Annotated in this window: 56 protein-coding genes, 1 tRNA gene and 1 pseudogene (1 of these 58 running past the window's edge); 40 read left to right on the top strand and 18 right to left on the bottom strand. The window is 36.4% G+C overall.

The annotated features are described in order from the left end of the window. The 4 genes from EKM68_RS04010 to EKM68_RS03995 all read right to left on the bottom strand — a co-directional run. A protein-coding gene (locus tag EKM68_RS04010) for a glycerophosphoryl diester phosphodiesterase membrane domain-containing protein (RefSeq protein WP_164509347.1) crosses the window boundary here: on the bottom strand, nucleotides 1-1,401 show its 5' portion. Its footprint begins 366 nt before the window's first position; only the first 1,401 of its 1,767 coding nucleotides appear in the window; the start codon lies at nucleotides 1,399-1,401; its stop codon lies off the left edge, out of view. Between the two features lie 140 nt (nucleotides 1,402-1,541). Beyond that, entirely contained in the window at nucleotides 1,542-2,498 is a 957-nt protein-coding gene (locus EKM68_RS04005; RefSeq protein WP_125588377.1) for a hypothetical protein, read from the bottom strand. Between the two features lie 436 nt (nucleotides 2,499-2,934). After that, nucleotides 2,935-4,101 (bottom strand): site-specific integrase, encoded by a 1,167-nt coding sequence (locus EKM68_RS04000; protein ID WP_125588376.1) that lies wholly within the window; start codon nucleotides 4,099-4,101, stop codon nucleotides 2,935-2,937. A 36-nt stretch (nucleotides 4,102-4,137) separates the two neighbouring features. Further along, on the bottom strand, nucleotides 4,138-4,800 hold the full coding sequence (locus tag EKM68_RS03995; protein WP_225422958.1) for a helix-turn-helix domain-containing protein: 663 nt from the start codon (nucleotides 4,798-4,800) through the stop codon (nucleotides 4,138-4,140). 165 nt (nucleotides 4,801-4,965) lie between these two features. Here EKM68_RS03995 and EKM68_RS03990 point away from each other — a divergent pair, with 165 nt between their 5' ends. From EKM68_RS03990 to EKM68_RS13845, 11 genes are all read left to right on the top strand, one after another. Beyond that, on the top strand, nucleotides 4,966-5,157 hold the full coding sequence (locus EKM68_RS03990) for a hypothetical protein (RefSeq protein WP_225422957.1): 192 nt from the start codon (nucleotides 4,966-4,968) through the stop codon (nucleotides 5,155-5,157). A gap of 21 nt (nucleotides 5,158-5,178) precedes the next feature. Beyond that, nucleotides 5,179-5,442 (top strand): hypothetical protein, encoded by a 264-nt coding sequence (locus tag EKM68_RS03985; RefSeq protein WP_125588374.1) that lies wholly within the window; start codon nucleotides 5,179-5,181, stop codon nucleotides 5,440-5,442. Nucleotides 5,443-5,641: 199 nt separating this feature from the next. Continuing rightward, a complete protein-coding gene (locus EKM68_RS03980) occupies nucleotides 5,642-6,004 on the top strand; it encodes a DNA replication protein (protein WP_125588373.1) in 363 nt (120 codons plus the stop codon). Between the two features lie 6 nt (nucleotides 6,005-6,010). Then, nucleotides 6,011-6,286, top strand: a complete 276-nt coding sequence (locus EKM68_RS03975) for a hypothetical protein (protein ID WP_125588372.1) — start codon at nucleotides 6,011-6,013, stop codon at nucleotides 6,284-6,286. Continuing rightward, complete coding sequence (locus EKM68_RS03970; RefSeq protein ID WP_125588371.1) at nucleotides 6,286-6,534, top strand: hypothetical protein; 249 nt, start codon at nucleotides 6,286-6,288, stop codon at nucleotides 6,532-6,534. Before EKM68_RS03975 ends, EKM68_RS03970 begins: the two co-directional genes overlap by 1 nt. Nucleotides 6,535-6,545: 11 nt before the next feature. Further along, the gene (locus EKM68_RS03965) at nucleotides 6,546-7,394 is read left to right on the top strand and encodes a DnaD domain protein (protein WP_125588370.1); all 849 of its coding nucleotides are present in this window, start codon (nucleotides 6,546-6,548) and stop codon (nucleotides 7,392-7,394) included. 15 nt (nucleotides 7,395-7,409) lie between these two features. Further along, nucleotides 7,410-8,162: an ATP-binding protein gene (locus EKM68_RS03960; RefSeq protein WP_125588369.1), complete on the top strand. Its 753-nt coding sequence runs from the start codon at nucleotides 7,410-7,412 to the stop codon at nucleotides 8,160-8,162. Nucleotides 8,163-8,251: 89 nt separating this feature from the next. Next, nucleotides 8,252-8,695, top strand: coding sequence for an ArpU family phage packaging/lysis transcriptional regulator (locus tag EKM68_RS03955; protein WP_125588368.1), 444 nt, complete (start codon nucleotides 8,252-8,254; stop codon nucleotides 8,693-8,695). Continuing rightward, nucleotides 8,692-9,117 carry an ArpU family phage packaging/lysis transcriptional regulator gene (locus EKM68_RS03950; protein ID WP_125588367.1) on the top strand — a complete coding sequence of 142 codons (426 nt, stop codon included), beginning with the start codon at nucleotides 8,692-8,694 and terminating at the stop codon, nucleotides 9,115-9,117. The genes EKM68_RS03955 and EKM68_RS03950 overlap by 4 nt, the downstream gene beginning before the upstream one ends. A gap of 28 nt (nucleotides 9,118-9,145) precedes the next feature. Then, nucleotides 9,146-9,484 (top strand): hypothetical protein, encoded by a 339-nt coding sequence (locus tag EKM68_RS03945; protein ID WP_125588366.1) that lies wholly within the window; start codon nucleotides 9,146-9,148, stop codon nucleotides 9,482-9,484. A gap of 319 nt (nucleotides 9,485-9,803) precedes the next feature. Beyond that, complete coding sequence (locus tag EKM68_RS13845; RefSeq protein ID WP_404810792.1) at nucleotides 9,804-9,956, top strand: hypothetical protein; 153 nt, start codon at nucleotides 9,804-9,806, stop codon at nucleotides 9,954-9,956. A 1,039-nt stretch (nucleotides 9,957-10,995) separates the two neighbouring features. On the opposite strand, the gene EKM68_RS03940 is transcribed toward EKM68_RS13845, so the two are convergent. After that, nucleotides 10,996-11,068 (bottom strand) — tRNA-Lys (locus EKM68_RS03940). Nucleotides 11,069-11,234: 166 nt separating this feature from the next. On the opposite strand from EKM68_RS03940, the gene yycF reads away from it, so the two are divergent. From yycF to rlmH, 7 genes are all read left to right on the top strand, one after another. After that, entirely contained in the window at nucleotides 11,235-11,939 is a 705-nt protein-coding gene (yycF, locus tag EKM68_RS03935) for a response regulator YycF (RefSeq protein WP_125588365.1), read from the top strand. Nucleotides 11,940-12,037: 98 nt separating this feature from the next. Next, on the top strand, nucleotides 12,038-13,936 hold the full coding sequence (gene walK, locus EKM68_RS03930) for a cell wall metabolism sensor histidine kinase WalK (RefSeq protein WP_125588364.1): 1,899 nt from the start codon (nucleotides 12,038-12,040) through the stop codon (nucleotides 13,934-13,936). Then, nucleotides 13,926-15,239, top strand: a complete 1,314-nt coding sequence (locus EKM68_RS03925) for a YycH family regulatory protein (protein ID WP_125588363.1) — start codon at nucleotides 13,926-13,928, stop codon at nucleotides 15,237-15,239. The genes walK and EKM68_RS03925 overlap by 11 nt, the downstream gene beginning before the upstream one ends. Before the next feature lie 3 nt (nucleotides 15,240-15,242). Further along, on the top strand, nucleotides 15,243-16,064 hold the full coding sequence (locus EKM68_RS03920) for a two-component system regulatory protein YycI (RefSeq protein WP_125588362.1): 822 nt from the start codon (nucleotides 15,243-15,245) through the stop codon (nucleotides 16,062-16,064). Then, nucleotides 16,057-16,857 carry an MBL fold metallo-hydrolase gene (locus EKM68_RS03915; RefSeq protein ID WP_404810791.1) on the top strand — a complete coding sequence of 267 codons (801 nt, stop codon included), beginning with the start codon at nucleotides 16,057-16,059 and terminating at the stop codon, nucleotides 16,855-16,857. The genes EKM68_RS03920 and EKM68_RS03915 overlap by 8 nt, the downstream gene beginning before the upstream one ends. 137 nt (nucleotides 16,858-16,994) lie before the next feature. Then, a complete protein-coding gene (locus EKM68_RS03910; RefSeq protein ID WP_125588361.1) occupies nucleotides 16,995-18,386 on the top strand; it encodes a S1C family serine protease in 1,392 nt (463 codons plus the stop codon). Between the two features lie 380 nt (nucleotides 18,387-18,766). After that, complete coding sequence (gene rlmH, locus EKM68_RS03905; protein WP_125588360.1) at nucleotides 18,767-19,246, top strand: 23S rRNA (pseudouridine(1915)-N(3))-methyltransferase RlmH; 480 nt, start codon at nucleotides 18,767-18,769, stop codon at nucleotides 19,244-19,246. Here rlmH and EKM68_RS03900 read toward each other — a convergent pair whose 3' ends face one another. Beyond that, nucleotides 19,247-19,735: a GNAT family N-acetyltransferase gene (locus tag EKM68_RS03900; RefSeq protein WP_125588359.1), complete on the bottom strand. Its 489-nt coding sequence runs from the start codon at nucleotides 19,733-19,735 to the stop codon at nucleotides 19,247-19,249. Between the two features lie 103 nt (nucleotides 19,736-19,838). On the opposite strand from EKM68_RS03900, the gene EKM68_RS03895 reads away from it, so the two are divergent. Beyond that, complete coding sequence (locus tag EKM68_RS03895; RefSeq protein WP_164509346.1) at nucleotides 19,839-20,699, top strand: LysR family transcriptional regulator; 861 nt, start codon at nucleotides 19,839-19,841, stop codon at nucleotides 20,697-20,699. 20 nt (nucleotides 20,700-20,719) lie between these two features. Continuing rightward, nucleotides 20,720-21,454, top strand: a complete 735-nt coding sequence (locus tag EKM68_RS03890) for a sulfite exporter TauE/SafE family protein (protein WP_191987369.1) — start codon at nucleotides 20,720-20,722, stop codon at nucleotides 21,452-21,454. Here the strand turns inward: EKM68_RS03890 and EKM68_RS03885 are convergent. Together EKM68_RS03885 and EKM68_RS03880 are read right to left on the bottom strand one after the other, a co-directional pair. Next, nucleotides 21,447-22,034 carry an NAD(P)H-dependent oxidoreductase gene (locus EKM68_RS03885; protein WP_125588356.1) on the bottom strand — a complete coding sequence of 196 codons (588 nt, stop codon included), beginning with the start codon at nucleotides 22,032-22,034 and terminating at the stop codon, nucleotides 21,447-21,449. The two genes, EKM68_RS03890 and EKM68_RS03885, sit on opposite strands and share 8 nt — an antisense overlap. Before the next feature lie 94 nt (nucleotides 22,035-22,128). Beyond that, nucleotides 22,129-23,159 (bottom strand): annotated as a pseudogene (locus EKM68_RS03880) (SDR family oxidoreductase). Between the two features lie 130 nt (nucleotides 23,160-23,289). On the opposite strand from EKM68_RS03880, the gene EKM68_RS03875 reads away from it, so the two are divergent. The 4 genes from EKM68_RS03875 (at nucleotide 23,290) to EKM68_RS03860 (ending at nucleotide 27,342) form a co-directional block, all read left to right on the top strand. After that, entirely contained in the window at nucleotides 23,290-23,850 is a 561-nt protein-coding gene (locus tag EKM68_RS03875; protein WP_125588355.1) for a TetR/AcrR family transcriptional regulator, read from the top strand. Between the two features lie 100 nt (nucleotides 23,851-23,950). Next, nucleotides 23,951-25,876 (top strand): oxidoreductase, encoded by a 1,926-nt coding sequence (locus EKM68_RS03870; protein WP_125588354.1) that lies wholly within the window; start codon nucleotides 23,951-23,953, stop codon nucleotides 25,874-25,876. A 147-nt stretch (nucleotides 25,877-26,023) separates the two neighbouring features. Next, nucleotides 26,024-26,881, top strand: a complete 858-nt coding sequence (locus tag EKM68_RS03865; RefSeq protein ID WP_125588353.1) for an SDR family oxidoreductase — start codon at nucleotides 26,024-26,026, stop codon at nucleotides 26,879-26,881. A 23-nt stretch (nucleotides 26,882-26,904) separates the two neighbouring features. Further along, nucleotides 26,905-27,342 (top strand): Rrf2 family transcriptional regulator, encoded by a 438-nt coding sequence (locus EKM68_RS03860; protein ID WP_125588352.1) that lies wholly within the window; start codon nucleotides 26,905-26,907, stop codon nucleotides 27,340-27,342. 20 nt (nucleotides 27,343-27,362) lie between these two features. Here the strand turns inward: EKM68_RS03860 and EKM68_RS03855 are convergent, their stop codons facing one another. Next, nucleotides 27,363-28,064, bottom strand: a complete 702-nt coding sequence (locus EKM68_RS03855; RefSeq protein WP_125588351.1) for a helix-turn-helix transcriptional regulator — start codon at nucleotides 28,062-28,064, stop codon at nucleotides 27,363-27,365. A gap of 148 nt (nucleotides 28,065-28,212) precedes the next feature. Between EKM68_RS03855 and EKM68_RS03850 the strand changes: the two genes are divergently transcribed. The 3 genes from EKM68_RS03850 to EKM68_RS03840 all read left to right on the top strand — a co-directional run bounded on the left by EKM68_RS03850 (nucleotide 28,213) and on the right by EKM68_RS03840 (nucleotide 30,936). Next, a complete protein-coding gene (locus tag EKM68_RS03850) occupies nucleotides 28,213-28,572 on the top strand; it encodes a RidA family protein (protein ID WP_125588350.1) in 360 nt (119 codons plus the stop codon). Nucleotides 28,573-28,637: 65 nt separating this feature from the next. After that, nucleotides 28,638-29,615, top strand: a complete 978-nt coding sequence (locus EKM68_RS03845) for a DMT family transporter (protein ID WP_125588349.1) — start codon at nucleotides 28,638-28,640, stop codon at nucleotides 29,613-29,615. 25 nt (nucleotides 29,616-29,640) lie between these two features. After that, on the top strand, nucleotides 29,641-30,936 hold the full coding sequence (locus EKM68_RS03840) for an L-cysteine desulfidase family protein (protein ID WP_125588348.1): 1,296 nt from the start codon (nucleotides 29,641-29,643) through the stop codon (nucleotides 30,934-30,936). Nucleotides 30,937-31,115: 179 nt separating this feature from the next. Here EKM68_RS03840 and EKM68_RS03835 read toward each other — a convergent pair whose 3' ends face one another. Beyond that, entirely contained in the window at nucleotides 31,116-32,027 is a 912-nt protein-coding gene (locus tag EKM68_RS03835) for a LysR family transcriptional regulator (protein ID WP_125588347.1), read from the bottom strand. Nucleotides 32,028-32,474: 447 nt separating this feature from the next. On the opposite strand from EKM68_RS03835, the gene EKM68_RS03830 reads away from it, so the two are divergent. From EKM68_RS03830 to EKM68_RS03805, 6 genes are all read left to right on the top strand, one after another. Further along, nucleotides 32,475-34,856 carry a glycyl radical protein gene (locus EKM68_RS03830; RefSeq protein WP_125588346.1) on the top strand — a complete coding sequence of 794 codons (2,382 nt, stop codon included), beginning with the start codon at nucleotides 32,475-32,477 and terminating at the stop codon, nucleotides 34,854-34,856. 44 nt (nucleotides 34,857-34,900) lie between these two features. Beyond that, nucleotides 34,901-35,692: a glycyl-radical enzyme activating protein gene (locus tag EKM68_RS03825; RefSeq protein WP_125588345.1), complete on the top strand. Its 792-nt coding sequence runs from the start codon at nucleotides 34,901-34,903 to the stop codon at nucleotides 35,690-35,692. A 21-nt stretch (nucleotides 35,693-35,713) separates the two neighbouring features. Further along, nucleotides 35,714-36,535 (top strand): pyrroline-5-carboxylate reductase family protein, encoded by an 822-nt coding sequence (locus tag EKM68_RS03820; protein WP_125588344.1) that lies wholly within the window; start codon nucleotides 35,714-35,716, stop codon nucleotides 36,533-36,535. Nucleotides 36,536-36,657: 122 nt separating this feature from the next. Then, complete coding sequence (locus EKM68_RS03815) at nucleotides 36,658-37,572, top strand: sugar phosphate isomerase/epimerase family protein (RefSeq protein WP_125588343.1); 915 nt, start codon at nucleotides 36,658-36,660, stop codon at nucleotides 37,570-37,572. 47 nt (nucleotides 37,573-37,619) lie between these two features. Continuing rightward, nucleotides 37,620-39,005 carry an MFS transporter gene (locus EKM68_RS03810; protein WP_225422955.1) on the top strand — a complete coding sequence of 462 codons (1,386 nt, stop codon included), beginning with the start codon at nucleotides 37,620-37,622 and terminating at the stop codon, nucleotides 39,003-39,005. 137 nt (nucleotides 39,006-39,142) lie between these two features. Further along, nucleotides 39,143-40,486: a Na+/H+ antiporter NhaC family protein gene (locus tag EKM68_RS03805; RefSeq protein WP_125588341.1), complete on the top strand. Its 1,344-nt coding sequence runs from the start codon at nucleotides 39,143-39,145 to the stop codon at nucleotides 40,484-40,486. 26 nt (nucleotides 40,487-40,512) lie between these two features. Here EKM68_RS03805 and EKM68_RS03800 read toward each other — a convergent pair whose 3' ends face one another. Both EKM68_RS03800 and EKM68_RS03795 read right to left on the bottom strand, forming a co-directional pair. Then, nucleotides 40,513-41,451: a nucleoside hydrolase gene (locus EKM68_RS03800; RefSeq protein WP_125588340.1), complete on the bottom strand. Its 939-nt coding sequence runs from the start codon at nucleotides 41,449-41,451 to the stop codon at nucleotides 40,513-40,515. An 11-nt stretch (nucleotides 41,452-41,462) separates the two neighbouring features. Then, a complete protein-coding gene (locus EKM68_RS03795; protein ID WP_125588339.1) occupies nucleotides 41,463-41,897 on the bottom strand; it encodes a MarR family winged helix-turn-helix transcriptional regulator in 435 nt (144 codons plus the stop codon). An 80-nt stretch (nucleotides 41,898-41,977) separates the two neighbouring features. Here EKM68_RS03795 and EKM68_RS03790 point away from each other — a divergent pair, with 80 nt between their 5' ends. Continuing rightward, nucleotides 41,978-42,829 (top strand): fructosamine kinase family protein, encoded by an 852-nt coding sequence (locus EKM68_RS03790; protein WP_125588338.1) that lies wholly within the window; start codon nucleotides 41,978-41,980, stop codon nucleotides 42,827-42,829. On the opposite strand, the gene EKM68_RS03785 is transcribed toward EKM68_RS03790, so the two are convergent. Genes EKM68_RS03785 through EKM68_RS03775 form a run of 3 tightly spaced genes read right to left on the bottom strand, consistent with a single transcriptional unit; the run spans nucleotide 42,819 to nucleotide 45,606 of the window. Further along, a complete protein-coding gene (locus EKM68_RS03785; RefSeq protein WP_125588337.1) occupies nucleotides 42,819-43,820 on the bottom strand; it encodes a FecCD family ABC transporter permease in 1,002 nt (333 codons plus the stop codon). The two genes, EKM68_RS03790 and EKM68_RS03785, sit on opposite strands and share 11 nt — an antisense overlap. Continuing rightward, complete coding sequence (locus tag EKM68_RS03780) at nucleotides 43,817-44,815, bottom strand: FecCD family ABC transporter permease (RefSeq protein ID WP_125588336.1); 999 nt, start codon at nucleotides 44,813-44,815, stop codon at nucleotides 43,817-43,819. The genes EKM68_RS03785 and EKM68_RS03780 overlap by 4 nt, the downstream gene beginning before the upstream one ends. After that, nucleotides 44,812-45,606 (bottom strand): ABC transporter ATP-binding protein, encoded by a 795-nt coding sequence (locus tag EKM68_RS03775; protein WP_125588335.1) that lies wholly within the window; start codon nucleotides 45,604-45,606, stop codon nucleotides 44,812-44,814. The genes EKM68_RS03780 and EKM68_RS03775 overlap by 4 nt, the downstream gene beginning before the upstream one ends. Nucleotides 45,607-45,890: 284 nt before the next feature. Between EKM68_RS03775 and EKM68_RS03770 the strand changes: the two genes are divergently transcribed. After that, nucleotides 45,891-46,703, top strand: coding sequence for an ABC transporter substrate-binding protein (locus EKM68_RS03770; protein WP_404810794.1), 813 nt, complete (start codon nucleotides 45,891-45,893; stop codon nucleotides 46,701-46,703). 94 nt (nucleotides 46,704-46,797) lie between these two features. On the opposite strand, the gene EKM68_RS03765 is transcribed toward EKM68_RS03770, so the two are convergent. The 3 genes from EKM68_RS03765 to EKM68_RS03755 are packed head-to-tail and all read right to left on the bottom strand — an operon-like array spanning nucleotide 46,798 to nucleotide 49,776. Then, nucleotides 46,798-47,736: a sugar phosphate isomerase/epimerase family protein gene (locus EKM68_RS03765; protein WP_125588333.1), complete on the bottom strand. Its 939-nt coding sequence runs from the start codon at nucleotides 47,734-47,736 to the stop codon at nucleotides 46,798-46,800. A gap of 14 nt (nucleotides 47,737-47,750) precedes the next feature. Next, nucleotides 47,751-48,701, bottom strand: coding sequence for a GRP family sugar transporter (locus tag EKM68_RS03760; protein WP_125588332.1), 951 nt, complete (start codon nucleotides 48,699-48,701; stop codon nucleotides 47,751-47,753). Nucleotides 48,702-48,720: 19 nt separating this feature from the next. Beyond that, nucleotides 48,721-49,776: a Gfo/Idh/MocA family protein gene (locus EKM68_RS03755; protein WP_225422954.1), complete on the bottom strand. Its 1,056-nt coding sequence runs from the start codon at nucleotides 49,774-49,776 to the stop codon at nucleotides 48,721-48,723. Between the two features lie 224 nt (nucleotides 49,777-50,000). Between EKM68_RS03755 and EKM68_RS03750 the strand changes: the two genes are divergently transcribed. The 5 genes from EKM68_RS03750 (at nucleotide 50,001) to EKM68_RS03730 (ending at nucleotide 57,629) form a co-directional block, all read left to right on the top strand. Then, the gene (locus tag EKM68_RS03750) at nucleotides 50,001-50,966 is read left to right on the top strand and encodes a LacI family DNA-binding transcriptional regulator (protein ID WP_125588331.1); all 966 of its coding nucleotides are present in this window, start codon (nucleotides 50,001-50,003) and stop codon (nucleotides 50,964-50,966) included. Between the two features lie 140 nt (nucleotides 50,967-51,106). Beyond that, a complete protein-coding gene (locus EKM68_RS03745) occupies nucleotides 51,107-51,745 on the top strand; it encodes an SDR family oxidoreductase (RefSeq protein WP_125588330.1) in 639 nt (212 codons plus the stop codon). Between the two features lie 421 nt (nucleotides 51,746-52,166). After that, nucleotides 52,167-55,259, top strand: a complete 3,093-nt coding sequence (locus EKM68_RS03740) for a type I restriction endonuclease subunit R (RefSeq protein WP_125588329.1) — start codon at nucleotides 52,167-52,169, stop codon at nucleotides 55,257-55,259. 8 nt (nucleotides 55,260-55,267) lie between these two features. Beyond that, on the top strand, nucleotides 55,268-56,917 hold the full coding sequence (locus EKM68_RS03735) for a type I restriction-modification system subunit M (RefSeq protein ID WP_125588328.1): 1,650 nt from the start codon (nucleotides 55,268-55,270) through the stop codon (nucleotides 56,915-56,917). Next, on the top strand, nucleotides 56,910-57,629 hold the full coding sequence (locus EKM68_RS03730; RefSeq protein ID WP_125588327.1) for a restriction endonuclease subunit S: 720 nt from the start codon (nucleotides 56,910-56,912) through the stop codon (nucleotides 57,627-57,629). The genes EKM68_RS03735 and EKM68_RS03730 overlap by 8 nt, the downstream gene beginning before the upstream one ends. Nucleotides 57,630-57,671: the final 42 nt, after the last annotated feature.

Genomic DNA, 57,671 nt, shown 5'->3' with positions numbered 1-57,671 from the left:
ATCACCGTTACGCTCGAGTTGAGCACCATATTTTTTGGCAAAATTTTTAACGAAATCATTACTATTACCACTAACTGATTTGAACTCAACTAATAACTTCTGATGTAATTTTGTGGAAGTCTTTAAATAATCATCAAAGCTAGCAATGTGCGCTGTTTTGCCATTTTCATGGATCGTAACTCTTTGCAATTCCGCTAAGGTCATTTGACTTGGGCGCTTGTTGATCCCAGCTAATCCCTTTAAGGTGTTGTCATGGTAAACAACGTATTTGTGATCTTTAGTCTCTTGAATATCCATTTCAATATAGGAAGGTTTTTCCTTGGAAGTTGTCTTCAATGCTGGAATAGAGTTTTGAACACCATTACCATTATCCACACCTCGATGTGAGATAGTAGCCGGTCGTTCCATTAGCCAGCCTTTGAAATACATCGTGTCGTACGACATGAAACTAATAATAGTAACAACTGCCAGACCGATCCAGAACCATCTATGAGAACGACTTCTGTGCGCATTATAGATATATTGCGTGCGTGTTTGGTGTAAGACTATCAGTGCCGATATGGCGGTTGCGTAGATACTGGAGATAATGTTGATAAACTGAACCAAGGTTAAATTGATAATGGCGGTAGGAAAGCTAACAGTCGTGATGTGATCAAATCCCCATTGTCCAGCCAAAATTATTCCAAAAATAATATATGTTGCTATCGTTATAACGATAAAAAGATTGATGAAAGTTAGTAAATAATAAACAACTTTGTTACGAGTCATGCGCCAACTCTGTCTGATAGCATTCTTGACAGTTCGATTGTCAAAAATCATCAGTGGTAAAACAAAAAGCCAACGGATACCAACGTAAAAAATAACAGCATAGACGATGATTAAGGTAATACCCCAAATTAAATGTTCTTGAAATAGCCATTCAAGAATAAATTCAGGAACTTTTACTTTGCTAAGTAAATTGGAGGAAAAGCCAATACTAGCAAAGGGAGTAATAATCAAAAAATATAACAAGAAGAAGCCGAATGCTTTGAATGGCAGACTGGCAATTTCTCGAAAAATGGTTTTTAAATAGTCACGCCAACGCAAATTTGCTTTTGATTTGATAGCCTGAAAACTAATTAGAACGAATGCAAATTGACTGAAAACTAAGAGTAGTATCAATAAAAGGATGGCAACCAAACCAAGGAATACCAACGGTCGTTTGGTTACGATACTTATAAAATTAGTATAAGAAACATATTTGATACCACCAAAGTAAAGAACGCCATTGGTTAGAACATTTAGAAGTGGAACTATGATAAATGTAATTAATAATTGAATCAAGATAATGACTTGACTGTATTTCCAAAAATACTGCCAGAAGTTGCGATTCTGATCTCTAAAAAGTCTAAAGCTCCCCATGATTGCCCCCGATAATCCCATTGATACTAATAATAATACAAGTAATAAATATTAAGTAAATATTTTTTAGATTATAAATTATCTTGCAATAAACTTGAACAATTATTGTATATATGACAATGAGAAAGGGGAATCATTAATTATAGTAAGCATTTTTTCAAGGTGGGCAGTGAGATACTTTCATGATATGTGTTTTTTAAGTAATCTTGAATTTCCACGGCACTACCATGATCATTCGATAAAGTTTTAATGAATATTCGTGCATCAGAAGTTAAACGGCTTCGTGGAGAATTATGCATTCGAAATTTTCCTGTGAATTTATAAGGCTCTATTAAGTTAGATTTATTGACTAGTTCATACGTTGCTGGCTTTTTTTCTATTGATTTGTCAATTTTAGGTTCAAGTTTATGATTCTTGTTTTCAGCTAATAGTTCATCTTTTCTAGTGAGTTCATTCTGTAATGAATCGATCGTCAAAACAAGATCAGCGGTCACAGACTTGTATTGCTGAATCTTACTTTCGTAACTGTCGATGCGTGATAGCAGTGTGTCTAGCTCTTTTTTGGTCCAAACAATAGCGTCGTTACTGAGCGATAGATATCCTAGACTGTCATTTTCATGTATTTGAACTGGTTTGATAGGGCCGGTGGGAGTATCACCAAAAGTATAATAGGGTATATTTTTAAAATACCCCTTGGTATGTGCGGTGTAAGATTTGGTAGAACCATGGAGATTATTCTTGACATCTTGTATGAAAAAATTAATGATTTTAGTTAGTCTATTTTTGTCCTTATAGTGAATTATGAGAAGTGGAATATTGTTCTTATTACAAAAATCTAAACGTGCCGTACCATTTGCACATAACCTTCGAAATGCGGATTGTGATCCAGCAGTATTATTCTTTGCTTTGTAATGCTGAGCACCATTGTATTCAATAATTGCCAAAAATCCATTGATGTTCAGAGCAAAATCTACTGGAAGAAGAACATTTTCAGTTTTACTTATTAAACCAGGAAATGTTCTTTCGCGATCGAAGACAATTTGCTCATTGTTCAGAATTCCAATGATTTGTGATTCTGGTTCTGAAGGTTGTTCCATGAGATGACCCTCCTCAAATAAGCTAACTTCATTTTATAAAAGGTGGTCTAGACACTTCAAACTTAAACGCTTGAAATTTGAATAAAAACGTTTGAATAGTTTTTTTGATAATGTTAATTAGATTAGTTATGTATAATTAAAAAACCAATAAATGAATAAAGATAATCGATTGACTAATTATTTTATAAGTATGTCTTGGTTGGTTTTTTTACTTTTGTAGACTATCATTAATAAGTAGTGATTTTTTTAAATTACCAGTACAAATAAAAAACCGATGACACCAAGTGTTAAACTTGATTTCATCGGTTAAGCGATAATTGCTATGGGTGGCCAGGGGTTTGAACCCTAGTTTTACCAAAGTACAGTTATATCAATGCTGACAAGCATTTTAAATGTGTTTAAAAATTGACTGACTACCAAATTGACTACCATGGCCTTAAAAATCTAAGAAGTTTACCAGTTTTTGTACGGCTTCTTGATCTTGTTTTTCAGTGACATGAGTATAAATATTTAAGGTAGTTTGAGCATCTTCATGCCCTAATCGTTCTTGTACTTCTTTTATTGTTGCACCCGCAGCGAACAAGGCACTTGCATGGCTATGTCTAAAGCCGTGTATTGTTATTTTGGGTAAGGTAACATTATTGTCTTTAATCTTATCTAACGTCTTATCAAGCCACTTTTTAGGGGTATTAAGTGACTTGTATGTATTATTTCTAGTAGCAAAGATTAATTGATCTTTATTGTTGGTATTAAACCCAAGCATGAATAAATTTCTTGTTTGTTCTAATTTCCATTTTTTAAGAAAAAATAGAGTTGTAGAATCTAATGAAATCGTACGGTTGCCTTTTTTTGTTTTAGTGGCCTGTATAATCTGTTTACCCTTATCGCCTTGAGTTAGCGTTTTGTTAATGCTCAAGGTGCTTTTTTGTGTATTCAAGTCATCCCAAGTAAGGGCAAGGCACTCACCACGTCTTACACCGGTAAATGCTAGTATGCGGAATAAAGTATATTTCTCAAGATCATTTATTGGATCTATGTAACTGAAAAAAGTCTTTAATTGATCCTTATCCCAGAAATTAGGCAGCTTCTTGCCAGATTTAGCGGACTTCTTAGGAATGATTACACGTTTAGCAGGATTATCAGTTATATAGCCTTGCCGTATTGCATATTCAAAAATTGATTGAACGTAGTTGAACCATCGTTTGTAATTGCGGTCGGTTGCTTTAAACCACTTGTTAAGGGATGTCTGACATTGCGCCGTAGTGATGGTTCTTAACCGATAACGACCAAGTGCAGGTAATATATGATTGTTGAACATCCCCGCGGTACGGTTCCAAGTGCTTTCACGTACTGTATTTATATAGCTTTCGTACCATTCAAGGTAAACCTCTTTAAACGTTTTATTACATTCTTGCTTTTTGGTTATGCCTTGAGTCGCTTCAAACTCAACTCTTTTTAATTCTAATTTTGCGGATCGTTCAGTATTGAAGCCACGGCGGGTTGTTCTTTTAGCTTTACCAGTCTGTGGATCAATACCGAGATAAGCACGAAACATATAGGCGGTTGCACCGTCTTTTTTTGTGTACTTTTTTACTGTTGCCATTTGTATTTCTCCTAACGCTGGACGGGCGGGAAAAAATCATAGGCGGATATCTAATGAAATATTGGAGTAACCGAGGAATAGGGGTTCAAAGCCCTCCCAAGCATCAGTCATTTGATTAAATATGTAGTCATCAATATTACTTTTAATATTATCAGTGAATTTATCATGAAGATCAGTTTTAAAACCAGCTGGTGTACGTTCCCAATAATTCTTAAAGGTTGCTATATCATTATCATTATTATCATCGGGAATTAGGTTTAGTTCTAAACTGTTATCTGGACCATATATAGTATTATCAGTTGATAAGTTGGGCTTAACTTTACAATCGAGTGTTGTAATTGTATTATTACCATTTTTTGATGACGATGAAATTGATATAAAACTATCCATATCAAAACTATTGATTACTGCATTAGTAACATGATTGGCATCCATAATACCGTCAAGATAATCAAGTGAAAAATCTAAGTTATTTAAGGAAAAATTACCAAAGATATCGAATGGTAAATATTCAAAAAATTGATCAGGACGTATGTCTAAGTATTGGCATAGTTTATTTATGGTTTCTAGTTGTATCATTTTGCCATCATTTTGCGCGGTACTAGTAATCGTATTCCTTGATATGCCAGTATCATTAGCAACCCTAGTTATTTTTAAAGAGCGTTCAGCAAGTAAAACTGCAAGATTATTTCTTATCACGTTTATCACCTCTATGTAATTATAGATATTTATGCACGTATAAGCAACAACAACAAATAGTATATAGATAAATGACAAATTTAGTTGTCATTTAAACTGAGATTATTGTATAATCTTGTTGTTGCCAAGAATAGTTGTCAAAAGCGTAAAAAGAAAGGTGAAAGTATGATTATTTATAAAAATGAAAAATTAAGAGAAAAAATAAAGAATGAAGATTTAAAATATTGGGAAATTGCGAATACTATAGGTATTACTGACTCAACTTTCTCACGTTGGCTTAGAACGCCTTTAAATGATGAACGTAAACAACGTGTATTAGATGCGATTAGTGAATTAACTAAAGAAATTAAGGCCTAATTTTAAAAGGAGGTGAATGATATGGCTCAAGGTATATCTGTAATGCTGTCAGAGGATCAGTCTAATGCACTTAAACAAGAAATTTACACAATTGTTACTAAAAGTATTGAGGATGCCCGCCGCGATGCAGCATTGGACAAGCAATATTTAAAACGTAAAGATGCTATCAAGTTTGCGGGCGTGAGTGGCAGTACATACGACAGTTGGTTGCTACCATCCCATAAGATTCAAGGTGTAGTACTTTATGCTAAAAAAGATATTTTAGATTTTATTGAGAATCATTAGTTAAGTCTGGACGGGCGAATATCTCAATAGATTAGATTTATCTTATTTAGTAACAGAATGGAGTTACAACGATGATGAAAAAAGAGCATAAAAAAATAGCCTTGCTACCGACCAAAGTTGACAAGGCTACTCAAGTAATTTTGTAATTGAATTACACTCTTATTCTAACATCGAATTTCAGTAAAGTGAGGCTCAATGTATGGATCATAAAGAAAAATTAAGCAGCGACGAAAGTAAAATTTTATCGCTCATCCCTAATGGAATTGATGGTAGAGCTACCACCGTGGATATTTCCACCATTACAGGAATGTCGGTACGACGTATCAGGTTAGTTGTAAGTGATCTGATAAAGAAAGGCGTACCAATCGTGTCAGAGCGTTCTCAAGACAGCAAAGGTTTATATATTGCTACTACAGATTATGAACGTTCTCTAGGTTTAGCGTCATTCAGTAATCAGATCAATGATATGGAACGTAGGAAGTTGAAACTTCAACAAATTGATTTGAATAATTGGAGAAGTAACTTTTGTTTTGAGGATGAACTTAAATTAAATGAGGGATAAATAATAATGAATAAACAACTAAAAGTAGAAATTTTAGGCAGTAAGCTGATGGAAGCCGTTAATAACGGAAATATTTCGATAAACAACAATACATTAAGTTGTGACGCCTTGTGTATGTGTCTGTCAGCTATAAGTAAAGCAACTAATGGTAGTGATCAATCTATTTCGGGGTTTGAATCTATGAATGATGCTATGGATCCTAACAATAAAATTTCAGCAATTAAAGAGTTAGCCGCAGCCGGGTTCGTAAAAACAAATATTTATGAATTGGAGCTAGCATAATGAGGAAAAATAAATTTATCAAAAATGATATTGAGAACTTACTTTCAATTCAAAAACGAGTTAATCACCTATCTAATTTAGCCAAAGAAATGTATCTAATAGGTATTATCAAAAAGTATAAAATAACGTTCCTATTTCCAAAGATGTCGGTAGTTCAATTTAAGGCGCTGGCAAGTGATCCCGATGTAATAGAAAGGCTATCACAAGAGCTAGAAGACAATGGGTTAATAACCCGATCAGATAAGTAGAGGTAACGTCTATGGATTACTTTAAACAACGTAGAGCGTACCGTGATCTTAAAATGTATGAAATGAGAGTTTCAGCAAGTCAGAATAATGTTTATCGTGAGTTACTAGACTATGCGAATGACAAAAAGCTTCTGGACAAATCTTTCAGACTCACAAATGATGCGGTGCTTAATTTGACTGGATTATCTACAAATGGACTAGTTTCAGCACGTAATAAACTACAACAGGATGGATTAATCGAGTACGAAAAAGGTAAACGTAATATAGAGGCACCTACTTACAAAATTATTAAGCTATATGACGAATTGAGTAAAAGCCCGGGTAATGATTGGGTAAATGACCGGGTAAGTGAACGGGTAAAAAACAAGGTACCAAGTCAGGTAAATGACCGGGTAACGAACCTTATTACTAATACTCAACAAGACTTAACTAATACTCAACAAGATCATCATGACGACGATGCCCCAACTCACGTTGATGCTGACGATCAAGCCCCAAGGGATAATACCGACTTCAAAGATCTAATCACGTACTATCAGCAAAACATTGGAGTCACTAGCCCTATTTTGGTGCAGCAATTGCAAGAGTCTATAAATGATTTTGTTGAACATGAAACGTCTAACAGTGAAGCTGTTGAGATTGTTAAGTATGCCATAAAGTTGACCGTTGAAAACGGTGCAAGGAACTGGAAGTATACCAGCAAAATCTTAATGAATTGGGTGAATTCCGACTTGTACACGTTGGATAATATCAAGGCAAGTAATAATACACGTCACAGTAATAACGCACCTACTGGACGTAGTGAAAGTTTTTCAGAACGTTCAGAACAAAGTGCCAAAGAAACCGGATTATATTTCTAGATTGGAGGTTTATTAATGCAGAATCTTAGTAATGTGTTTGATCCAAAAACAATTAAATTACTCAAAAAGCATGGGATTACTAAAGTACCTCAGGAAACCTCAGCCGATCGGGAGAAACGTATGAGGGATGATGACATTAAGGCAACTCAAGCATATTATCAGCATGACCGTAAAGAAACATTCAAGAGTTCCCTTATCGGTCAACCATCATCCCTACGGAAGACTTTTGAGGATTTCAATGTAACTAATAGCAAACAAGCTAGAGAGCTTTCAAAGGCTCAAAGTATTGCCAAGCGGATTGAAGAAGGCGAATGCCACCACTATACTTTCACGGGAGTACCCGGCAGTGGTAAAAGTATGTTAGCAATTGCGGTGTTGAATCAACTAAGAAGTACACATACTTGCTACTTTGTTGATTTTACAATGCTAATGTCGCTCGCCCACCGTTTTAAAGATGACAAGGCAATGAATGAAGTCAATAAGATTATGAGAGCTATTCAACTAGCCGACATTGTGGTACTTGATGACATAGGTTCAGATAGCTCGATGAAACGTACAGTTAGAGAATCTAATGACTTCACACAATCAAAGTTATTTGAGATAGCTCAATATCGTGATCATAAAACAACAATTATCACGACTAATCATACTGGTACAGAACTGGCACAGATTTATAATGACAAGTTAGTAAGCCGATTGTTCAGAACTGACGGAGGGAACAATGTTATTAAATTTGATAGTGAGGACTACCGCCGATATGTAAATTAATGCACAAAAAAAGTCATTCAAGAGAACTCGAACGACTGACGACTTACGTATGATGAATTTCACTTTAAGTATATCATACGGGGGGATTGATGGTATTGAGTATTTTACCGGCAATAGATAAAGCAGCAACCATACAGAATGTTAGAGAATTCTTTTATAAAGACTTTCCACGGTTAGTAGCACAGTCACATATCAATTTAAGCTATATCCAATCCCCTAATTTTAATCGTACTGGCAATAAGGACAATGTCAGGAATACTCAAGAGGATCAAGCCATTACGCAAATCAATGCTAAAGATATTGTTATTGAAACCATGCGGATAATTAATAACTTTCCCAAAGAGTATAAAGTTATTATTAAGTCTGGTTTCATCAATAATCAAACAAATTTAGATATGTGTGATCTTATCGGTTGTGGAAGTACAAAGTTGAATCAACTTAAAAAGAACGCACTCGTATATTTTGCGGATGCTTTTACCTATATTGACTTGCACGTATATAAAGATGTCACAGGCAATGAGGTAGAGCAATGAAGCTTATGCCGGACATTAACAAGAAAAAAACGTATGTCAGTGTTAGAAAGTATTTTGAAAAAGACTTTCAAAGGTTTGTATTAATGGCTGGTTATAGCATGTTAGAAGTTCAATCGCCGCGGTTTAGTGTTACACCAACAAGTCATAATAACAGCGGTAACGGGCAAGAAAATAAGATCATAGGTCATTTTGAAGCTCAAGAAATTGTAAAAACTACGATCAAGTCAATTAACAGTTGTCCCGATCCAAGCAATAAAATTTTGATAAACGTTTATATAAAACAAATGATGAACGTAGATGTTCAGGACTTACTAGGTTATGGACACGCTCAGTTTAACGTATTAAAAAATAGAGCCTTTTTGAATTTTGCGGATGCTTTCATGAATGTAACTGACTTACATGTATATGAGGATCAGCATTGATGGATTAAGGCTATGAGGAGTAATGATAATGCTTAAAGATGTTACATTAAATGGGAATGAATTTAGTAAAGGAATGCTTAAATCAATTGATGTATTCAATGGCTTATCAACAATGAGTACAACGTTACGATCATTAGATGATGCGGTAACAATAAACGACCCCGAATTGATGAAAATGATAAGCCCTGATTTTGATAAGTTAATGAATATTACTACTGATTTAAATAAAGATATTCAAGAAATTCAAAGGGTATTAATAGATGCAGATAAAAGAGCTGGCAACCCGTGGGAAAATATGGCAGATCAAAAAACCGTTAAAACATTTTGGACTCCTTCGGACAAATCGGACACCCTAAAGGAAAAATAAATTATTATTTTATTACCTTGATGTCTTTTATCCCGCCTCAAGGGCAGATAAGGCAGCCCCTAAAAAGGAATATTACCGATTGGATAACTTTAATCCAATGTCAGATATGTCAGACCCTAAAGAATTGATATTCTTTTAATTAATCCTTAAACATTACTTTACATTACATTACGTGATACAATATCAATGTAATAAAAAAAGAGGGATGCTATGAACATCCCCCAGATAGCCCGTTTAAGACGGTGACATAATTATATTTTAGATTAGTAGACCGATTAACTTGCCAAAGTAATCAGCGGTCTACTTTTTTAATGTCCTGATGAGTACACGCCACGCTTTTACTAGTAAAATCATAGACCCTAGCAAAATGGAACTTGCTAAGATGATACCTATAATTTTTACGATCAAAGACGTAACGACATCTAGACCCGTAGTAGGTTATCCCTTTCATTTTGATGTGATACGAGCTTAGGTAAATTACACCATAAGCATCACCAGCCTTTCAGAAATAGCCACCGCCCCAACTTGCTACCAATAATGATTATCTATTAAGCAATGATAATTTAATAGTCATATAGATAATTCTTAAGGTAAATTACAAATTGTTGCCCCTAAAATTATATATTCCGACATTTCCGACACCCTAAAGGGGTCATTAATATAATGCCCCCCGGCGGAACGAAACGTTACACCCTTTTAAAACACAATTATTTAAAATAAACAGATAAATAACGAAACCTGTACCGATCGGATCCAACTATAAAACTTGTTAAAACCTGTCATAACCCTACTTAAAAGTTAAGTAATGTTAAGTTGCTTGATACTAAGGGCAAATTAAAAGGGAGACATAATATACGCCTCCCTAATACAGTACTGTTTTAGGACGTCACACTGTTACAAAAAATTACTACATATTACTACTGTTGTAACCGACAATATGGCGGATATGAATATTAAATTTTTGTTAGCGATTGTTAGCAAAATCATGATGGAATACAACAAAAAGGGGTGCACCCTAAAACAGTGATTAAATTGCCGCTCAAAAGCTTGTCAATATAGCATTTTATTACTTAATAATATTGATTTTTTCAACCTAGTAAAACCTAGTACTATGTTAGCAATTGTTAGCATCTATATACTGGCCGGTATGTATTTCTAATCAGCCGGAATTTAGGCCGATCAGAATGTTATGTATGACATCCCTATATTGATGAAACATAAAGTAATGTGATTAATTATTGAACTGATACACAGGATGCACCTATGAAATGTATAAATAATGATTATGATAAGCTGACTAGGAATTTTGCCGACTCAGGTCAAAATAAAAAGCCACCACATTAAATGTGATGACCAACGCCCGCCCAGTAATTTTGTTTTTGTTGTAATTGACTACCAAATTGACTACCATAAAGATGTCATAAGCTGATTCTTAAAAGTATCAAGAAAAATAAAAAACCAGTTATACCAGTGCTTTAAGCACTTAATATAACTGGTTAAATGTTATTCGATGGGTGGCCAGGGGATCGAACCCTGGACCCACGGATTAAGAGTCCGTTGCTCTGCCAGCTGAGCTAGCCACCCATTTGTTAGATGTGTTGTATCAATCAACGAGATATATAATACCATACAGACAAAATGTGAAGCAAGTACTTTTTTAATAAAATTTTTATTTTTTTAAGTTACGATTATGTTGATTTTGTTTTAATAGCATATAACTAGTATAATAATCACGTCAAGGAGAGATAATATGGCAAAAAAAATTCTAGTAGTAGATGATGAAAAGCCAATTTCTGATATTGTTAAATACAATTTGGAAAATGAAGGCTACGAAGTCATAACAGCTTTTGACGGTCAAGAGGCACTTGATAAGGTAGAGGAAGATGATCCTGATCTGATTCTACTGGATTTGATGCTTCCGGTAATTGATGGGTTGGAAGTAGCTAGAACTGTAAGAAAAACTAAAGATACACCGATTATTATGTTGACCGCTAAAGATACTGAGATTGATAAGGTTATTGGTTTGGAGCTTGGTGCTGATGACTATGTGACCAAACCATTTTCTAACCGTGAATTAGTTGCTCGTGTGAAGGCTCGTTTAAGAACACAAAGAAATGTGCAAAATGACGAAAGCAAGAATAGCGAAATCAAGATTGGTGATTTGACTATTCTTCCTGATGCTTATACGGTAACAAAAAATGGTAAAGAAATTGAATTGACTCATCGTGAGTTTGAACTATTGTATTATCTAGCTCAGCACATTGGTCAAGTAATGAAACGTGAACATTTACTTCAAACAGTTTGGGGCTATGACTATTTCGGAGATGTTAGAACTGTGGACGTTACGGTCCGTCGTCTTCGTGAAAAAATTGAAAATAATCCTAGTCAGCCAGAATGGCTAATGACTAGACGTGGCGTGGGTTACTACCTCAGAGATCCTGATGCAGAAGCCTAGTCGTATTTGAACTGACTCGTAGTAGGAGTCAGTTTTTTTGTTATCTCGAAAGCTGTATAATAAAAACTAATTGATTACATTTTATAGGTGGAAATATTTTGAAAAATAGATTCGTGTTTTTACATTCGATTAACTTCAAAATCGGATTGTCTTTTATTTTAATTCTTATCGTCACAATCGAAATAATTGGGGCTTATTTCGTGCAGAGACTTGAGGAACAGAATGTCTCAGATTTCGAAAACTCAATTGTAGTCCCAGCATATACGTTGAATCAAATTTCTGATAATTTGAATGATAATGACAGTGCCACGCGTGATAATATTAGCAACGTTATCCAAGATTATGCGCGCAATAATTCAGATATCACTGATATTCAAATCGTAGACCGTAACGGCATCATCGTTGGGACTAAGGACGTCGACAAGTCTTCATTAATCGGTACTAAGACAATGAAGAACCAGATCAAGCAAAGTATTAGTAATGGTAAGAAGATTACGCAGATTTACTATGACAAAGGGACTGGTAGTTCTTATGAATCAGTTTCACCAGTTTCATCGCCAGATAATAGTTCGATCGTTGGTGCAGTTTATGTCCGTGCTAGCATGGAATCTGTATACACGGGTATAAATAATATTATTGTTATTTTTCTTACTGCATCTCTAGTAGCCGGTTTATTGGGCGCAGTCATTGCTATTTTCATTTCACGTGCAATTACCCGACCAATCGATGAAATGAAGCAACAGGCCGTTAGAATGGCTGAGGGAGACTACTCTGGACAAGTCCGTGTCTATTCTCCTGATGAGTTGGGACAATTGGCTATGGCAGTTAATGATCTATCGGTCAAAGTTGAAGAAGCGACGGAAAATTCGGAATCTGAACGACGAAGACTGGACAGTGTGCTGACACAAATGTCCGATGGTGTTATTGCTACAAATAGATTGGGTAATATTACCGTTATTAATGAAATGGCACAGGAATTTTTGAACAAGGATGAAGAAGAAGCTGATGGTAAATCATTAGTTGAAGTTCTCGGTATCGACGACAAAATCACTTTTGATGAATTGTTGGAGAACCCTGATCCAATGGTGATCGAAACTAGTGATGGTCCAGATGAAGAATACGATGAGAATGATGATAACTCATTGATCTTGAACGCTGACTTCTCGTTGATTCAAAGAAATAGTGGTTTTATCAGTGGTATGGTTTGTGTTCTACATGATGTCACTGAACAACAGAAGATCGATAGTGAACGTCGTCAATTCGTTTCGAATGTTTCACATGAGCTTCGTACACCATTAACGAGTATCAGTAGTTATATTGATGCGTTGAACAATGGTGCCTGGAAAGACCAAAAGCTAGCCCCACAATTCTTGAATGTTACAGCTGAAGAAACCGACCGAATGATCCGTATGATTCAAGATTTATTGAGTTTGTCACGTATGGATCAAGGACGTTCAAAATTGGATAAAGAATTAGTCAACTTCAATGAGTTCTTCTCTTATATACTGGACAGATTCGATATGATGTTGAAAAAGGAAAAGGCCGATGCTAAGGAAGATGACACGAAGGTCGTTAAGAATTATCGCATTAAGCGTATCTTCACGAACAAGGACCTTTGGGTCGAATTAGATACTGATAAGATGACACAGGTTATGGATAACATTATGAATAATGCTATCAAATACTCCCCAGATGGTGGCGTTATAACGTGTCGCTTGCTGGAGACTAATAAGCATATCATCATTAGTATTTCAGATGAAGGCTTGGGTATTCCCAGAAAGGATATCAAGAAAGTCTTCGAGAGATTTTATCGAGTTGATAAGGCTAGATCACGTAAGCAAGGTGGTACAGGTCTAGGATTATCTATCTCCAAAGAAATCGTTGAGCAGCACAAAGGTAGAATTTGGGTAAATAGTGCTGAAGGTAAGGGGTCAACATTCTACATCTCCTTGCCATTTGATCCTAATGAGACGGGAGGAGAATGGGATGAAATTTAGTCGATTAATCGTACAGATCCTACTAGTGATAGCAGTTATCACCAGTATTGTCCTATCCTTCTATATTTGGACTAATACCGCTCGCTATCAAGCGGGTAGAAATATTGATGTTACCACGACTGATACTGATAAGAATAAGATTCCAATTGATCAAGTCATCAGTCCAACTCAAGTTATTTGGCAAGATGGTACTGATCAACGCTTGATTTATAATAATGAAGAAAATATTTCGATGAGTATTCAAAAAGTTATGAAAGACTGGAATGTTGGTGAACCTAAACAAATCTTCAAAAAAGACGGAGCCAAATATCAAAAGATGATCCAACAAGAGAATGCCGTTCAATTAGTCTATCCAACGGCGATCTCCGTTAAGACTTTAGGTTATTTATTAGATAGTACGGCTTTGAGACAAGCCAAAGATTATTCATTTAATCGGATAATCTTCACACTGAAGAATAAAAAGGATAATTATATTTATCTCGCTAATGATAGTAATTATGCAGTCTATCGTGCCAAGGTTAAGAGCGCTTCATCAGAACCAATCTTGAAGTTAGCACGGAAGACAAATATTGACTTAAAGGTACGTTTGAATCTTTTGAAACACGGTGTATTTACGTTCTATACGGAACCAATTAAGATGAGAACTTATTCGTATGTTATGAGTGGTAAGAAGGATTCTGAATATACAACGGCCCTGTTTGATTCAAATAGTGATGATTTAGTTACATCACAAGCTGAAAATGTTTATACCTATAATTATGGTGAGACTAAGCGTCTGATTTCTGATCACGATAAAGGTGAATTGACCTTCTATGATTATACGGATACCTCGGTACCAAAGGATAGATTGTCGTTTTTCCAACGTGGTTATAACAAAGCGGTCAATTTGCAAAATTCAGTTTCCAACTTGCGTTTGTATAATGCTGATTGGAGCACAAAGGAATTGACATACCGTGAGTATGTTGAAGGATTCCCAATTTTTAAGAAGAGTCAATTTGGTTCGATCAAAATCAAGTTTAGTCGTAACGGGACCACGGAGTACTTCCTGAATAAAGTTCTAGAAGTTCCGGTTCCGTCAGATCAGTCAGCTACGACTCTGAAATCAACTACAAATATCTTAAAGGGAATGGAAAAGGCTGGTTATTCACCTAATGATATTCAAGATATTGAAGTGGGATATCAATGGGAAAGTGAAGCTGATAACGAAGACGTTATCGACCTTACACCAACTTATTACATTAGAATAGGTAGTCATTGGAAGACATACAGCGACTGGACAAATGAGTCTGCAGAGGAGGAATAGCAAATGGATTTTAGAAGAATTGAAATCATTTTTTTGATTGTCTTCTTTTCACTGGATATTTGGTTGCTGTTCTCATTCCGCAATGGTCAACAGATCGTATCCAGCAGTAATACAACAACTTCGACAGTAGCCGATATGCGTAAGCGTGATATTAGTTTTGGAAAATTAGATTCTAAAACAGGAACTGCTTACTATCTGGGCTCACGTCCCAATAGTTCTTTGGCTAATAATGTCAATCGTTTGAGAGATCAATCAGTTCAATATGATTCCACTGATCACAAACTTGATAGTTCATTGAATGACCCTATTTCAATTACCAAGTCTAATAGGAAAGAAAAATTAAATAGTTTTTTGAAGAAAGAAGCAAATGTCTTATTTGGTTCTAAATATAAGTATGCGCCGCAATTGTCGACCTCTTCTCAAATTGTCTATGCCCAGACTGATGATGTCGGAGAGTTGTATGACAAGTCCGGCCGTGTTACATTTGACGTTGAAAATAAAAAGGTTGTCGGTTATACCCAAACTTACGTGAATGATTTAATGATCCTGCACGAAAAGGAAACCACAAAGAGTGAAAAGGATATTATTTCGAGTCTGTATACTAATTCAGAGATTCCAAATAATTCCAAAATCACATACGCAAACTTGGCATATGCTAAACTTACGGAGGCCAAGGGCAGTACGATCTATATACCAGTTTGGTTCGTGACGATTCAGAACAAGGACAGTAAGGTCAATTCTCTGAAGAAGGTCAATGCGTTTACTGGTAATATTATTAAAAGTTCAACAACGACAGCAACAACAGGAGACGAAGATAGTGAGTGATGATTTAAAGGTAAGTGTTTTAGTCAGCAGCAGTTCAGGTAATGTGACTTATATCGAGACACCTAAGCATCATGTTTTGGTTGATGCAGGGATGTCAGGTAAGAAGATCAAGGAGTCACTTGAGAGTATCGGAAAGGATATCAATGACATTGATTCTCTTTTTGTAACGCATGAACATTCGGATCATGTCAAAGGCGTCGGAGTTTTGGCACGACGTTATGATTTGAATGTCTATGCTAACAAGAAGACTTGGGCAGCGATGGCATCAAAAATCGGTAAAGTTCCTGAAGAAAAGAAGAATGTTTTTGAACACAACAAAGTTCTGACTTTGGACGACCTTGATATTCAAAGTTTCGCTGTATCTCATGACGCTGCCGATCCACAATTCTATAAGTTCTACCATAATGGTAAGGAATTTGTGATTTTGACTGACACTGGATATGTCTCAGAAAAAGTTGCTAAGACGATCGAGAACGCTGATGGATACTTGATGGAGTGTAATCACGATATTGAAATGTTGCGTGATGGGATGTATCCATGGCCATTGAAGCAACGTATCCTCAGTGAGAAGGGTCACTTGTCAAATGACGATGGTGCTAGAACCATTATGGATGTCATTGGCAACAAGACTAAGGAGATTTACTTAGGACACTTGAGTCCTGAGAATAATACGAAAAAGATTGCTCGTGATTCTGTAACTGAGATTTTGGAGCAGCACGATTTTGGAGTTGGACATGATTTTCAGATCATGGATACTGACCCCAAAATCGCTGATCCGCTGATAACTTTATAAATTTGACTGAGATTACTATAATAGAGACTGTGATGGCCTCTATTTTTTTGTACACTTTTTTTACAATAATTCTTCATAATTTTTTCAAAATTTAAGGTTATATTAAGTATAGTGATAAGTGGGGAAGTGATTACGTAATGGATAATAATAATCAAAATGATTCTAGAATGAATAATGGAAAGAAGCGAGATTCTAAGGTGAAATCAGGAAATTCTTTGGTTAAAATTAGTATTGTTGCTTTTATTTCAGCAATGCTTGGTGTTGGAATTGCTTTTGCCGGATTTAGTTATTTTGGGAATGATAATGGTGTTGCCGATACGTCTTCAACTGGTGCTTCGGGTACCACGCAAGTAAGTAACACTAAGGCTAATACCGCTAATACCATGTCAGGTGCGTATAAGAAGGTTAATGGTGCGGTTGTTTCAGTCATCAACCTTCAAAAGCAAAAAGAACAGTCATCTAGTGATGGCAGTTTGAATTCAATCTTCGGTGATTTATTCGGAGATAGTGATACTGGCAGCAGTAATTCGTCTGATAGTAATTCAGACAATTCACAAAGCAGTGATAGCAATTCATCAGACAGTAATTCGAATGATAATTCTTCGTCATCATCATCTTCAAATTCTGCTGACTTACAGGAATACAGTGAAGGTTCTGGTGTGATCTATGCTAAACAAAACGGCAAAGGTTATATCGTAACTAACAACCACGTGGTTGAAGGCTCGGATTCACTTGAGGTCATCCTTGAAGATGGCACGAAGATGTCGGCTAAATTAGTTGGTAGTGATTCAACTACTGACCTGGCAGTGCTTGAGATTGCTGGAAACAAGGTTCCTGCCACGGCTTCATTTGGTAATTCAGATAATGTTTCACCTGGTGATCCCGTGATTGCTATTGGTTCACCACTTGGCAGCCAATACGCCACAACCGTTACACAAGGGATTATTTCGGCTACGAATAGAACTGTTCAAACTCAAGATCAAAACACCGGACAAGTTACTGGTGAGGCAACAGTTCTTCAAACAGATGCCGCCATTAATCCTGGTAACTCTGGTGGTCCATTAGTTAATGAAGCTGGACAAATCATTGGGATAAACTCAATGAAACTAGCGTCAAATACGGATGGGACTTCAGTTGAAGGGATGGGATTTGCCATTCCAAGTAATGAAGTTGTGAAGATCATCAATCAATTAGTACAAAATGGAAAAGTCGAACGTCCATCATTAGGTGTTAAGGTTATTGATCTTGACCAAATAACTGATGATTCTCAATCAAGCTTGAAGCTTCCAAGTAACATTACCAAGGGTGTTGTTATCTACAGTACGACTGCAGGTTCTGTCGCTAAGAGCTCAGGTCTTAAGAAAAATGATGTTATTGTTAAATTGGGAAACAAAACAGTAAGTTCGGTTGCTGACTTACATAGTGCTTTGTATTCGCATTCAGTTGGTGACACTGTCAGCGTTCAATATTACCGTAACGGTAAGTTGAAGACATCTAAGGTTCATTTAACCAAAAAAACTTCTGAATAAAATGACTTGTGGAACTAGTTAATACTAGTTCCACATTTTTTTTTGAACAATATATGCACAAATTGTATATATACTTCGTGTTTTTATCGAGTGAATTAAACAAGCTTTTCCACAGATGTGGATAACTTGTGTATAAGTGGATAAACTTTAGTAAAAACACTGTCGAAAAGTTATCCACAATCGGCTTTTTGCTTGTTGATAACCTCGGAAAGCTAATATAGAAGTATGCTCTAATGACTGGTATAATAGGTATCTGTTATGTTCCACACAAGTATACAAACTTTTTTATTTATGTGCATAAGTTGATTATAAATAAAATTCGTTTTTTGTCATTGTTCATTTTGTTAATAAATATATATGATATATATGAGGAGATAGTTATGAATATAAAATTAGTTACAGTCGGCAAATTAAAAGAAAAGTATTTAAAGGCTGGTATTGCTGAATACGCCAAGCGTTTGAGTGCCTTTTGTAAGTTTGAAATGGTTGAATGCCCAGATGAAAAAGCCCCCGAGAACTTGAGCGAGGCAGAGGATGCACACGTCAAAGATGTCGAGGGCGAAAGAATCTTATCTAAAATCAAAGATAAGGAATATGTTATTTTACTAGACTTGCGCGGGAAAGAATTAACTTCAGAAGAACTAGCTAAAAAAGTTGATGACCTATCCACATATGGTACAAGTGATATTACCTTTGTCATCGGAGGATCACTTGGAGTCAGTCCGGCAGTTACCAAGCGTGCTGATTATAGTATTTGTTTTGGTAAGTTTACTTTGCCACATCAGTTAATGCGTTTAGTAATGACTGAACAGATCTATCGTTCGTTCATGATTATTAACCATCGTACTTACCATAAGTAATTATAAATTTAATTTATAAATTCGTGAATTACGGTCGGGAAATTCATAATTGGCGGCCAATTTATCACGATTGATCAATTTAAATCCTTGTTTCTCGTAGAAATAGTGTGATCTCTGCTCACCTTCAGGTGTATCCAAAAAAATAGTTTCAAGGTTGACTTCATTTTTTGCATAATCAATAAATTGCTCATACAGTTTTTGTCCCAGTCTAACCGGATTTCCACGATATTTTGGATAAGTGAAGAATTTCTTTAATACACCATTTTTATTGTCCAATTTTAGCAAGCCGATGGATCCCACAGTTAAACCATTATCTTTTGCAATCCAAAAATTTCCACCAGTTGCTTGATAGTGCTCAGGAATTTCAAATACATCAGACTGTTCAATCATTTTTATATCCAAATGTGCTTCATCATTTTGGCAGAATTCAATTAAATCCACCAATCCAGCAAGGGTTTGTGGATTATTTTTGTAAGTTTCAATTTTCATATTTACATCTCCTAAGTGAATGATATAAGCTTAGCAAATAGATCTGTATAAGTTAAATTGATGTTATTGATGATATCAATCAATATTTTTAATGGAGGAACTGATGGAAATAAGACAGCTAATTACTTTCAGAACAATAGTGGACACTGGTAGTTATACAAAAACAGCGGAATTGTTGGGATATACACAATCCGCTGTATCTGCACAAGTTAAGGAGTTAGAGAATGAGCTCTCGGCCAAATTATTCGATTATAGTCACAGAAAAATTATTTTGTTGGATGCGGCTAAGCGTCTAATTCCATTAACTGAACAATTGTTAGATGATTATCAGGCTATTCAAAAAATTTCACAGACGGATACTTTGTCAGGAACCCTGAATATTGCAGCTCCAGAATCGTTGACGATTTACAAATTACCAAAGATTATTAGTGCATTCAAAAATTCGTATCCCGATGTTCAACTTCAAATTACCAATGCAAGTTGTAAGTTCAATCAGAAAAAATTGATCGATGGTGAGGCTGATGTGGCTTTTATGATGTGGCCGGAGATCCATTCTACGGTGCTAGTTGATTACGATTTAGGGTTACAAGATATGGTCTGTGTAGTTAGTGGAGCTGACAAAAAAGATTACGACGATATTGATTTCGTCAGTAAATTTCCATTCGTTATTAATGAACCGGACTGTAGCTATCGTAATCAATTTGAACGGACTTTGTGGAGTGAATTCCACCTCCGTCCGGATATCATGGAGCTTTGGAGTATCGGCGCAATCAAAAACGTTGTTGCAAGTGGGGTTGGGTACTCGTATTTACCTAAGGTGACTGTGGAACAAGAATTATCTGATGGCAGATTGCGTGAAATAAATTTTCCAATCAAAAATGAAATTCATGCTCACATGCTGATGCGGAAGAATTCACGTAAGCAAAAATTAGTTGAGTCGTTTGTTAGAGAAACTCTGAAATAAATCGATAAGGAGATTTTATTATGCCGTGGCTTTTTGTTTTGATCCCGGGAATGTTAGCTGGCTTAGTTCAAGGGCTGACTGGATTTGGTCCCGCCATTGTTTTGATGGTTTTTTTACCTAGTATTCTACCAATGGCCAAGGCTGCCGGAGTAGCGGGAATAATCCCTGTAGCTTCGGTTGTCATGATGGCAATTCATTATCGACATTATATTAAGTTCAAGCGGATAATCTGGCCGTTTATTTTGTATGCCGTCGTGGCATCGCTATCGATTCATTTAGGCGGCTTATTGGATGTTCATATTTCACGCGCTATGTTAGGCGGATTGTTGATAATATTGTCACTATATTTTTTGTTTTCAAAAAGTGGTGGACAAAAACAATTTCGACTTTATGTAGCAATCAGTTTCGTATTGATTTCAGGTTTCTTCAGCGGATTATTTGGAATTGGCGGACCCTTAATGGCATTATATTTCTTGTCTTTGTCATCAACGAAAGAAGAATATATGGCAACAGTTCAGATGTTTTTTGTTTTGGATATGTCTTACACATCATCGTTTAGAATTATTAATGGAATCATTGGTATTCACGAAATTCCCATTATTTTAATCGGCATAGTAGGAGCGATAATCGGCACATTTATCGCCAGTCGAATTTTGAATCACATGAACTTAGCGTTAGTCAGTAAGTGTATTTATACATTTATTGGTATGAGTGGTCTTTATTATCTAATAACGTCTCTGCTAGTATTTATTTGAATTGATTTTCGTACATTGTGGGTAAATTATTTAGGAAGTTATTTCTAGCTTCGTCAGTCGTAACGTTGACCTGACCAAAGTGAATCCATTTATTATTTTGTGGATCGATACCAATGTCAGACAGAGTGCGGTTGATAAGAACACTCTGAATTGGATCACCAGATTCTGTTTTTAAATAGTCTTTGGTCACGGTCGAAGTAGTTATCACCGTGGCTTTTTTGATGTATGTTAATAATCCTCTCCAACCATTGTCTTCGTTGTAGGCGAAATCTTTTAGCATTGTTTTATCCAAGAATCCCTTGAGCATAGCGGGTAGATTATGCCACCAGATTGGGAAGATAAAGATCAATTCGTCGGAGTTAGAAATCATTTTTTGATATTTAGATACTAGTGGATCGGTTGCCTCGCCAGTACTGTATTTTTTGAGTTCAATTGGTGATAAAACTGGATTGAAGCTATCTTGATACAAATCTATTATTTGATATTCTTGTCTGTTTCGATCAAAATAATCAGCCATAGTTTTTAGAATTGCGTGGTTAAAACTGCCTTTATAGGGATGCGTGTAGATGATTGTTTTCATGTAGATTCTCCTCTGTTTTTCATAATTATCTAAACTAATTGTATATCAGAGCATCAAAAAAAGAAGCCAGATATTGGCTTCTCTATGCGAATAATTATTTAATGATTCCCAAATCAATCATCGATTGAGCTGTAGCAATGATAGACTCACGTGCCGAACGTGGATGCCAGTCTAACATTGTTACGGCTTTTTTGTTGCTAGTTTCGGCGTATACTCCCAGCAATGATGCCACCATTTTTAATTGCGGATCTGTCAATGCTGCAGCTTTGATAAGTGCATTCGGCATAACTCTAGTTGGTAATTTAGCAGCATATTTAGGTAATGATTCACGCAAGATATTGGCAACATCTAACATGGATAAGGTTTCACCAGTTGTAGCTAAGAAACGTTGCCCATTAGCCTTTGGTGATGTCATTGCCAGCAAATGTAGACTAGCAACGTCACGGACGTCAACGTAGCCGGAATCGACATTAGGGACGGCTTTGATCTTGCCTTCGAGTAATTGTTGAATCTGGATATTGGAATGCGAATAATCCGATGCTAGAACTGGTCCCATCACACCAACGGGATTGACGGTTGCTAACTCAAGTCCATTACCTTCATTTTTGATAAAATCCCAAGCTGCGCGTTCCGACAGAGTTTTTGATTTTTGATAAGGATGAACTTTTTTAGAGGATAGATCTGACCAATCCTCTTCAGTATAAGGAGTAGTGCGATTCTTATGTCCAGCAAAAACGGCTCCGTAGGCTGAAGTAAGAACCACTCGTTTTACACCATTGTCTCTGGCTGCTTCGAGAACTCTCAGAACACCGTCAACTGCTGGCCGAATCATTTCATCTTCATTTTTAAAGTTCAATGTCGGTGTGGGTGAAGCTGGATGAATGGCATAGGTGGCCCCAGACATAACTTTTTCCCAATTATTATCTGAGGTTAAATCTGCTTCCACAAAAGTTAAATTACTAAAATCTGTAATACCGCCTTGTGTTAAGAGTTGTTTGACCAATGCAATTTTCTTAGATGACCTAATAGTTGTACGAACTGCGTAGTTTTGTTGCAATAATTGTACGATGATGTGCGAGGCAATGAAGCACTGCCGCCGGTTACTACTACTAATTGTTTTGTCATTATAATAAATACCTTCACTTTTTGTTTTTTACTGTTGTTACACTTGTAACGTTTGTGATGCTATCTTACAATGAGGTTAATAGCTTTTCAAGTGAATGAGGAGCATCTGTGACAGAATGGAGAAAATGTAATGGCAGCTACAAAACATGCACAAAATATTAAGCAGGATTCTAGAGAATATCTACTGACGGCCTTATTACAGTTGTTGGAGACTAAAAATTTAAATGACATATCAGTTAGTCAAGTGGTTAAACGGGCCGGCGTAAGCCGAATGGCATTTTACCGTAATTTTGATACGCTGGATGATTTATTGATCAGTTACTTTGAACCGGTAATTCAGGCCAGATTTGAAGAGGTTAAGAACAAAATTTCTGAAGCAGATAAATTAAATAAGATCGGTGAATTCTTCACTGACTATTCTGATATTTTGAAGTTATCTGAGAAACGTGGCTTTGAATATATCATCAAAAAGATTTTTGATGACAACATGATAGATTTCTATCGTACAGTTTCATTACCTGATCAATTAACTGAAGTAGAACGTCGATATTGGACGAAGTTTATGAGTGCTGGCGTTTATGCAATTTGGTATGAATGGTTAGTTGACGGACAAAAGGAGACTTTAGAAAAAGTTCATATTTTGATTGGAGGATTCCAGAATTCAACGATGCAATTTTTGATGAACAAATAATTTGTAAAAAAATTCACAAATGGGGTTGACCTTACTGTAAGGGCATACCTTATAACTTATATTGGGAGTAACTATGCAAATTTGAAATGGGGGAACTCGAATGTTTTTTCAAAAATTATTTACATCATATAAGATTAATGAATGTGAAATTAAGAATCGATTCGTTGTTCCAGCAATGGTAACTAATCTCTGCGATGAGGATGGCAACATTACTGAAGCGTTTATCAAGTACCATGAAGCTAAGGCCCGTGGTGGTTTTGGCTTGATCATTACTGAAGATTATGGAGTCAATCCTCATGGTATTGGCTATAAGAATTGCATCAGACTCTATGATGATTCACAAGTTCCAGCTAATCGACGGTTAACCGATACAGTTCATATGTATGGCGCCAAGATGTTTGCTCAAGTATTTCATCCTGGACGTCAAACCAGCTCAGCCGTTAATGGTGGAGTTCAGCCAGTATCAGCCGCCAAGATTCCAGATGCTTTCAATCGTGAGATTCCACACGAATTGACAGTCCCTGAAATTCATCGATTAGTGGCAGAATTCGCTAATACAGCTCGACTGATGAAGAAGTCCGGCTTTGATGGTATTGAATTGCATCTTGCACATGGATATTTATTAGCAGGTTTTTTGAGTACTCGTCAAAATCGCCGAACAGATGAATACGGCGGCTGTTTTGAAAATAGAATTCGGATTGTTGAAGAAATATACCATGCTATGCGTTTGGAAGTTGGGGATGTTTTCCCATTGACTGCCAGGGTTTCGTTAACTGAAGATACGGTTGATGGACGTCAAATGCAGGAAACGATGATGATCGTTAAATATCTAGAAAAATTAGGCTTCGATGGTTTGAATTTGAGCAATGGAGAATACACTTCTTACGCACCTGAACTCATCTCGTCTACTTTCACAGCCAAAGGTTACAATGTTGAAAATGCTAAACGGGTACATAATTTTGTTAATATTCCAACGATAGTCGCTAACGGCATCAACGACCCGGCAATGGCTGAAACGGTGTTGGAGCAAGATGCCTGTGATTTTGTCGGAATGGCCCGCGCTTCATTAGCTGATCCAGATATGCCACGAAAAGCCGCTCGAGGACAATTGAGTAGTATTAATTATTGTATTCGCTGTTTGCAGGGATGCGAAGGTAGTTTGCTTGAGGGTAATCACGTTCGTTGTTTGGTCAATCCTGAATTAGGACATGAGACTAAATATACCTTTGACGAAAATCCTGAATCAAAGAGCATCTTGATTATTGGTGGTGGTCCTGCTGGTATGGAAGCCGCTGTTGCAGCCACTAGACAAGGACACGAAGTTACTCTTTGGGAACAAGCTAATGAGTTAGGCGGAGAATTTATTTCAGCTATTTATCCACCTGCAAAGGGTGAGTATGCCAATTTCTTGGTTTTCTTGAAACATCAAATCAAAACTTTGAATATCAATGTTGTTTTGAATCAAACGGCAACGGTTGAGAATGTTAAAGAATTCAATGCTGACAAAGTTATTGTCGCAACTGGTGGTAATCCTAATAAGCCACCATTAAAGGGAATCAACGCTAATAATATTCATTTTGCGAATGATGTATTGCTTGGTAGAGAACCGATTCAAGGTAAAATTGTCGTTGTTGGCGGTGGTGAAGTCGGAACAGAAACAGCCATGTATCTGGCTGATGCTGAGCGTGGTCATATAACGATATTGGAGATGACTACTGACATTGATGCTGGATTATTGCGTACTGTGCCAACTAAGAGGTTCTTCCGTGATCATGAAGTTGACGTCATTACGCAATCCAAAGTCAAAGAGTTTTCTAATGGCGAAGTAGTGATCGATCACAAGGGACGTGATGAGCGAATAGTTGCCGATGAAATTGTTTTGGCGGTGGGATATCATTCTGATAATGAATTATTACATTCCCTACAATCAGAATTAAATAATGTAGTTGCTGCTGGGGATGTCATAGAACCGACTAACGCATTAGAGGCTTCAACTGCAGGATTTAAAGCTGGTTATTATGCATAATGATTAGTAAGTGATTTTGACTTTTTAGTCAGGATCACTTTTTTTATCTTCAAATAAGCTGTTGACTTTAAAGCAACAAGTAGTTACAATGATGCTTGTTAATAATAAAACAACAACTAATATAAAATAAAAAAGAGGTCATCAAATATGAAATATGCAATTTCAGCAGCAACTGGACATTTCGGTCAAATCGCCATTCGTGAATTACTTAAAGAAGTTAGTGCAAGTGATGCTATCGCTATTGTTCGCAATGTTGATAAAGCTAAAAAAGTTTTGCCAGAAGGAATTGAGATTCGCCAAGCTGATTATACGGATAAGGGTGCTCTGATCAAAGCATTAACGGGAGTAGATAAATTACTATTCATTTCATCAGTTCCAGGTGGAGATGTTTCTCGTGAAACACAGCATCAAAACGTTGTTGAGGCCGCCAAGGAGGACGGAGTTGAATACTTAGCTTATACAAGTTTCGCTGACGCGGATAATGCTAAATCGGCTTTATCATCAGATCACAAGTTTACTGAAAAAATCATCAAGGAAAGTGGAATGAAGTATTCATTCTTACGCAATGCTTGGTACTTAGAGAACGAAATGAGTTACTTAAAAGCTGGAGCTGCTGGTGAAGATGCCGTTTATGCTGCCGGTGATGGTAAAATTGGATTTGCTTTGGAGCGTGAATATGCTGTCGGAGCTGCTAAGGTTATGACGTTAGACTCTGCCAAAAATGTTTATGAATTTGGTGGCAAACCTGTAACATATGCTGAACTTGGACAAGCTGTTAAAGAAGTAACTGGTAAGCAATTTGAATTTAAGAGTGTTTCGGATGCCGAATATCGTCAAAACTTAATTGATTCTGGATTCGATGAAATGACAGCCGATATTTTTGTTGGGATGCAAGATATGATGCGCGATGGTGAACTAGATGTTGCTTCAACTGACTTACCCGATGTCTTAGGACACGAATTAACTCCATTGACAGATGCCGTCAAAGAAGTTTTAAATAGATAATAATGTTTAAGAGGAGGCTATCAATGAAATATTCGTACAAGCTGAGTGATGCCATTCATATTTTGGCATATGTTGATATTATGCCTGAAGGAGAAGATGTGTCTAGCAATGGAATTGCTTTGAGCATTGAATCAAACGCCAGTGTAGTACGTCAATTGATGGCAAATCTAAAAAAAGCTGGATTATTGGAAAGCACGGTCGGGACGGCTAAGCCAAAATTAGCACGTCCGGCGAATAAGATTACGTTATTGGATGTTTTTCAAGCGGTTGAGATCAATCATGAATTGCTGCATGTTGATCCGAGAACTAATATGGATTGTCCAGTAGGAGCCAATATCCAACAGACGTTGAACGGTGCTTATGAACGAGTTCAAAAAGCCGCCGAAGACGAGATGTCGAAGCTGACCATTCAGGATATGGTAAATAATATAAATGAACTAGTAAACGAAAACGCGGGCTGAATTAATCAGCTCGCGTTTTTTTATTGATTTTTATTTTCATTTTTTTCGATAGTTTTCAAATATCGGTAGATACTTGGCTCTGAAACTTGTAGTAAATCAGAGACATATGAAATAGCACCTTTTATTTGGAAGATGCCGTTAGCTTTTAATTTTGAAACAATTTCAATTTTTTTATCAGGTGTTAGTGATACGTCAGAGTTAAGTATTTCAGGATTTATTGTCGAATAGACAACGTCCGCAATATTTTGATGTAAATATTCCTGTGATACTTTATTTGCATTGACCGGTTCAATTTTTTCTGAAACATTTGTTTTGTTGATCAAATTTGCCACGTTGCTGATATTAGCCAGTGAAAGTATATTCTCAGCCATTTTTATATATTTTTGAGGATTGAAATTAATACATAGTAACCCTAATAAGTTGCTTTCGGAATCCTTGATGAAGAAAGTTGATCCTTGTACTTCAGTGGATTCGTCTGTAGTTGCTTTGTAATTAGTAACAAAATCCTTTTGTAGATATTCTTTGTTATTTACTAGTTTGAGTGCGAATCCCGTAATTGGGGAGTTTATTGTTCTGCCACTTATATATGAGTTTTCAATATCAGCAATGTAATATGAACTGTCTTTGTTATCTCGCCAGTGCAGTACAATTTCATAATTATCACCAAGTACGGCACTAATAAATTTTGTTAGTTTTATATATTCATCAAGATTATAGGCCATCAGGGGGTTATCTCCTTATTGTTTTGAATATTATAGCACACGTGATAATTTTTTCTCCAAATAATAATTTATCATGATAATAATTTATTATTGACTTGTTGCTTTTTATCATTTATATTGTAGGTGTAAATAAAAGGGGGATATGAAGATGAACAAAATACCTAAATCGATTGGACCATATTCGGCATACCGAATGAAAGGTGATTTATTGATAACCTCAGGTCAGCTGCCAATCAATCCAGAAACCAATAGTATTGACGGTGTTACTTTTGAGGATCAAGTTAAACAGTCATTTGATAATATTAAAAATATTTTAGAATTAGAAGATATGGCACTTGCTGATATTTTGAAAGTAAAAATATTTTTAACGGATCTGAATAACTTTGCGGCCGTGAATAAAGTCATGAAGGAACTCTTTGAAGAACCTTATCCTGCTCGTACGGCGTTTGAGGTTTGTAAGTTGCCCGCAGATGGCCAGATAGAAGTTGAAATTATAGCGTATAAGTAATCGATTACATGAAAAACATTATATTTTGGTAGAAGCTTAATTCAAATAATAAGGTGGAAAATAAAATGGGGAAGTCCAAAAAATTAGTTGGAATTTTGATGGCTGCCTTCGGTGCGTTTTTATTTGGTATTGGAGGAGTTGTAGCAGGAGATTTACTTGGTAGGAAAATCATCAGTGCTTCGTCACTCGTAAGTTTTAGATTAACTTTCGGTGGATTAATTTTATTGATTATATTTTTTATTAAAGATAGACAGCAATTATTCGATGTTTTTAAAAATAAAATGAATGTTCTTACATTATTAGCTTTTGGAGTCTTCGGATTATTATTTGCTCAATCGATGTATACATTATCAGTATCATTAGGCAATCCAGCCGTAGCAACTGTATTGCAATCATTGAGCCCATCAGTAATGATCTTAATGACGATAATGTTTGAAAAGGCAAGACCCAGCAAGTATTTAATTGGTGCAATTTTATTATCAATATTTGGAACATTCTTATTAGTAACTAACGGAAACACAAATGAATTAAGTGTATCTATAATGGCGATTGTGTGTGGATTATTATCTGCTGTTGGTGTTGCTAACTTTACGTTTATTCCTAGGAAATTAGTTAAAGAGAATCAAACAATAATTATTGTCGGATTAGGATTGTTTACCGGTGGAGTAATCGGAAACTTTATTTCACCATTTTGGCAAGTATCAAGTTCGGCAACAGCTTGGGATTGGGCGGAAATTGGATTTATCGCGGTATTCAGTACAGCTATCGCATACGCAATTTATTTAGGAAGTTTGAATTATATCGAACCTATTCTTACTAGTTTATTAGATATTTTAGAACCGCTAACTGCTTCAGTTGCATCAGTTATTTTCTTGGGTACAACTTTATATTCAGTTCAATTAATTGGTATAGCAGTTGTCATACTTAGCGTTGTAGCAATTAATGTGATGGATTACTACAAGTGCAAGGCTGAGGATAAAGAGGCATGTAAGAATAAATTAAAAGAGAGCTTCGATGGCGAAGTCGAGAATGCACGTATATAAAAGGATATTGTGGAGAGGTGCAAATATGATTGAAAAAAATGGTATACGTCAAATGTTTATTAGATCCTTAAAAGAAGGAGTAGTTCCTGCAACTGGATGTACTGAACCTATAGCAGTCGCTTATGCTGCCGCAAACTGTATGTCGTATTTGAATGATGAGAAACTAATTAAAGATATGCAAATTAAAGTTTCTAGTAATATCATGAAGAATGCTATGGCAGTAATTGTTCCCGGAACTGGCAGACCTGGATTGGTTATAGCTGCCGCCGCCGGAATAATTACCGGTGATCCCAATGCAGGACTAAGTGTTATATCAGAACTATCTAGTGGTGATCTTCCTGACATTTTTGCATTAGCGGATTCTGGAAAGATAAGTGTTAATGTGGCTGATGTTGATGATGATCTGTATGTTGAAGCTATTGTTTCTGATGATGCTAATACAGTCAGAGTCTGCATAGCTGGTGATCATACAAATATCTTTTTGATTCAAAAGAATGACGATATTATCTTTTCTAAAGATAGGCCAACGGCACACGCCGTTTCAGAAACAAAACAATTTTTACAAACAGTTGAGTTGAAAGATATTTGGGAATTTGCTAAGAATGAACCTCTAGAAGAGATTGAATTTATGAAAGAGGCTTCTGTGTTGAATTTGAATTTGGCAGAAGATGGATTTAAAAATGATTATGGAATCAAATTAGGACAATCACTCAGAAACTCACGTTTGACTAAGTCTGATGATGACCTGTGCAATGACATTGTTTCTACTGCATCTGCAGCTTCTGATGCTAGAATGGGTGGTTCTCAATTGGCGGCAATGTCCAATTCAGGTTCAGGTAATCAAGGCATTACAGCGACAATTCCTGTCAGTATTGTTTCAGATTATGTTGACGCCGACGAAGAAGATTTGATTAGAGCTTTGACAGTGTCTCATTTGACAGCACTTTATATTCATTCATTCTTACCAGTTCTGTCAGCTTTCTGTGCTACAGATTCAGCAGCTATGGGTGCAGCGACAGGATGTGTATATTTACTTACTAATGATTTTCAGGAAGCATGTTCGGCTATAAAGAACATGGTCGGAGATGCAGCGGGGATGGTTTGTGATGGTGCCGGATGCTCATGTGCTATGAAGGTTGCTTCATCAACATCTTCAATGTATAGAGCTGTCAATCTAGCAATACAAGATATAGAGATTCCATCTAGTAATGGTTTAATTCATGATAGTATTGACGATACAATTAAGGGATTGGGAACAATTGTCAGTGAAGGATTTAAGGCAACTGATCCAGTTATATTAGATGTTATGGTTAATAAGTAATTCATTGCTTCAAACCCCTGGAAAATTTTGTGGATAGTTAATTTAAACAAGTCATTAAAAAATGCGAGCTGATTAATTTCAGTTCGCATTTTTTCGAATATGCACTTTCTGGTTTTACTTCTCCAATAGAAACTTCAACACTATTCGTCTAGCTAAAAAGGCTCTAGAAATAAAATGAATTAATTCACTTGGGAAGGGCTGAGGGCCAATTGTCTTTTCATAAAGGTTGCAAGAAAATCTTTGAATAATTTGATCGTAGGATTCAAATTGGTAGGAGTAGTTACACAAACACAAGAATCCGTATAAAAAGATGAAATCGAAATAGAGTGATAGTATGGACTATTTTTCCAGGACGGATCATCAGGATCTGACAATGTTAAGCCGTTATAGGCCAGTACTTTAAAATAAGCAATTTCGGAGTTGGAAACTTGGAATTGGTTAACATTAGCAAGAGAACAATGGTCTTTAAAAATTTCATGGATTTGATGACCGTTTGGTGAAGTGAGGTAAAAAGTTTCACCTTCTAGATCAGTATAATCAAGGGAATCTTTGGTAGCTAGGCGATGTTTATTAGACATGACGATTTGTGTGTCTATTTTTTTTAGTTCTTGAACATTGAATCCCGCGTCTACCCAATGTTTAAAGGCGCGACCGATACAAATGTCGATACTTTCATTTTTTAAACCGTTCATCATTTCTATAGACATCAGCTTAGAGAATCGAATATGAATATTTGGATAAATTTTACGAAAATAATCAATGACAGGGAATAACAAGTATTCAGAATAGTATCCCGACTGGAAAGCTATGGAGAGAGAATTATTATTTTCTTCCGCAGCATTTTGTGCGATATCAACAGTGTTATTGATTTTAGATAGTGCCTCTTTCATCCCATCATAAAAAATTTGACCTGCTTTGGTCAGCTCAAGAGGTTTACTATCACGATCAAACAAAGAATAGCCTAATTCTTTTTCTAAAACTAAGAGTTGTCGGCTAACAGTGGGTTGAGATGTATAGTGAAGTTCTGCCGCTTTGGTAATATTTCCCATCTCTGCAACAGAAAAGAAATATTCAATTTGTTTTAAATCCATATAAAGCACCCCATAAAGACTTGATTTTTAATGTTAGTTAAAAGTTTTTTAAAAATCTCATTCTGATTAATAGTTCAAAATTGACACAGAATGAAGGTTAACGATAAAAGAAAATACGGTAAAATTTATTTTTTGAAAGCGCTTCTAAATATTTATATCACAATCGTTTAATTAGTATTAGTTTATTCCTAACATGCTATAAAAGCAATAATGGATACGTAACCAAGCCATTTATCATCCGTATAACACTATACAAAATTGCTATTGTACATGACATTGTGAATGATGCTACAATTCAACCGAGGCAAAAAAGTTGACACATATAAAATTGGACTGTGGTTGTAATTGTTCTGTTTTTAATGGAAAGCACGAAACCAATCGCCTCAATCAAAAATGATAACCAGAATGATAATAAAAGAGGAGCCACGAGAAAAAGGAGAACATGCTATGTCACAAGAATATATGAATCGAATAAATGCATTAAGAGACAACTACCTGTCTCACCGTGTAGAGATGGACATTTCAGATGCTTATTATGTCACTGAAGCTTTTAAAGCGACAGAAGGACAACCGTGGCAAATCCAAAAAGCAACGGCAATGAAAAATGTTTATGAAAATAAACCAATCTATATCCAGGATAATGAACTTCTTGTAGGTGGAGTGGCTTTTAAACCACGTGCGGGTATCTTAAATCCAGATTCTGCCTGTTCGGTTATTGAAAAAGAGTTGGATACAATCAGTACCCGTAAGTATGATCCTTTTTATTTATCTGAAGAAAATAAGAAACTGTTCATGGAAGACGTTGCTCCATATTGGCGAGGTAAATGTGTTTTAGATCGTTGGAATGCCATGATGCCAGACGATGTTAGAACTATGCGAGATGGCGGCATGCTGTACGTCGATAAAAAGTTTGTTCGTGGTTATGGTGAAAACACACCTGGCTGGAGAACACTTTTGAAAAAGGGAATTGGCGGTATCAAAAAGGAAGCTGAACAAAAGTTGGTTAGCTTAGACGATGCTGATGGAGAAGATGTTCTTAAACAAATTACTTTCTATAAATCACTCATCATCACGGCAGAAGGTATTATCGCTTTGGCTAATCGCCATGCGGATTTAGCCGAAAAATTAGCTAAAGAGACAAACGATGAAACGCGAAAAGCTGAACTACTAAAAATTGCAGAAGTGAATCGCCGTGTTCCCGAAAACCCACCACGTAACTATTACGAAGCTTTACAAAGTATGCTGACCTACGAATTCTGTCTTTTTATGGAACAAAATGCTTCTTCATATAACTTAGGACGGATGGATCAATATCTCATTGATTACTACAACAAAGATATTGAAGAAGGAGTCATGACTAAGGAAGAAGCACAAGAATTACTCGATTGTTTCTGGATTAAAATTGCAGAAATGGGCTTGTTCCAAGATGGAGAAAGTGCCGCCTTCTCAGCTGGTTATAATATGACCGTTCAAGTCACAGCAGGTGGTATCGACAAAGATAGTAGAGATGCGGTTAATGATTTGTCATACATGACGATCCAAGCAACTATGGATACAGCGTTGAAAGAACCTAATATGACGGTTCGTTATAATATGGCCAAAAACCCAGATTCCTTCTTAAGAAAAGCGGCCGAGTGTATTCGAATGGGCCGTACAATGCCGGCAGTTTATCATGATGATGCGGGTATCAAGATGCTATTGAACAAAGGTGTTCCACTATCTCAAGCATGGGATTGGACGCCATGTGGTTGCGTTGAAACCAATCTTGAAGGTCGCTTGAAATCCTATACGGACATTGGTGAGATCAGTATGGGTGGAGTTATTGATATGGTCATGAATAACGGGAGGAGTCGTAAAACAGGGAAATTAATTTCTATTCAAACGGGTGATCCTAAAACATTTAAAACTTTTGATGAATTTATAACTGCCGTCAAAAAGCAGATTGATTACTTTGTTCATACCATGGCTACGATGAATTCCTACTTAGATTACTTGAGTGAGAACTATCGCCCTGTAGCCGCATTATCGTTGACTTATCCAAACTGCATGGTTACTGGTAAAGATTATGCGAACGGTGGTGCAACATTTAATGTTGGTAATGGTATCAATATTATTGGACAAGCTGATATCATCAATTCTGTTGCGGCTGTCAAATCATTAATCTTTGATGAAAAAAAGATAACTATGGAAGAACTGTGTGAAGCCTTAGAGCATAATTTTGAAGGATATGATGAGATACAAGATCTCTGCATGTCAGCTCCTAAATACGGCAATGATGATTCTTATGTGGATAAGTTTGCCAGCAAGATTTACACCTACTTAGTTGATCAAATTGAAACCTATAATTCTCCATTCGGTCATTTGACGGCAGGAATGTTACCAGTATCTGGTAATGTTCCAATCGGTAAAAGCGTTGGCGCTTTACCATCAGGCCGTAAAGCATGGTTGCCACTTGCAGATGGTATCGGTGCTACCGGTGGAACTGATGTCAAAGGTGCTACTGCCTTATTGAAGTCTGTTAGCAATTTACCACACGCACGTTTTACTCAAGGTACGCAAATGAACTTAAAACTAGATCCAAAGATGCTTGAGGGCGATAAAGGCTTGAATAACATGATGGTAATGTTAAAAACACAATGTACCCTGGACATTTATCATACCCAATATAACATCGTCAACCGTGCAATCTTGGAGGATGCTCAAGTTCATCCAAAAGATCATCGCGATTTGTTAGTCAGAGTTGCTGGTTATACTGCTTTCTTTGTAGAACTAGGAAAAGATATTCAAGATGACATTATCCAACGAACAGAAATTGATCAATTTGGTTAATGGAATATAAGTTTTGGTGCTCTATTTGAAAGGGGTCGTTTAATATGTATCAAGAATATGAAGGGAGAGATCTGACTGGCACAGTCTTACGAATTGAAAAAAGTTCGATTTATGATGGGGATGGGTTAAGAACAGTAGTCTTTATGAAAGGTTGTCCTTTGCGGTGCAAGTGGTGTTCTACCCCTGAAGGTATGAATGAAAAGATCGAAACGACTAAAGACGGCAAGATCACTTATGGCAGTATTATGACTGTCGAAGAAGTGATGGAAGAGGTTCGGAAAGATATTCCTTTTTACTTTCATTCTGGCGGGGGATTGACCGTTTCTGGTGGTGAAATGTTATTTCAACCAGAATTTGTAGCAGCCTTAGTCAAAGAAGCTTGCAAGGAAGGTATCAACACCGCAGTTGAAACGTCATTTTATAGCAGTTGGAGAAGAATCGAACCGATTCTATCGTGCTTAAATACAGCGTTTGTAGACTTAAAATTAATGGATGGATCAAAACATAGAGAATTTACTGGCGTTAGAAATGAAATTATCTTAAACAATATTAAAAAAGCTGGTAGCCTTGATTTACCTAATTTCAAATTGATCATTCGTCGGCCATTGATTCCCGGTGTTAATGATTCTGAGGAAGAGCTGGAAGCTCTTGGGCAATTCCTGGAGAAATTACCCAAAGTGCATCATTTACAACTGTTACCGTATCATCGCTACGGGACTGATACTTATCGTAAACTTGGTATAAATTATGAATTAGAGAACATGGAAACCCCATCAGAACAACATATGGAATGGTGTCAGAGCATCACAAATAATTATATAAAAACAATAATTTAATTGCCTATAGGAGGCGTCTTAATGTTACATTATGGTTTTATTGCAGCAGGGAATATTATTCAAGCAATGCACAGAGGAGCAGAATTAAATCCAGCATACGATCCTAGTGAAATTGGTATTTATGATATCAACGAGGCAGTTAGAGATTCTTATGCCAAAAGAGGATATGTCACTTATGACAAAATGAGTGATCTAGTCGACAATTCAGAGATACTTGTTTTAGGAGTGACGCCCAAAGTAGCAGGGTTCATTATCGATGAATTAGCTGCTAGTTACAGACCAGGACAATTACTATTGTCGGTTGTGACAGGAGTTGAACAAGACTGGTACAAAGATCACCTTGGAAAAGATAGTAAGGTTATTATCTGTATGCCAAATATGAGTTCACAGGTTGGAGAAGGGGCATTTGCTGTCTCTCGTGACGTAAATTGCAGTGACAAAGACGTCCAAAAAGCCACAGAGATTTTGAGTTTATGTGGTCTCGTTGAAGAAGTACCAGATGGCATGATGGCCGAAGTTTTACCTTTTAATGGATCAGCGCCTGGCTTTTTCTATCATGTTGCAAATCTAATGGTTGAAGAAGCCAAAGGGTTAGGTTTAGATTCAGACACGGCAGTCAAATTGTTCGCTCAAACCATGAAGGGGAGCGGAGAAATGATTCTCAATTCTGATATAAGCCTAAAAGATCTTGAAACAGCTTTACGATTGCCTGGTGGTGCCACAGTTACAGCCTTAGAAAAAATAGAATCTATGGGATTTGACGATCTCTATCGAGAGTTTGTAAACGTTTCGGTAGAACGATGTAAAGAATTAGGTCAGACCTCGAGTGTCAGTAAATCTTAAATAATGGAAAAAAATCGTAGAGGAGTTGAGCAATTAAAAGAAGGAAAAGAATTATTCAGCAGAGTAAGTTGCATCATATCGAATCAATAAAACAATCACAGATAAAAAAGGGAGAATAAAACATGAGCAATTATAATAGACCAATTCAACTAGGAATGCACACTTATACCTTACATTTACATGGTTTAGGAGAAAGTTGGGGCTTTTCTGAAGATCACACCTTTGAACAAAGCATTGATTTATTCCAACTAATGGATCGTGCCGTGGAATGGGGATTAGACGGTTTACATATCACAAATGTTGATTTAATTTCTTTAGAGCCTGAGCATCTAGCTAAAGTTAAAAAAGCAGCTGAAGATCATGGCTTATACTTAGAATACAATGTTTCCTTTAATGCACCTTGTGACCCACGTGTAAATTCAACAGTTAAAGATGCGTTGTTGAATGGTAAAGCTATGGGAGCAGATCTAGTGAAGTTTAGTTTGGATATTGACCGCCCACATCCAATCTATGGTACTTGTTTCGACCCAGATGTGATGAAACAATTGAGCAAACGCTATGATGAATTTAAAGAAAATCTTCCTTTATTAGATAAATTGGGATTAAAGATGTCTCTAGAGAATCACTGTGATCTATACGCGGATGAAGTAATTTGGTTAGTGGATAAATTAAACAATCCTAACGTAGGTGCATGTATAGATACGATGAATTCTATGAATGTGTTAGAAGGACCTGAGGAATGTATCAACAAGATGGCTCCCTATGCTAACTGCGTCCATTTATGCGACCTCAAACTAAAGGTAGATCCAGATGGACTTCATTCTATCGGTTCTCCGATTGGACAAGGTGATATTGATGAAACAAAAGTACTACGTACATTGCGTGAAAAATCTAATGTAAGTCGTTTAACATTTGAAGTAGAATCTGAGATCGGTGACGACAGTATGGAAGAAGCACGTAAAAAAGAATTGAAGGCATGTACAGATAGTATAGATTACCTTCGTAACACTCTGAATGTTGGACTAAAAAATCGTTAAGACATGCTTGATGCACCTTTAGTTTTCAACAAAGGAGGAAAATAGTAGTGGATGAAAAGAGCTATAAAGAAGCAGCCTTATCCTCAGTCCATAAACGAATCTTTTTATGTGTAGTACTTGGACAAATCGCCTGTGGGTATGCCCTAGGAATTGCCGGTACAGCTTTGACCAAAGCGACTGGTCCATTGAATCTATCCAGTTTTTGGGTGGGGCTTTTAGGAGCAGGTACCTTGATTGGTTTGTTTGGAAGTTTGATAGTAGGTAATATCGCTGATAAAATTGGTCGTCGACCATTGTTTGTTAGTCACATGATTCTTTTTACAATTCTTTCATTAGCACAGTTTTTCGTATCAAATGTGATCATTTTATTTATTCTGAGAGTGGGAATTGGTATCTCGATTGCCATTGATTATACAATAGGAAATGCTATATTGTCTGAATGGTTCCCAACAAAATATGGATCACGATTTCAAAGTTATATGATTATCTTTTGGATGAGTGGCTTTGTGGCATCTTATCTAGCAGGTACATTTATTACTGGTCTTGGAGATAATACTTGGCGTTGGATCATTATTTCATCTGCCATTCCGGGTCTAATTGCAGCGGTTTCTCGGTTGGTCATAAGTATTCCAGAGTCTCCTAGTTGGTTGGCCTCAGTCGGTAGAAAAGAAGAAGCACTTCGTTTGATTCATCAAGAATTAGGAGAAGAGTGCACTATAACGAATGAATCAGATGAAGTTGATAATGATGAGCCAGTTTCTTGGAGTGAGTTATTACGCCCAGGAGTATTTCGTAATGTGGTGGTAGGTGGTATTTTTTATGCCTGTCAAGTCTTCCCATTTTTTGGAATTGGAATTTTCTTGCCCTTGTTAACAGAAAATATGAATATTGGAAATCCAGCCGTCTCGGGTATTTTATATAATGTTTTTCAGATTGTTGGAGCTTGTCTGGGTGTTCTTATATTCAATTATATTTCTAGAAAGTTTTTCATTGTATCTACTTTCTACACTGCAGCAGCAGCCTTGGCTGTCATGATCATATGGCAATCTGCCCCTGCTTCAATCACAATGATCATCTTTTCAATATTTGCAGTCGTTTTATCTGCGGCCGTTATTTTGGAAAACCCATATCCATCAGAATTGTTTGACACACGTTTAAGAGGGACGGGACTTGGTGCAGTTATCGCAATCAGTTGTGTTGGAGCTGCATTAGGAACATTCCTTCTACCAATTATTACAAGTCATTTTGGTGTTTATGCTACATTGTTTGTTTGCTTGATTTCCTTATTGATCGGAGGCGTCGTTTGCCAGATCTGGGCGCCAGAAACTTCACCTAAATTTGTCAAAGCTAAAAATGCTAAAGCCAAGAATAAAGTCAAAAATACTAAAGCTGTTTTGACGAATGGATTTGATATTTCAGAAGAAAAAATCTGAGTGTTAGTAGGTCGAATTTCAACTAGAAGTACATCGAAAGGTGTGCTTCTTTTTTCGTGACTTGTTTAAATTAAGTATGTGGTTTAATATTTTTACGTTGTGTTTTGAATCTACAGAAAAAATAAATAGGTGTTTAAATGAAAGAAACAAAAAAAGGTAGCATAAAGGGACTGCTACCACTGGTTGTATTTTTGATCCTATATGCTTTAACGGGAGTTATTTCAGGCAAGTTCGATAGTATGCCGCTATTAGTAGGGATGATAATTGCATCGATTGTTTCATTCTTGCTATCGCCGCCTGAGGGTACCAAAAAATTATCGTTGGAAGAAAAATTTGTGACCTTTTGTAAAGGTGGCGGGGAACCTACGCTTATTATGATGGTCGTAATTTTCATCATGGCAGGTGCCTTTCAGGGTGTGGCTTCGAAGATGCATGCAGTATCTTCGGTTACCAATTTGGGCTTGAGTATTCTACCGGCAAATATGATTTTACCGGGTATTTTTGTAATTGGCTGTATTTTGAGTTTTGCGATGGGGACTTCCATGGGCACTATTACCGCCCTGATGCCAGTTGCAGTTGATGTCGCTACTAAGACAGGAGTTAATCCCGCTTTGATGGCAGGAATCGTTGTCGGAAGTGCCATGTTTGGTGATAATCTGTCATTTATTTCAGCAACAGCTATTGCGTCAGTGCAGACACAAGGTGTTGCACAGAGAGAAAAGTTCAAATTGAATATCATTACTTATATTCCGGCGATTATCATCAATATAATATTGTTGGCACTCTATCCTATTAAAACGGTTGTTTTACATAGTGCTTACAATTGGAATTTTGTCGATATTATTCCTTATATTTTGGTTATTGTGTTATCGCTAGTGGGATTGAACGTTTTACCGGTTATGCTGATTGGTGTTGTGTCGGGGGTAGTTATTGGTGTTATTCATCAAAATTTCGATTTAATTGGTTCAATGCTGTACATCCAAGATGGGATGGCAGGAATGGAAGACATTGCGATTATTTCCATTGTGGTCGGTGGTTTGGTGGAAATAATGAAATATCTCGGTGGGATTCAGTGGTTGATGGATACACTAGGTAAACAGACCAAATCTAAGCACGGAGCAGAACTATCAATTGGGATGTTGGTGACACTTTTGTGTGTTGCGACAACAAATAATACGATAGCTATTATCACAGTGGCTCCATTGGCAACTGAAATCGGGCGGAAGTTTAAACTTTCACGTGCTCGAGTTTCAGCATTGTTGTCCATGTTTGCGACACATGTGCAGGGATTGATTCCATATGCTGGACAACTGTTGGTAGCCGGCGGAATGGCCAGAATTTCGCCAATAGCGATTGTTCCCTGGGTTTGGTACTGTTACTTGATGATTGTCATGAGCTTGCTATTCGTCTTCTTAGGATGGCCAAAGGTTAAGGTAACACCTGAAAGTGGTTATGATAATTTTGAAATTGAAGCAAAATAAAGAGAGTTCTCAGCTGAGAACTCTCTTTATTTGTCATAAGAGGCAATTGAATCAAATAGGTACTTAACAAACGCTTCACGGTCAACATCTTCAAGAACTTTGATATTGTTTTTAACTTCAGCGTAAATACGACGATCAGGATAAGTCATACCACGGAATTGATCATTAGTTAATGAGACGTCCATTGAGTAGTTAGTACTCTTTGTGAATAATTCTGGTGCGATCAAACTAAGTACGGCACAAGCATCGTGGATCGGAATCTTGGTCATACCTTTTTCTAATTCGGCAGATGAATAGAAGTCGAGAATAGCGTTAGCCATGATTCCGGCCTTGCCAAGATTCTTGATATTATTGATCTCATCCATCTTCAAGTAAGCTTTATTTTCAGTGAGGTTGAGACCTGACAATGTGATTGGGACACCAGAGTTAAAGACGATGTCCATAGCTTCAGGATCAACATAGGCGTTGAATTCTGCGGCTGTGGTGATGTTGCCTTGCAGTGTTGAACCACCCATAATGTAAATGTGTTCGATGTTGGCTTTAACATCTGGAAAAGTCTTTAATAATAATGCCACGTTAGTTAGTGGAGCAGTCGCTACGATACTGACTTTTTCATCGCATTTTGAAAGACGATCGTACATGAAGGTTACAGCATTGTTGCTAGTTAGTGGATAGTCTTCACTGTTGGTGGGGAAATCATATCCATCCATGCCGGTCTTACCATGGATCTCACCGGCGGTTTCGATTTCTTTGACTAGTGGAGTTGCTTGTCCAGAAGCCAATTCAGCGTTTGAACCTAGGAATGTCAGTAGTTTTTTGGCATTAGCGGTAACATAGTCTAATTTTACGTTACCACCAACAGTAGTTACACCAATCAAGTCGGCGGCTTCAGGATGTGCCAATAGAACTGTCAGAGCAATTGCGTCATCAATTCCGGGGTCACAATCCATAATTACTTTTGTCATTAATTCCTACCTCACTTTTTGCTTGTTTTCAGCTTTTCAGGTAACTTTTGTAGAGCACGCGTGAATCCAAGTCGTTCAAATGCACCTAAGCTGGAAAGTATTTTTTGATCGTTTTCTTTCATAAACTTGTCAATGGCACCTTGTAGTTCCGTTGATTTAGGTAGAAGAATGATTTTTTTCAAACGTGAATCCGTTGAAACTTGCACGCGCTTGATCAAGTCCTTCTTTTCCATATTTTTGAGGATATTAGTAGCCGTAGAACGGCGAATGTTAAATTCTGCTTCAATATCTCTTTGAAAGATGTCTTTCTTTTCTGGCAAGCTAGTTAAAAAGTCTATTATTTGCACTTGTGTACCAGTTAGATTATATTTAGACGCAAAATCATTGATACTGCGTGAAATTTCATTTGAAGCGACCTTAATGAGATGGGCCACATTACTCGTCATAGTAAGCCTCCCTTGAGAGCTAGTATTACACTCAAATTATAGCATGTAGAAATAGTGATTTGTGGAAAGGACGGACAAAGATGGAATTAAATCAAGAATGGTTTGACCAGTTGGGATTGGCAAATGTGACAGATTGTCAATCTGTATCAGGAGGAGATATCAATCAGAGTTTTTCCATAACTACTCCGAAACAAAAATATTTTTTGAAAGTACAATCAGACAATAATGGTTCATTTTTTGATCATGAAGTAGAGGGATTGAAACTGATCGGTTCAGTTGCGAATACTCCACAACCATTGAAGTCAGGAGATTTTGGTAATAGCGGTTATTTGCTGATGAACTATGTTGAATTTGGCGAAGGCCACGACACAGAATTAGGACAGATGGTTGCCAAAATGCACGAAAAACATAATGAACAATTTGGCTTGGATCATAATATTTTGAATTCTAAGAATCCAAAAATCAATACTTGGCAAGATAACTGGGGTGAATTTTATGTTAATCAACGGTTAGAAGTATTGGTTAAAGAAGTTAAAAGTAAGTTTTATTGGAATCAATATCGTGAAGACCTGATGGAACAGTTAGAAGGGAAAATTCTTGATTACTATCAAAACCATGAGGTTATTCCTAGCCTGATGCACGGAGATCTGTGGAGTGGCAATGTTGGTTATCAAGCTGACGGTACACCGATATTGTTCGATCCCGATGTTTTCTATGGTAATCGTGAAATGGATCTAGCAATGACATTATTGTTCGGTGGATTTGGAAGAGAATTCTATCTTGGTTATGCTCAAGAGTACCCATTGGAATCAGGTTGGGAGGAACGAATCCCGTGGTACCAGACATATTATTTATTAGCACATTTGAATTTGTTTGGTGAGGGATATGGTCCAAGCCTTGAGAACGCGATGCGGAAGAGTATCAACTATTAGACTTGATCAGAATATAGACGAAATAAGGAGCTCCGATTATCGCTACTATGACTCCAACAGGAATTTCAGTAGTTGTGCTGATACATTTGCCTAGCGTATCTGCCGCAATCAATAGGCAGCTTCCAAGTGTACCTGAAAGTAGCATACGTTTGCTGCTTTTGAAACCAATAACACGGCGAGCTAGATTTGGTGTGATCAATCCAATGAAACCAATACCTCCCGAAATCGAGACACTAACTCCGGCTAAGATAACTGCGGCACCAATTAGAATTATTCGCTCACGCCGTAATGAGATGCCAAGCGATTGGGCAACTTCGTCACCAAGGTTAAAGGTATCTAGAACCTTGGACTTACTAAAAATAATGGTTGTAAAAATAATAAACCATGGTAAAAATATCAAAATAAATGACCAACTAGTTCCCCAGATGCTTCCAGTTAGCCAGTTCATGACGAATTGGTAATTTTCTGGAGATAATTTTAATGTGAATAAAACCATTAGGGATGAGAAACAACCTGACAAAGCGACACCAGTTAACAGTAAACGATTTGCTGTTATGCCGGTGTCTTTTTTATAGGCACATAAAAAGACCGTGATTGTGCTGAGAATGGCACCTAGTAATGCCATCATTGGCAACATGAATAAGTTGGCATCTTGGTTCTTGATGAAGGCAATGAATATCATTACTGCTAGTCCAGCTCCAGCATTTATTCCTAAGAAACTAGTGTCAGCCATGGGATTCTGAGTAGTTGTTTGAAGCACGTCACCGGCAATTGCTAGGGCAAAACCAACTAGAATAGCAACAATGATTCGGGGTATGCGAAAGTCAAAAATTACGATTGACTGTGCGTAGGTTCCATTACCCGTGATCAGTTGCCAAATATCAGCGGGCGTTACTTTCATTTGACCAGTGTTCAGATTAACGATTGCTAATACGATGATAATAATAAGCAATGTAATGATCCAAGTAGTCAGTTTAATTTTTTTTGTCATATGCGTTGATTGTCCTTTCTAGCAAGGTAGATGAAGAAAGGTACGCCGACTAATGAAATGATAATTCCAAATGGTGTTTCGTTGGGCGGGTTAATAGTTCTAGCAATTAAATCAGCACAGAGAGTTAAATTAGCTCCAAGAATCAATGTTAACGGCATGACTTGGCGATAGTCAGTTCCTACCAGGAATCTAGCAATGTGAGGAATAATCAATCCAACGAAGGCAACGGCACCGACTAATGCGACAGAGATTCCAGATAGAATTACAACACATAGTAGTGCAATCAATCGAATCGAGTTGATATTCTTGCCTAAACTCTTAATAGAATCGTCGCTGAGGTTTAGTAAGTTAAGACTTGGGGCCAGTAACAATGTGACTAGTAAGCCGCCGGCTAACCAAGGACCAAGACTAGTTAATTGTGCCCAGCTGACAGCTGAAATTCCACCGAAATGCCAGAAGGCAAGATCTTGTTTTAGCTGAGTGATCAATGCTAGTCCTTCGCTAAGAGCAGTAAAAAACGCGCTGATTGCCATACCAGCTAATACTAGGATAGTCGGACTCAATTGTATTTTTTTCATGGAACTTAATCCAAATACTAGAATGGCTGCCAAGGCTGCTCCAAAGACAGAAAAAACGGTCGTTTGTTGAGTTGAAAGTTTTGGGAAAAAAATAAAACTGAAGGTCAACATTAGGGCCGCCCCAGAATTGATACCTAAAAGCCCGGAATCGGCCATCGGATTCTTAGTTACGCATTGCATTAATGCGCCGCTACCAGCTAAAGCTGAACCGATTAAGGCTGCTCCGATAACACGAGGGACTCGTATTTGGTGAATTATCCGTTGATCGATATTATTAGAATGATAATTAAATAAAGCGTTCATAACGGTGTTATTGCTATTTTTATTGGCACCGTAACGAACGTTGAGAATGAGTAAGATACAGAGAAGTACAATTTCGATGCTAAATTGTAACAAGAATCTGACCCGTGAACTCAATTGGCAATACCTTCTTGCCAACGATTATAAGTTAAGATCAAAGGCTTGTCGTGATCATTAACGATAGTCGCATCGATGTTAAAGATATTACGAAGATTTTGTTTCGTGATGACCTTTTGAACTGGACCACTGACTTGAAGGACACCATCCTTGATGGCAATCAGTTGATCTGAGAATCTGGCTGCATGATTCAAGTCATGTAACGCCATGATAATTGTTCGGTGTTCTTTTTCGTTTAGTTCCTTGATCAGGAGCATGACATCTAGTTGATGAGTCAAGTCTAAGTATGTTGTGGGCTCGTCCAGAATGATCGTGTCAGTATCTTGAGCAATAGCCATGGCAATCCAGGCACGTTGGCGTTGTCCACCGGACAGAGTGCTAAGTCGTCGATTTTTTAAATCTTTGAGCGATGCTCGTTCAATCGCCCAGTCTATTTTTTCGTGATCGAGTTTTGACAGAGTCGCAAATCTTTTTCGATAGGGTATTCTGCCAAATGTAACTAGGTCATTGACTGTCAAATCACTAGCCGTGTTACTTGATTGGGGAAGAACGGCCAATTTTTTTGCGATATCACTAGTTTTTTCTTCGTCGATATTTTGACTATCTAGAAAAACTGATCCATCACAAGGATGTAGTAGATGAGCAATTGTCCGAATTAACGTCGATTTTCCGGAACCATTTGGGCCGATCAATGTGGTGATCCGTCCTTTGGGTATTTGAATGGATAAGTCGTTGATTGTTAATTTTTTCTCATAGCTGACACAAACTTTTTTTGTTTCGATAATGTTCATTGCCTAACCTCCAAGTCGTTTGGACCTCTAACTAACATAGTTTTGGTATAAAAATCATATGTAAGAGGAATATTATTAAATTTATTTTACCGCATTGTATTGACTTTTGTTAGCACTTTCACTAATAATCAATATAACTTGAGAAGTTTGGGGGAAGGAATATTTTGAAGAAAAGTAGATTTTTGAAAGCGCTGTTAATAATTACGTTATTTTTTGCGATTTTTACGACTGCGTGTGGTAATAAAAGTAAAAGCTCGGAATCAACACGTCCGTTGACTGATGCCATGGGTCACAAGGTTTCAGTACCAACACAGCCTAAACGAGTTGTTGGAAGTTATTTGGAAGATTATTTAGTTGCGTTGGGAATCAAACCAGTAGTTCAGTGGTCGGTCAAGAATGGTTCAGGGACGCAACAATACTTGAAAAAACAATTGAAGAACGTTCCTTTGATCGATTATTCGTTGCCGTATGAGGCAGTGACAAAAGCTAAACCAGATTTGATTTTGATGGGAACCAATAGCGCTGTTGAAAATGGTAAGTATGCACAATATGAGAAGATTGCTCCAACCTATGTTGTTAAGAACGGTACTGATGCTAGTTGGCGTTCACAGTTTATGGACGTTGCTAAGGCAGTTAATAAGACTACTAAAGCTAAGACAGTTTTGAAAAAATATGATAAAAAAGTTTCTAAAGCCAAGACTGAAATAAAACAAAAAGCAGCTGGTAAATCAGTCGCTGTATTATGGGTAACTAATAATTCCGCCTTTATCGTTAGTGAAAAATCGGCCAGTGGATCTTTGCTATATGGTGATTTGGGATTAAAAGCTCCATCACTAGTTAAAGAGGTTTCCAAGAAGGCCACTGCTGACTGGTCTTCAGTTTCATTGGAAAAATTGGCTAAGTTAGATGCTGACTATATTTTTCTAGTGAATAGCGATAAGGATGCCAGTTTGTTCAAGGATTCATTGTGGCAAAGTATTCCAGCTGTTAAAGATGGGAATCTGTTCCAATATGGAGACGATTCAAGTTGGCAATATAAAGGTCCGATTGCTTATAGTGAGATGATTGATCAAGTACAGAAGGATATTTTGAAGTAGAGTCATATGCCCCAAAATAATTCAAAAAAATGGATTCAACACAAATTTAAAAATTTGGTTGAATCCATTTTTATATTTTGCTTTGGAAATTGGATCACTTAAAATCATGAATGATAGGATTCAAATGATTGTATGAAAATTCTAGGCCTTTTTCGACTTCGGCATTATTTGCGGCAAATCTTCTATCCTCGTGTTCAATACTGAAGCAATCGTCAAAACCAATTTCTTTCATTACTTCATAGAATTGAGACCAGTTAATGTCACCCAATCCTGGAATGACAGGTGTCCAAAATCCCAGATCCTCAGGCTGTGTTCGATTTAGTTTCTTACCGAAGATGCCATAGTATGAAAACTTCTTTTCGTCAACAATCATGTCTTTCGCGTCAATATGCAAAATTCGATCTTTGTAGTCACGAAGAGCTTGTAGATAATCGATGTGTAACCAATCTAGATGTGACGGATCAAAGTTCAAGCCGATGCTCTTACTTGGAATCCTTTTGAACATTTCATCCCAGAGCTCAGGAGAATAAGAAATAGTGCCTGGCAATCCATCTTCTTGCCATCCAGGCATAGGACAGTTTTCAATCATTAACTTAACATTATTTTCTTCGGCTAATTGAACAAAGTGTGTGAATACTTTTTCGTATTCATCAAAATTTTCTGTTAAAGACTTTGTTTGATCTTTACCAACGAAACATCCTACTAAGGGCGTTCCTAGTCTTGAGGCAGCCTTAATAACTGCATCAAGATGTTTTGCGTATGAGTTTCTGGTTGTTTCATCAGGATCTAGCATGTTATCGTAATAAGCCAAGCTAGAGAATGTTATATTATATTTTTTTTGATTATTTTTAATATTTGTTATATCTTCATCTGTTAAGTTCTCCACGTCAATATCACTACCGGAGAAATCACGAGTATTTTGTCTTGGCCAGCATGATACATCGAGTGCAGTGAAGCCAACTTTATGAGCATACGCCATTTTTTCTTCCAACGTCATATTTTGAAGACAACCAGTTAAAAATCCAAATTTCATAATTTTTCCCTCTTCTAAATTATTTGTGCAAAGTAAGTCAAGTTACTCATAACTACTGCTCCTAGTACGGCCACAATTGTTCCAACAGTTATTAATTTCATTTGATGACTCGTCTTTTTTTCGTGAAGTATGTAGATACCACCGAAAGCACCTACGATGAATCCAAGTGAACTCAAGGTAGAAGATACTGCTTGACCAAGATTGGGGTTAGCGATTGAAACAAATAGAGCAACATTTCCGATAGCCCAAACAAAACCTGTAATGCTGTTTTTCCATGTTGATACATTGATCATATTCTTTGTTTCATGAGAAATAAGATATACGAACAAGAAACCACCGATTACCATTCCGATTGACTGTGGGAAAATAATTGAAATCATGTATTGTACACCATGATCAGCGTTGATAACTGAACTGGAGACGTTCAACCAACGTTGTAGTAGTTTGGGAGCAATGAAATATCCCATGAATCCTAAGGTTGAGAATGTTAATGGAAGATAACCACTCAATGAATTACTTTTTTCAGATGTTTTGCTAGTTTTATCTTTTGTTTGAATCCAAGTAGCGCCAATAACGATCAAAATAATTCCTACAATGCCAGCAGTCCATGTTTGAATGTTTTGCCATTCTCCGAGTATGGCTGCTCCTAACAAAGCGTTACCAACAATTTGACTGGTCATTGATAACGGAACTGCACGTGAAACGCCCATTGACTTGATTGCAACAAATTGAAAACCTTGACCAACAGTCCATAAAACACCAGAGATAAGACCAATAATAATTATTTTACTATCCATTAAATAGCCATGAGGTAGTACCCAAAATAAATATGTTAATATCCCGAAAAGTAATCCCCCAAAGGTCAACCCTAATGTTTGTTGAGAAGAGTTACCTCCGAATTTTGTTGATAATAATCCAATTGAACCCCAGCAAAGTGACGGTATAAGTGCAATTAATATAGCCATTTATCTATCCCCCAAACTTTTATTTTGTACCACTAATTGAGACCCGTTTTCCTGTCTCATTCGATTCAATACTTGCAAATACGGCCCTCATCGAATTGATTACAGATTCAGCGTCAGATTTAGGAACTCGTTTTTCGATCAATGAATCGATGAACTCATCCATAACGCCAGACTTAGTTTGATTGTCATTTGTTTGAATTTGATCGATATCATAGAGAATCTTTTCACCATTTTTCTTGATGACTACGATTGAATATGTTGGATCATCATAAATTTTCATAATTCCTTCTGAACCATAGACAATGGTTGAATTATCTTCTTCACCATAGTAAGTCCAGCTTGATGTTACAGTTCCTATAACGCCGTTATCCAGTTCATAGATACTGATGGCATTGTCATCAACACCGATTAGTTTTCCGGTTGAATCTTTTTTGTCTAACGTTGTTAACCTAGCTGAAACATTATTTACCGCGCTATTCAATAGATACTGAACTAGATCAATCTTGTGTACGCCCAGGTCAAAAATTGCGCCATATTTAGATTTATTTTTATCAAAGAACCAAGTGTTAGGACCGCCATCGACACTCCATGTTTCTGGTCCGCCATGTCCAAAGGTTGATTTAAATGTTAAAGCTTTGCCAATGGTATTTTTTTCAAGAAGTTCCTTTGCACGAATATGAGTTTTAGCAAAACGCTGATTTTGATCGATCATTAAAAGCTTATGGTTCTTCTTGGCAGCCCATACCATGGCCTCACTGTCTTCAAGACTAGTTGCCATTGGTTTTTCGCACAGAACATTTTTTCCAGCATTCAATGCTTGAATGGAAATACTTGCGTGCGCAGAATTAGTAACACAGACACTGACAGCATCGATGTCATTATCTGCTAACATAGCTTCAACGCTTTCATATACCTTTCCACCATATTTTTTGGCTATTTCTTCAGCGCGTTGTTTGTTGAAATCAAAATAGCCTAGGATATTTGCGTTTTTATTTGAAGCATATTCAGGTATGTGTCTGGTTTGTGCAATTCTTCCACATCCTATGATTCCAATATTGATTTGTTTATTTTCCAATTTTATTCCTCCCAATTAAGTTGACTTAACAAGAGTTATAATATTTTACAAACGCTTACATTTCAATATATATTTCATATACTGAAATATTTCATTAGGAGATTTTTACATTTGTGCAGTCAAGAAGCTTGATGACAGACAATTGCATTATCCTTTCACAATGTTATGATATTGCTAATTTATGAAATTTACTGAAATATTTTATTAAACTGGGAGTGAATCAATTGGTAAAAGTTAATGCTTATGAGGTCGCAAAAAAAGCCCATGTTTCTCCCTCCACGGTATCAAGAGTACTCAATCATCGTTCAGAAGTGAGTATTGATACGGCACAAAGAGTAGATGAGGCCATCGACAGTTTAAAATTTAGAAAGAAAATTGATGATTCGAAAAAAGATTTGATTATTGTTAATGTACCAGAGTTAACAAATCTGTTTTATACTGAAATTCTTGAAGGAACCAAGGCAGCGGCTAATGCATCGGGGTTTAAATTATTAATTGATCAAACAGAAATCAATATTGAATCAATTGATGATTTTATAGAGTATTTGGATGAATTAAATGTGTATGGAATTGTTTTGCTTAATCAGTTATCTACCAAGCTTCTTAATATTTTGTCAAAACATACGCGCGTAGTTCAATGTTGTGAATACAATATTGAATCAAATCTTCCGGCGGTGTCGATCGATGACAGTGCTGCCGCAAAACTAGCGACTGAACAGTTAATTGCATCTGGAAAAAATAAAATTGCGATTCTTAATGGACCGTCTAGTTTTAAATATTCCATCGAAAGAGAACGTGGATTTAAAAAAGCTTTGGCCAATGGTGACTTAAAATTTAATGAGGAGTGGAATGTATCATTACCGGCTATCAGCTACGATATAGCGTATCCGATAGTTTCCCAAATGCTTAATTCTATCAACAGGCCAAATGCATTTTTCTGTGTGTCAGATACGCTCGGGGCCGCAGTTATTTCCGCTGCTAGAAAATATAATCTCAAAATACCTGAGGATATTTCGGTGATAGGATTCGATAATACGATTATTTCAAAAATAATTAGTCCGTCACTGACCACAATCAATCAACCAAAATTTCAAGAGGGTTATTCAGCGATAGAATTATTAAGGAAGAGCAATCAGAAAAAGAATCATTTGTTTTTAAAGACTGAACTTATTGTTAGAGAGACTACATAAGAAGATATAACAAGTAATTGATACCACAAATATAATTATCATTTTTATGTCTATATTAATTTTGCGAGAAGCTATTTTTGTAAAAAAACTTACTCTCAACTATGATGTGAATGTAGAGAAAAATAGAGGGAGATACGAATATGACTAGAGTATTAGTACTTGGAGCTAACGGTAAGATTGCCCGTAGAGCAACACAAATATATTTGGACTCAACTAACGATAGCTTGAGATTGTTCTTGAGACGTCCCGAGAGATTGCGTGATATCGATAATAAGTTAGTCGAAGTAGTTGGCGGGGATACCACAGATACAGAAAAATTAGTTGCATCGATGAAAGATGTTGATGTTGTTTATGCTAATCTAGCTGGTGGCAATATTGAAGACCAGGCCAGATCAGTTGTAGAAGCCATGCATTCAGCTGGAGTTAAACGACTAATTTGGATTTCAACCTTAGGGATTTATGATGAAGTTCCTGGCAAGTTCGGTGAGTGGAATAATAGTACACTTGGTAGCTATATCACAACATATGCTGCAGCCGCAAAGGTTATTGAAGATTCTGATTTGGAATATACGATCGTTCGTCCAGCTTGGTTGACCGATAAGGACGAAGTAGATTATGAAACTACTCAAAAAGGTGAAGCCTTCAAGGGTACCGAGGTTTCTCGTAAGTCAGTTGCCCAATTGGTTGTTGATATTACACAAGCACCTGATAAGTTCAATCGTGAATCAATTGGTGTTGATAAGGCCGGTACTGATGGGGATAAGCCTGCTTGGTATTAGAATAGAGTTTTTTTTGGAGCATGTCCGGTTGGACGTGCTCTTTTTTTTTGTTATTTTTTAAGTATTATAATCCATTATTTTGATGCAATTAATCTATAAAAATACATAAAATAGGTGAGGCTGAATAATGCAAAAAAATTAAGTATGAAACAGAAAAAGATACTACTCAATATAATATTACAGAAAAGACAGTGGTTAATTTTCCTTATTGATGATATGGATTGCTTGAACTGAAGTTCTGAATTGAAATTTTTGAAGATTGTCGGTGGTATTGATGATTGTTTTGGTTTGTTATTAGGATAAATTAAAACTCTTGATATACCTGTTATCTGATAAAATGAAAGAGAATACAAAAGTAAATTAATGTCTATCTTAAGTAAATAGGGTATGAAGATTTATTTTTCTTTAATTGGAGGATATCATGGGGAAAGAGACTGACGAGTTAGAGTTTGAAAATAAGTTAATTGATTACTTGGTAAATCTAGGTGGGACTAAACAGTGGGACTACTGCCCAGAAATAAAAACTAATGATGATTTATGGGGGAATTTTAAAAGTATTATTGAGCAACACAATCAAGATAGGTTAGATTCACCACTTTCAGATGCTGAGTTTAAACAGATTAAAATGATCATTAGTCAGCTAGAAACACCATATCAAGCTGGACAATTCTTATATGGGATGAATGGGATTTCGCAAGTAGAGATAGATCGAGATGATGGACAGCATGTTTATTTGAAGATTTTTGATCAAGATAATATTGGTGCCGGTGATACAATTTATCAAATCGTGAATCAAATTGAACGTCCTGCAATTATCCCGGGACGAAAAAATCGTCGATTCGATACAACCTTATTGATTAATGGTTTACCTATAATTCAAATTGAAGAAAAAGCAGATGGTCATGATGCTAAAGAGGCTCTGAATCAAATGCATCAGTACATAGAGGAAAATCAATATTCTGATATTTTTTCAACACTTCAAATATTAGTTGCGATGATGCCCCACGATATTCGCTATATGGCTAACACAACGGCTGACAAATTTAATACTGATTTTTCGTTTAAATGGCAGAATGCAGAAGATAATAAGCCAGTATATGATTGGAGAGAATTCTCTAATAATATGCTGTCTATACCCATGTCCCACCAAATGGCAACTAATTATATGATTCTAGATGGTACTCCAAAACATCAGATGATCAAGGCCATGCGACCTTATCAAGTTTATGCAACACAAAGGGTCATTAGAAAGCTGCGTCAACATACATTTGGAATTGATGATCAAGGTGCTGGCTATGTATGGCATACAACTGGGTCTGGTAAAACTATAAGTTCATTTAAGGCGGCTTGGTTGGCTTCAAGATTGCCTAATGTTGATAAAGTTGTTTTCTTAGTTGATCGTGTCGCATTAACGAATCAAACCGTTGATGAATACAAGGCATATGATCCGGAAAATACAGAAGACAGTAATGGTGGTGTCGTGACGGATACCTCTAATCGCTGGGCATTGGAACGCAAATTAAATAAAAAGGGTAACGGTATTATAGTTACTTCTACACAAAAGATGGATTCGCTGGTTCGTGGAAATGACTTCAAAAGAATAGATAAAAATATTGTCTTTATTGTCGATGAAGCCCATCGATCTACTTCTGGTGATATGTTGAAGCGTATCAAAGACGGGTTTAGAAAATCTGCCTGGATTGGTTATACTGGTACACCCGTATTTGAAACCCATCCAACAACTAGTGAAATATTTGGTGATTTGATTCATGCATATACGATTCGGGATGCAATTGCTGATGGAAATGTACTTGGATTTAAGGTTGATTTTGAAACTACATTATCTGATTCGGTTCTACGTGATCAATATTTACCTGAATACTTTAAAATGCGCTATCCAAAAATGTCCGAAGAAGATATTGCAACTAAAATTGATAATATGGCTGATGAGGATATGGATGATACAATCAAACCCTCAGTTTATGATGAAAATTCTAAACATATCGAATTAGTAGTTGATGACATTATAAAAAACTGGAATAAACGTTCACGTCACGGCGAATACAATGCACTGTTTACCACTCACGTTGGTGGTGGAAAGGCATCAACACCAATGGCAATGATGTATTATAACGAATTCAAAAGAAGAAATGCAGAGTTAGATAAGCCATTGAAAATTGGAATCACTTTTAGTCAAGATACTTCGAATGGTGATAAACAGCTTAAAAATAACAATAATCTACGTGAAGTCATGGATGATTACAATAAAGAATTTGGGACTAGTTTTGATGATACTCAGGTAAAAGAATATACTGCACAAGTTGTTTCAAGATTGAATCGCACAATTGATGATGGTAAGTACTTCGATATTGTTATTGTGGTTGACCAACTTCTAACTGGATTTAATGCACCACAAATGAATACTTTATATGTTGATAGAACTTTACAAGGAGCTGCTTTGATTCAAGCTTATTCTAGAACGAATCGGGTGTATGACATGCAGACTAAGCCATTCGGTAGAATTGTAAACTATCGTTGGCCACACCACACAGAAGAGTTGATGAAGAAAGCTCTGGCAATTTATGCAAATCGTGATTCTGCAGATATTCAGATAGAATTAATTGATTCACCAATTGATGTAATAACAAAACCATATGAAGAAGTTAGAGAAGACCTTAAACAAGTTGTTGATCAACTAGCTGATTATTCTAGTAATTTTACAAGAACACCGGATATTAATAATCCAAACAAAGTCGAAGAAATGTATTCTACTTTGAGAAAGTATAATCATTTGATGGCCATGGTTAAGCAAGATGACAAGTACAATGACGAGCATCCTGAAGAGCTATTAAATGAAGTTGGAATAGACATAGATACCGAAGAAATTCTTACAACTACATTAACTAATGAAATAAAAAACAAAATTAGTGTGATACATAATGTTGATGTATCACAGATTGATTTGAAAATGGAACATATCAAAGCAATACGTGTTAATTATGATTACCTAGAAGAATTAATTGCTGACTTAATGAATCAATATCATGATAATGATTTAGAATCGGCTAATAAAACAGCTAAGGAAATCAAAACTATTTCAGATAAAGTCGATGACCGTAAATATGCTGAACAAATTAATCAATTTACTAAAGATGTTATGGACGGGAATGTTGAGCACGACAGTTATCCAGTTAACCAGAAGGATATTAAAAAACTGGTATCAGGTCACAATGATATGCGTTTGAGGAATGATATTTTCGAATATAAGAAAGACTGGGGATTAGCCGATATAGACTCCTCGCAAATGATTAATGAAATTGTTACAAATCATGTTAAATCGGCCGATGATTTGAATATAAACGGAATTCTGGATGAAATTGTAAAAGAAGGAACTTCTGTTTATCTTACTGACGCTGATTCAGAAGAAGTTAGAGAATTATCAAAAATAAAATATAGAACTCATCTGAGGAGAAGCTTTAAAAAGTTTGCTGATCAAATGATTGAGAAATATTAGGAGGAATTATGACTAAAGCACAAGAAATTACGAGCCAGATTTGGGAAATGGCTAATAAACTCCGTGGTAATATGGACGCTAATGAATATAGAAATTATATTTTGGGATTCATGTTCTACCGTTACTTGTCAGAACACCAAGAGCAACGCATGCTTCAAAATGATTTGTTAGACATTGAAGAAGGACAAAGTGTTAACGATGCTTATATTGAACAAGCCAGTGGGGATGACTTGAACGATTATCTTGAAGATCTAGCTGATTCATTAGGTTACGCAATCGCACCACAATATACATGGCAAACTATTGTTAACAAAGTTAATAATAATTCACTTGCACCATCTGATTTTCAAGATATGATAGATGGTTTCAATCACAATGTTGATTTGAATACCAATGCTAAGCAAGATTTCCATGGTGTCTTCGCAGACATGAATATTATTAATTCACGTTTGGGTCAAACGACTGCCGCACGTGCTAAAGCATTGACTGAAATTGTTGACTTAGTTGATGAAATTCAATACAAGGATGACGATGGTCACGATATTTTAGGTGACATTTATGAATTTTTAATTGCTCAATTTGCTGGTGATTCCGGTAAAAAAGCTGGTGAATTCTATACACCTCACCAAGTATCGGAAGTTTTATCTAAGCTAGTAGTTCAAGGATTAGATCCTGAAGAAACTAAACCGAGCGTCTATGATTTTGCTTGTGGTTCTGGTTCGTTGTTATTAACAGTTCAAGAACAAATTAAAAATCGTCGCTTATTCTATTATGGACAAGAATTGAATACAACAACATATAATTTAGCTCGTATGAATTTGATGATGCACGATGTTTCATATATGAATATGGATTTGAAAAATGCTGATACTTTGGAGAGTGATTGGCCTGATGGTGTTGACTCACAAGGTATAGATCATCCTAGAAACTTTGATATGGTAGTCGCTAATCCTCCATATTCAGCACATTGGGATAATAATGATAATAAAATGAAAGATCCGCGTTTTAAAGATTACGGAGGGTTGGCTCCTAAAACTAAGGCTGACTATTCATTCTTATTGCATGGTTTGTATCATCTAAGTTCTAAGGGAACAATGGCAATTGTTTTGCCTCATGGTGTTTTATTCCGTGGAGCTAAGGAAGAAAAAATTCGCCGTGCACTTCTAGAGAAAAATCAAATTGATGCAATTATTGGATTACCTGCAGGATTGTTCTATTCAACTGGTATTCCTACTGTTGTTATGGTGTTGAAGAAGAATAAGACTAACAAAGATGTCTTGTTTATTGATGCAAGTAATGATTTTGAAAAAGGTAAAAATCAAAATCTTCTTCGTCCACAAGACATTGATAAAATCGTTGATACTTATAATGATCGAAAAGATGTAGATAAGTATGCACATGTTGCAAATATGGATCAAATTAAAGAAAATGATTTTAATTTGAATATACCGAGATATGTAGATACTTTTGAACCTGAACCAGAAATTGATTTAGGAGATATAACGAAAGAAATAAAAGAAAATAATAAAAAAATTGAAGAAAATAAAAAGGAGTTACTTTCAATGATGAAAGAACTCACTTCTTCTGATGAAAAGATTCAAAATGATCTTAATGATTTCATTTCTATGTTAGATGACGAGGTGAAACATAATGGATAAACGTGTACCTGAGGTACGGTTTAAAGGGTTTACTGATGATTGGGAACAACATCAGTTGGGAGAACTAGTTAATAAATTATATAATGGTCAAACTCCCTCTAGATCAAACAAGGAAAATTGGAATGGAAATATAAATTGGCTATCAAGTGGGGAATTGAATCATGGCCTTATAACAAAAACAATAGAAAGGATAACGTCGTCTGGACAAAAACAAGCAAATTTACATCTAATTCCGTCCGGTACGTTCATAATGGCAATTACTGGTCTTGAGGCAGCTGGAACTCGCGGAAATTGTGCTATTCTCGGGATTGAAACAACTCTTAATCAGTCATGTATGGCTTTGTTTCCAATTAATGAAAAATTAACGGTACCTTTTCTTTTCCAGTGGTATCTGAAATACGGAGAACAATACGGAATAGAATATACACAAGGGACAAAACAGCAAAGTTACAATGCCGAAATAATAAAAATATTACCAATTTCTATTCCTTCAATAAAAGCACAAAAAAGGATCACAAGTCTATTGGATACAATGGATAAACTTATTACTCTTCAACAGGATAAAATTCTGTTGTATACAAAGCTAAAACAAAGTATATTGGAGAAACTATTTCCTTCATATTCAAAAAAATCACCTGATATGAGATTTAATGATTTTAATAAAAATTGGGAACAGCGTAAGCACCTAATAACTGACCGTATTGAAAAATAAAAAATCATCCGTACTCTCATTTGAGAATGCGGATGATTTTGT

This window comes from Companilactobacillus jidongensis, from assembly GCF_003946575.1.
Classification (GTDB): domain Bacteria; phylum Bacillota; class Bacilli; order Lactobacillales; family Lactobacillaceae; genus Companilactobacillus; species Companilactobacillus jidongensis.
Note: the sequence above shows the minus strand (reverse complement) of the source record. Positions and strands in the feature narration are given on the sequence as shown.

Bases quoted from the DNA above. Each gene is read 5' to 3' on its own strand.
- EKM68_RS04005 (WP_125588377.1), bottom strand. From the start codon at position 2,498: ATGGAACAACCTTCAGAACCAGAATCACAAATCATTGGAATTCTGAAC.
- EKM68_RS04000 (WP_125588376.1), bottom strand. From the start codon at position 4,101: ATGGCAACAGTAAAAAAGTACACAAAAAAAGACGGTGCAACCGCCTAT.
- EKM68_RS03990 (WP_225422957.1), top strand. From the start codon at position 4,966: ATGATTATTTATAAAAATGAAAAATTAAGAGAAAAAATAAAGAATGAA.
- EKM68_RS03985 (WP_125588374.1), top strand. From the start codon at position 5,179: ATGGCTCAAGGTATATCTGTAATGCTGTCAGAGGATCAGTCTAATGCA.
- EKM68_RS03980 (WP_125588373.1), top strand. From the start codon at position 5,642: ATGGATCATAAAGAAAAATTAAGCAGCGACGAAAGTAAAATTTTATCG.
- EKM68_RS03975 (WP_125588372.1), top strand. From the start codon at position 6,011: ATGAATAAACAACTAAAAGTAGAAATTTTAGGCAGTAAGCTGATGGAA.
- EKM68_RS03970 (WP_125588371.1), top strand. From the start codon at position 6,286: ATGAGGAAAAATAAATTTATCAAAAATGATATTGAGAACTTACTTTCA.
- EKM68_RS03965 (WP_125588370.1), top strand. From the start codon at position 6,546: ATGGATTACTTTAAACAACGTAGAGCGTACCGTGATCTTAAAATGTAT.
- EKM68_RS03960 (WP_125588369.1), top strand. From the start codon at position 7,410: ATGCAGAATCTTAGTAATGTGTTTGATCCAAAAACAATTAAATTACTC.
- EKM68_RS03955 (WP_125588368.1), top strand. From the start codon at position 8,252: ATGGTATTGAGTATTTTACCGGCAATAGATAAAGCAGCAACCATACAG.
- EKM68_RS03950 (WP_125588367.1), top strand. From the start codon at position 8,692: ATGAAGCTTATGCCGGACATTAACAAGAAAAAAACGTATGTCAGTGTT.
- EKM68_RS03945 (WP_125588366.1), top strand. From the start codon at position 9,146: ATGCTTAAAGATGTTACATTAAATGGGAATGAATTTAGTAAAGGAATG.
- EKM68_RS13845 (WP_404810792.1), top strand. From the start codon at position 9,804: ATGAGTACACGCCACGCTTTTACTAGTAAAATCATAGACCCTAGCAAA.
- yycF (WP_125588365.1), top strand. From the start codon at position 11,235: ATGGCAAAAAAAATTCTAGTAGTAGATGATGAAAAGCCAATTTCTGAT.
- EKM68_RS03925 (WP_125588363.1), top strand. From the start codon at position 13,926: ATGAAATTTAGTCGATTAATCGTACAGATCCTACTAGTGATAGCAGTT.
- EKM68_RS03920 (WP_125588362.1), top strand. From the start codon at position 15,243: ATGGATTTTAGAAGAATTGAAATCATTTTTTTGATTGTCTTCTTTTCA.
- EKM68_RS03910 (WP_125588361.1), top strand. From the start codon at position 16,995: ATGGATAATAATAATCAAAATGATTCTAGAATGAATAATGGAAAGAAG.
- rlmH (WP_125588360.1), top strand. From the start codon at position 18,767: ATGAATATAAAATTAGTTACAGTCGGCAAATTAAAAGAAAAGTATTTA.
- EKM68_RS03900 (WP_125588359.1), bottom strand. From the start codon at position 19,735: ATGAAAATTGAAACTTACAAAAATAATCCACAAACCCTTGCTGGATTG.
- EKM68_RS03895 (WP_164509346.1), top strand. From the start codon at position 19,839: ATGGAAATAAGACAGCTAATTACTTTCAGAACAATAGTGGACACTGGT.
- EKM68_RS03890 (WP_191987369.1), top strand. From the start codon at position 20,720: ATGCCGTGGCTTTTTGTTTTGATCCCGGGAATGTTAGCTGGCTTAGTT.
- EKM68_RS03885 (WP_125588356.1), bottom strand. From the start codon at position 22,034: ATGAAAACAATCATCTACACGCATCCCTATAAAGGCAGTTTTAACCAC.
- EKM68_RS03875 (WP_125588355.1), top strand. From the start codon at position 23,290: ATGGCAGCTACAAAACATGCACAAAATATTAAGCAGGATTCTAGAGAA.
- EKM68_RS03870 (WP_125588354.1), top strand. From the start codon at position 23,951: ATGTTTTTTCAAAAATTATTTACATCATATAAGATTAATGAATGTGAA.
- EKM68_RS03865 (WP_125588353.1), top strand. From the start codon at position 26,024: ATGAAATATGCAATTTCAGCAGCAACTGGACATTTCGGTCAAATCGCC.
- EKM68_RS03860 (WP_125588352.1), top strand. From the start codon at position 26,905: ATGAAATATTCGTACAAGCTGAGTGATGCCATTCATATTTTGGCATAT.
- EKM68_RS03855 (WP_125588351.1), bottom strand. From the start codon at position 28,064: ATGGCCTATAATCTTGATGAATATATAAAACTAACAAAATTTATTAGT.
- EKM68_RS03850 (WP_125588350.1), top strand. From the start codon at position 28,213: ATGAACAAAATACCTAAATCGATTGGACCATATTCGGCATACCGAATG.
- EKM68_RS03845 (WP_125588349.1), top strand. From the start codon at position 28,638: ATGGGGAAGTCCAAAAAATTAGTTGGAATTTTGATGGCTGCCTTCGGT.
- EKM68_RS03840 (WP_125588348.1), top strand. From the start codon at position 29,641: ATGATTGAAAAAAATGGTATACGTCAAATGTTTATTAGATCCTTAAAA.
- EKM68_RS03835 (WP_125588347.1), bottom strand. From the start codon at position 32,027: ATGGATTTAAAACAAATTGAATATTTCTTTTCTGTTGCAGAGATGGGA.
- EKM68_RS03830 (WP_125588346.1), top strand. From the start codon at position 32,475: ATGTCACAAGAATATATGAATCGAATAAATGCATTAAGAGACAACTAC.
- EKM68_RS03825 (WP_125588345.1), top strand. From the start codon at position 34,901: ATGTATCAAGAATATGAAGGGAGAGATCTGACTGGCACAGTCTTACGA.
- EKM68_RS03820 (WP_125588344.1), top strand. From the start codon at position 35,714: ATGTTACATTATGGTTTTATTGCAGCAGGGAATATTATTCAAGCAATG.
- EKM68_RS03815 (WP_125588343.1), top strand. From the start codon at position 36,658: ATGAGCAATTATAATAGACCAATTCAACTAGGAATGCACACTTATACC.
- EKM68_RS03805 (WP_125588341.1), top strand. From the start codon at position 39,143: ATGAAAGAAACAAAAAAAGGTAGCATAAAGGGACTGCTACCACTGGTT.
- EKM68_RS03800 (WP_125588340.1), bottom strand. From the start codon at position 41,451: ATGACAAAAGTAATTATGGATTGTGACCCCGGAATTGATGACGCAATT.
- EKM68_RS03795 (WP_125588339.1), bottom strand. From the start codon at position 41,897: ATGACGAGTAATGTGGCCCATCTCATTAAGGTCGCTTCAAATGAAATT.
- EKM68_RS03790 (WP_125588338.1), top strand. From the start codon at position 41,978: ATGGAATTAAATCAAGAATGGTTTGACCAGTTGGGATTGGCAAATGTG.
- EKM68_RS03785 (WP_125588337.1), bottom strand. From the start codon at position 43,820: ATGACAAAAAAAATTAAACTGACTACTTGGATCATTACATTGCTTATT.
- EKM68_RS03775 (WP_125588335.1), bottom strand. From the start codon at position 45,606: ATGAACATTATCGAAACAAAAAAAGTTTGTGTCAGCTATGAGAAAAAA.
- EKM68_RS03770 (WP_404810794.1), top strand. From the start codon at position 45,891: ATGGGTCACAAGGTTTCAGTACCAACACAGCCTAAACGAGTTGTTGGA.
- EKM68_RS03765 (WP_125588333.1), bottom strand. From the start codon at position 47,736: ATGAAATTTGGATTTTTAACTGGTTGTCTTCAAAATATGACGTTGGAA.
- EKM68_RS03760 (WP_125588332.1), bottom strand. From the start codon at position 48,701: ATGGCTATATTAATTGCACTTATACCGTCACTTTGCTGGGGTTCAATT.
- EKM68_RS03745 (WP_125588330.1), top strand. From the start codon at position 51,107: ATGACTAGAGTATTAGTACTTGGAGCTAACGGTAAGATTGCCCGTAGA.
- EKM68_RS03740 (WP_125588329.1), top strand. From the start codon at position 52,167: ATGGGGAAAGAGACTGACGAGTTAGAGTTTGAAAATAAGTTAATTGAT.
- EKM68_RS03735 (WP_125588328.1), top strand. From the start codon at position 55,268: ATGACTAAAGCACAAGAAATTACGAGCCAGATTTGGGAAATGGCTAAT.
- EKM68_RS03730 (WP_125588327.1), top strand. From the start codon at position 56,910: ATGGATAAACGTGTACCTGAGGTACGGTTTAAAGGGTTTACTGATGAT.